The organism is Rouxiella sp. WC2420, from assembly GCF_041200025.1.
Classification (GTDB): Bacteria; Pseudomonadota; Gammaproteobacteria; order Enterobacterales; family Enterobacteriaceae; genus Rouxiella.
In genome coordinates this window covers 1,089,985-1,147,655 of record NZ_CP165628.1, presented here as the reverse complement: position 1 = coordinate 1,147,655, position 57,671 = coordinate 1,089,985, and the positions used below count along the sequence as shown (strand labels likewise).

The 57,671-nt window shown below is 48.4% G+C and carries 54 protein-coding genes and 1 pseudogene (2 of these 55 only partly in view); 26 read left to right on the top strand and 29 right to left on the bottom strand.

The window, feature by feature from the left end; all coding sequences use genetic code 11:
- Positions 1-56 carry the end of a hypothetical protein gene (locus tag AB3G37_RS05425; protein WP_369789950.1) on the top strand. 385 nt of this gene lie to the left of the window's left edge, so the window shows 56 of its 441 coding nt (coding positions 386-441); the start codon falls outside the window, past its left edge; its stop codon occupies positions 54-56.
- A gap of 59 nt (positions 57-115) precedes the next feature.
- Here the strand turns inward: AB3G37_RS05425 and AB3G37_RS05420 are convergent, their stop codons facing one another.
- The 5 genes from AB3G37_RS05420 to AB3G37_RS05400 form a co-directional block, all read right to left on the bottom strand.
- On the bottom strand, positions 116-1,168 hold the full coding sequence (locus AB3G37_RS05420; RefSeq protein WP_369790897.1) for a DUF1615 domain-containing protein: 1,053 nt from the start codon (positions 1,166-1,168) through the stop codon (positions 116-118).
- A 177-nt stretch (positions 1,169-1,345) separates the two neighbouring features.
- Positions 1,346-2,326, bottom strand: a complete 981-nt coding sequence (locus tag AB3G37_RS05415; protein WP_369789949.1) for a WD40 repeat domain-containing protein — start codon at positions 2,324-2,326, stop codon at positions 1,346-1,348.
- A gap of 170 nt (positions 2,327-2,496) precedes the next feature.
- Positions 2,497-3,924, bottom strand: a complete 1,428-nt coding sequence (locus tag AB3G37_RS05410) for a heavy metal sensor histidine kinase (protein ID WP_369789948.1) — start codon at positions 3,922-3,924, stop codon at positions 2,497-2,499.
- The gene (locus AB3G37_RS05405) at positions 3,921-4,595 is read right to left on the bottom strand and encodes a heavy metal response regulator transcription factor (RefSeq protein WP_009637561.1); all 675 of its coding nucleotides are present in this window, start codon (positions 4,593-4,595) and stop codon (positions 3,921-3,923) included. The genes AB3G37_RS05410 and AB3G37_RS05405 overlap by 4 nt, the downstream gene beginning before the upstream one ends.
- A gap of 69 nt (positions 4,596-4,664) precedes the next feature.
- Positions 4,665-5,435: an alpha/beta hydrolase gene (locus AB3G37_RS05400; protein ID WP_369789947.1), complete on the bottom strand. Its 771-nt coding sequence runs from the start codon at positions 5,433-5,435 to the stop codon at positions 4,665-4,667.
- A 340-nt stretch (positions 5,436-5,775) separates the two neighbouring features.
- On the opposite strand from AB3G37_RS05400, the gene AB3G37_RS05395 reads away from it, so the two are divergent.
- Positions 5,776-6,753, top strand: coding sequence for an FUSC family protein (locus tag AB3G37_RS05395; RefSeq protein ID WP_369789946.1), 978 nt, complete (start codon positions 5,776-5,778; stop codon positions 6,751-6,753).
- A 116-nt stretch (positions 6,754-6,869) separates the two neighbouring features.
- Here AB3G37_RS05395 and cspA read toward each other — a convergent pair whose 3' ends face one another.
- Positions 6,870-7,082 (bottom strand): RNA chaperone/antiterminator CspA, encoded by a 213-nt coding sequence (gene cspA, locus AB3G37_RS05390; RefSeq protein ID WP_009637564.1) that lies wholly within the window; start codon positions 7,080-7,082, stop codon positions 6,870-6,872.
- Positions 7,083-7,569: 487 nt separating this feature from the next.
- Positions 7,570-7,731, bottom strand: a complete 162-nt coding sequence (locus AB3G37_RS05385; protein ID WP_369789945.1) for a hypothetical protein — start codon at positions 7,729-7,731, stop codon at positions 7,570-7,572.
- 382 nt (positions 7,732-8,113) lie between these two features.
- Between AB3G37_RS05385 and AB3G37_RS05380 the strand changes: the two genes are divergently transcribed.
- From AB3G37_RS05380 to AB3G37_RS05355, 6 genes are all read left to right on the top strand, one after another.
- Positions 8,114-8,314 carry a hypothetical protein gene (locus tag AB3G37_RS05380; RefSeq protein WP_009637566.1) on the top strand — a complete coding sequence of 67 codons (201 nt, stop codon included), beginning with the start codon at positions 8,114-8,116 and terminating at the stop codon, positions 8,312-8,314.
- A 419-nt stretch (positions 8,315-8,733) separates the two neighbouring features.
- Complete coding sequence (locus tag AB3G37_RS05375) at positions 8,734-9,111, top strand: transcriptional regulator (RefSeq protein ID WP_369789944.1); 378 nt, start codon at positions 8,734-8,736, stop codon at positions 9,109-9,111.
- 86 nt (positions 9,112-9,197) lie between these two features.
- Entirely contained in the window at positions 9,198-10,487 is a 1,290-nt protein-coding gene (locus tag AB3G37_RS05370; RefSeq protein WP_369789943.1) for an MASE1 domain-containing protein, read from the top strand.
- A complete protein-coding gene (locus AB3G37_RS05365) occupies positions 10,484-11,119 on the top strand; it encodes a response regulator (protein ID WP_369789942.1) in 636 nt (211 codons plus the stop codon). Before AB3G37_RS05370 ends, AB3G37_RS05365 begins: the two co-directional genes overlap by 4 nt.
- Entirely contained in the window at positions 11,116-13,872 is a 2,757-nt protein-coding gene (locus tag AB3G37_RS05360; RefSeq protein WP_369789941.1) for an ATP-binding protein, read from the top strand. Before AB3G37_RS05365 ends, AB3G37_RS05360 begins: the two co-directional genes overlap by 4 nt.
- 149 nt (positions 13,873-14,021) lie before the next feature.
- On the top strand, positions 14,022-14,270 hold the full coding sequence (locus AB3G37_RS05355; protein ID WP_369789940.1) for a hypothetical protein: 249 nt from the start codon (positions 14,022-14,024) through the stop codon (positions 14,268-14,270).
- Here the strand turns inward: AB3G37_RS05355 and AB3G37_RS05350 are convergent.
- Together AB3G37_RS05350 and AB3G37_RS05345 are read right to left on the bottom strand one after the other, a co-directional pair.
- Positions 14,252-15,463 (bottom strand): MFS transporter, encoded by a 1,212-nt coding sequence (locus AB3G37_RS05350; RefSeq protein ID WP_369789939.1) that lies wholly within the window; start codon positions 15,461-15,463, stop codon positions 14,252-14,254. The two genes, AB3G37_RS05355 and AB3G37_RS05350, sit on opposite strands and share 19 nt — an antisense overlap.
- Positions 15,460-16,647, bottom strand: coding sequence for a serine hydrolase domain-containing protein (locus tag AB3G37_RS05345; protein ID WP_369790896.1), 1,188 nt, complete (start codon positions 16,645-16,647; stop codon positions 15,460-15,462). Before AB3G37_RS05345 ends, AB3G37_RS05350 begins: the two co-directional genes overlap by 4 nt.
- Before the next feature lie 138 nt (positions 16,648-16,785).
- Between AB3G37_RS05345 and AB3G37_RS05340 the strand changes: the two genes are divergently transcribed.
- Positions 16,786-17,673: a LysR family transcriptional regulator gene (locus tag AB3G37_RS05340; protein ID WP_369789938.1), complete on the top strand. Its 888-nt coding sequence runs from the start codon at positions 16,786-16,788 to the stop codon at positions 17,671-17,673.
- Complete coding sequence (locus tag AB3G37_RS05335) at positions 17,670-19,085, top strand: PLP-dependent aminotransferase family protein (protein WP_369789937.1); 1,416 nt, start codon at positions 17,670-17,672, stop codon at positions 19,083-19,085. Before AB3G37_RS05340 ends, AB3G37_RS05335 begins: the two co-directional genes overlap by 4 nt.
- Before the next feature lie 4 nt (positions 19,086-19,089).
- On the opposite strand, the gene AB3G37_RS05330 is transcribed toward AB3G37_RS05335, so the two are convergent.
- A complete protein-coding gene (locus tag AB3G37_RS05330) occupies positions 19,090-19,569 on the bottom strand; it encodes a carboxymuconolactone decarboxylase family protein (protein ID WP_369789936.1) in 480 nt (159 codons plus the stop codon).
- A gap of 269 nt (positions 19,570-19,838) precedes the next feature.
- Here AB3G37_RS05330 and AB3G37_RS05325 point away from each other — a divergent pair, with 269 nt between their 5' ends.
- Both AB3G37_RS05325 and AB3G37_RS05320 read left to right on the top strand, forming a co-directional pair.
- Positions 19,839-21,320, top strand: a complete 1,482-nt coding sequence (locus tag AB3G37_RS05325; protein WP_192807954.1) for an EmmdR/YeeO family multidrug/toxin efflux MATE transporter — start codon at positions 19,839-19,841, stop codon at positions 21,318-21,320.
- Positions 21,320-21,784 (top strand): thiol-disulfide oxidoreductase DCC family protein, encoded by a 465-nt coding sequence (locus tag AB3G37_RS05320; RefSeq protein WP_369789935.1) that lies wholly within the window; start codon positions 21,320-21,322, stop codon positions 21,782-21,784. Before AB3G37_RS05325 ends, AB3G37_RS05320 begins: the two co-directional genes overlap by 1 nt.
- Before the next feature lie 51 nt (positions 21,785-21,835).
- On the opposite strand, the gene AB3G37_RS05315 is transcribed toward AB3G37_RS05320, so the two are convergent.
- The 3 genes from AB3G37_RS05315 to AB3G37_RS05305 all read right to left on the bottom strand — a co-directional run bounded on the left by AB3G37_RS05315 (position 21,836) and on the right by AB3G37_RS05305 (position 24,852).
- Positions 21,836-22,270 (bottom strand): OsmC family protein, encoded by a 435-nt coding sequence (locus tag AB3G37_RS05315; protein WP_009637579.1) that lies wholly within the window; start codon positions 22,268-22,270, stop codon positions 21,836-21,838.
- A gap of 214 nt (positions 22,271-22,484) precedes the next feature.
- Positions 22,485-23,402: a bestrophin family protein gene (locus AB3G37_RS05310; protein ID WP_369789934.1), complete on the bottom strand. Its 918-nt coding sequence runs from the start codon at positions 23,400-23,402 to the stop codon at positions 22,485-22,487.
- A 418-nt stretch (positions 23,403-23,820) separates the two neighbouring features.
- On the bottom strand, positions 23,821-24,852 hold the full coding sequence (locus tag AB3G37_RS05305) for an alpha/beta hydrolase (protein ID WP_369789933.1): 1,032 nt from the start codon (positions 24,850-24,852) through the stop codon (positions 23,821-23,823).
- A 385-nt stretch (positions 24,853-25,237) separates the two neighbouring features.
- Here AB3G37_RS05305 and AB3G37_RS05300 point away from each other — a divergent pair, with 385 nt between their 5' ends.
- The 6 genes from AB3G37_RS05300 to AB3G37_RS05275 all read left to right on the top strand — a co-directional run bounded on the left by AB3G37_RS05300 (position 25,238) and on the right by AB3G37_RS05275 (position 34,083).
- Entirely contained in the window at positions 25,238-26,701 is a 1,464-nt protein-coding gene (locus AB3G37_RS05300) for a sugar porter family MFS transporter (RefSeq protein WP_369789932.1), read from the top strand.
- 552 nt (positions 26,702-27,253) lie between these two features.
- Positions 27,254-29,179 carry a 5-dehydro-2-deoxygluconokinase gene (gene iolC, locus AB3G37_RS05295; RefSeq protein ID WP_369789931.1) on the top strand — a complete coding sequence of 642 codons (1,926 nt, stop codon included), beginning with the start codon at positions 27,254-27,256 and terminating at the stop codon, positions 29,177-29,179.
- Positions 29,180-29,303: 124 nt separating this feature from the next.
- The gene (locus tag AB3G37_RS05290) at positions 29,304-30,530 is read left to right on the top strand and encodes an MFS transporter (protein WP_369789930.1); all 1,227 of its coding nucleotides are present in this window, start codon (positions 29,304-29,306) and stop codon (positions 30,528-30,530) included.
- A gap of 324 nt (positions 30,531-30,854) precedes the next feature.
- Positions 30,855-32,360 (top strand): CoA-acylating methylmalonate-semialdehyde dehydrogenase, encoded by a 1,506-nt coding sequence (locus AB3G37_RS05285; RefSeq protein ID WP_009637585.1) that lies wholly within the window; start codon positions 30,855-30,857, stop codon positions 32,358-32,360.
- A 20-nt stretch (positions 32,361-32,380) separates the two neighbouring features.
- Positions 32,381-33,202, top strand: coding sequence for a 5-deoxy-glucuronate isomerase (gene iolB, locus AB3G37_RS05280; RefSeq protein ID WP_009637586.1), 822 nt, complete (start codon positions 32,381-32,383; stop codon positions 33,200-33,202).
- 80 nt (positions 33,203-33,282) lie between these two features.
- Positions 33,283-34,083 carry a TIM barrel protein gene (locus AB3G37_RS05275; protein ID WP_369789929.1) on the top strand — a complete coding sequence of 267 codons (801 nt, stop codon included), beginning with the start codon at positions 33,283-33,285 and terminating at the stop codon, positions 34,081-34,083.
- Here AB3G37_RS05275 and AB3G37_RS05270 read toward each other — a convergent pair.
- From AB3G37_RS05270 to AB3G37_RS05255, 4 genes are all read right to left on the bottom strand, one after another.
- Positions 34,073-34,909 (bottom strand): MurR/RpiR family transcriptional regulator, encoded by an 837-nt coding sequence (locus AB3G37_RS05270; protein ID WP_009637588.1) that lies wholly within the window; start codon positions 34,907-34,909, stop codon positions 34,073-34,075. The genes AB3G37_RS05275 and AB3G37_RS05270 overlap by 11 nt on opposite strands.
- A 122-nt stretch (positions 34,910-35,031) precedes the next feature.
- The gene (locus AB3G37_RS05265; protein ID WP_369789928.1) at positions 35,032-35,859 is read right to left on the bottom strand and encodes a sugar phosphate isomerase/epimerase family protein; all 828 of its coding nucleotides are present in this window, start codon (positions 35,857-35,859) and stop codon (positions 35,032-35,034) included.
- Between the two features lie 9 nt (positions 35,860-35,868).
- Positions 35,869-36,783: a TIM barrel protein gene (locus tag AB3G37_RS05260; protein WP_369789927.1), complete on the bottom strand. Its 915-nt coding sequence runs from the start codon at positions 36,781-36,783 to the stop codon at positions 35,869-35,871.
- A gap of 157 nt (positions 36,784-36,940) precedes the next feature.
- On the bottom strand, positions 36,941-37,348 hold the full coding sequence (locus AB3G37_RS05255; RefSeq protein ID WP_369789926.1) for a type III secretion apparatus InvB: 408 nt from the start codon (positions 37,346-37,348) through the stop codon (positions 36,941-36,943).
- 118 nt (positions 37,349-37,466) lie between these two features.
- Here AB3G37_RS05255 and AB3G37_RS05250 point away from each other — a divergent pair, with 118 nt between their 5' ends.
- Positions 37,467-37,934 carry a DUF3237 domain-containing protein gene (locus tag AB3G37_RS05250; protein WP_369789925.1) on the top strand — a complete coding sequence of 156 codons (468 nt, stop codon included), beginning with the start codon at positions 37,467-37,469 and terminating at the stop codon, positions 37,932-37,934.
- Between the two features lie 12 nt (positions 37,935-37,946).
- On the opposite strand, the gene AB3G37_RS05245 is transcribed toward AB3G37_RS05250, so the two are convergent.
- The gene (locus AB3G37_RS05245; protein WP_369789924.1) at positions 37,947-38,870 is read right to left on the bottom strand and encodes a serine hydrolase domain-containing protein; all 924 of its coding nucleotides are present in this window, start codon (positions 38,868-38,870) and stop codon (positions 37,947-37,949) included.
- Between the two features lie 126 nt (positions 38,871-38,996).
- On the opposite strand from AB3G37_RS05245, the gene AB3G37_RS05240 reads away from it, so the two are divergent.
- Entirely contained in the window at positions 38,997-39,971 is a 975-nt protein-coding gene (locus AB3G37_RS05240) for a glycoside hydrolase family 6 protein (protein WP_369789923.1), read from the top strand.
- Positions 39,972-39,974: 3 nt separating this feature from the next.
- On the opposite strand, the gene AB3G37_RS05235 is transcribed toward AB3G37_RS05240, so the two are convergent.
- A complete protein-coding gene (locus tag AB3G37_RS05235; RefSeq protein WP_369789922.1) occupies positions 39,975-41,732 on the bottom strand; it encodes an SgrR family transcriptional regulator in 1,758 nt (585 codons plus the stop codon).
- 148 nt (positions 41,733-41,880) lie between these two features.
- Here AB3G37_RS05235 and AB3G37_RS05230 point away from each other — a divergent pair, with 148 nt between their 5' ends.
- From AB3G37_RS05230 to AB3G37_RS05220, 3 genes and pseudogenes are all read left to right on the top strand, one after another.
- Positions 41,881-42,705, top strand: a complete 825-nt coding sequence (locus tag AB3G37_RS05230; RefSeq protein ID WP_369789921.1) for a shikimate 5-dehydrogenase — start codon at positions 41,881-41,883, stop codon at positions 42,703-42,705.
- A gap of 99 nt (positions 42,706-42,804) precedes the next feature.
- Positions 42,805-43,863 (top strand): annotated as a pseudogene (locus tag AB3G37_RS05225) (fructose-specific PTS transporter subunit EIIC); the annotation flags it as partial.
- A 415-nt stretch (positions 43,864-44,278) separates the two neighbouring features.
- Complete coding sequence (locus AB3G37_RS05220) at positions 44,279-45,487, top strand: aldose 1-epimerase family protein (protein WP_369789920.1); 1,209 nt, start codon at positions 44,279-44,281, stop codon at positions 45,485-45,487.
- A gap of 94 nt (positions 45,488-45,581) precedes the next feature.
- Here AB3G37_RS05220 and AB3G37_RS05215 read toward each other — a convergent pair whose 3' ends face one another.
- The 7 genes from AB3G37_RS05215 to gpt form a co-directional block, all read right to left on the bottom strand.
- Complete coding sequence (locus AB3G37_RS05215; protein WP_369789919.1) at positions 45,582-46,118, bottom strand: hypothetical protein; 537 nt, start codon at positions 46,116-46,118, stop codon at positions 45,582-45,584.
- 101 nt (positions 46,119-46,219) lie between these two features.
- Complete coding sequence (locus AB3G37_RS05210) at positions 46,220-46,588, bottom strand: hypothetical protein (protein WP_369789918.1); 369 nt, start codon at positions 46,586-46,588, stop codon at positions 46,220-46,222.
- A gap of 236 nt (positions 46,589-46,824) precedes the next feature.
- Entirely contained in the window at positions 46,825-48,078 is a 1,254-nt protein-coding gene (gene proA, locus AB3G37_RS05205) for a glutamate-5-semialdehyde dehydrogenase (protein ID WP_369789917.1), read from the bottom strand.
- Positions 48,079-48,088: 10 nt separating this feature from the next.
- Entirely contained in the window at positions 48,089-49,192 is a 1,104-nt protein-coding gene (gene proB, locus AB3G37_RS05200) for a glutamate 5-kinase (protein WP_369789916.1), read from the bottom strand.
- A gap of 143 nt (positions 49,193-49,335) precedes the next feature.
- A complete protein-coding gene (gene crl / locus AB3G37_RS05195; RefSeq protein WP_009637602.1) occupies positions 49,336-49,737 on the bottom strand; it encodes a sigma factor-binding protein Crl in 402 nt (133 codons plus the stop codon).
- Between the two features lie 63 nt (positions 49,738-49,800).
- Positions 49,801-51,048 (bottom strand): esterase FrsA, encoded by a 1,248-nt coding sequence (frsA, locus tag AB3G37_RS05190; protein WP_369789915.1) that lies wholly within the window; start codon positions 51,046-51,048, stop codon positions 49,801-49,803.
- Positions 51,049-51,391: 343 nt separating this feature from the next.
- The gene (gene gpt / locus AB3G37_RS05185; protein WP_009637604.1) at positions 51,392-51,850 is read right to left on the bottom strand and encodes a xanthine phosphoribosyltransferase; all 459 of its coding nucleotides are present in this window, start codon (positions 51,848-51,850) and stop codon (positions 51,392-51,394) included.
- Between the two features lie 247 nt (positions 51,851-52,097).
- Here gpt and pepD point away from each other — a divergent pair, with 247 nt between their 5' ends.
- A complete protein-coding gene (gene pepD / locus AB3G37_RS05180) occupies positions 52,098-53,558 on the top strand; it encodes a beta-Ala-His dipeptidase (RefSeq protein WP_369789914.1) in 1,461 nt (486 codons plus the stop codon).
- Between the two features lie 326 nt (positions 53,559-53,884).
- Positions 53,885-54,055 carry a hypothetical protein gene (locus AB3G37_RS05175; RefSeq protein WP_369789913.1) on the top strand — a complete coding sequence of 57 codons (171 nt, stop codon included), beginning with the start codon at positions 53,885-53,887 and terminating at the stop codon, positions 54,053-54,055.
- A 253-nt stretch (positions 54,056-54,308) separates the two neighbouring features.
- On the opposite strand, the gene dinB is transcribed toward AB3G37_RS05175, so the two are convergent.
- Positions 54,309-55,367, bottom strand: a complete 1,059-nt coding sequence (gene dinB, locus AB3G37_RS05170; RefSeq protein ID WP_369789912.1) for a DNA polymerase IV — start codon at positions 55,365-55,367, stop codon at positions 54,309-54,311.
- 297 nt (positions 55,368-55,664) lie between these two features.
- Between dinB and dpaA the strand changes: the two genes are divergently transcribed.
- Positions 55,665-56,390 (top strand): peptidoglycan meso-diaminopimelic acid protein amidase, encoded by a 726-nt coding sequence (gene dpaA / locus AB3G37_RS05165; protein ID WP_009638208.1) that lies wholly within the window; start codon positions 55,665-55,667, stop codon positions 56,388-56,390.
- Here dpaA and AB3G37_RS05160 read toward each other — a convergent pair.
- Positions 56,361-57,128: a class II glutamine amidotransferase gene (locus tag AB3G37_RS05160; protein ID WP_009638207.1), complete on the bottom strand. Its 768-nt coding sequence runs from the start codon at positions 57,126-57,128 to the stop codon at positions 56,361-56,363. The two genes, dpaA and AB3G37_RS05160, sit on opposite strands and share 30 nt — an antisense overlap.
- Positions 57,129-57,170: 42 nt before the next feature.
- Positions 57,171-57,671: the 3' portion of a D-sedoheptulose 7-phosphate isomerase gene (gene lpcA, locus AB3G37_RS05155; RefSeq protein WP_017491492.1), read on the bottom strand. Its footprint extends 81 nt past the window's final position; 501 of the gene's 582 nt are visible here — the last part of the coding sequence; the start codon falls outside the window, past its right edge — the gene reads right to left on this strand; it ends in the stop codon at positions 57,171-57,173.

Here is a 57,671-nt window from a genome sequence, read left to right as displayed (position 1 = left end):
AATTCCGCACAGATGTTCTGAACTGCGTTTCGTCACTGCTGCCAACCGTACTGTAAAAGCGCGGCTCGGCGAGACTATCCTGCATTGACAATCGTGCAGGATAGTCGCTTTCAGGCTAGCGCGACAGACAACGTTCACGACGCTGATCGACCCGCTGGGCAAACCAGGCTGTCGTCAGATTACGTGTAATTTTCGGGCTGTTAAGTTCAATTCCCGGCAGCATTTCACGCGGTACTGGCTTGCCAGCCGTTTTATCTGCTAAAGCAAAGACCTGTTTCCAGGTCGGGGTTTGCTCGAAATCAATCGACTCTCCCTGCTTCAAATCTCGTGATATCTCCGAGTCACTGAGATCCAGCCTTTTACCCAATTTTCGCACCGCCATCTCAGTTTTCCCCGGCGTGTCGCTATAGCTGACTACATCGCCGTCCAATGCTAGCGGGACGCCAGTCAAACGGTGTACTTGCTGCTGGAAGGCCGCGTTGCGACTGGCATAAAAACCTGCGTTGTAATCCACAAAGCGGTAAAGAGGCTCGGTGTAATGTGTCGGATATCCCAACAAATGAGCGATACCAAAGTACACACCGCCGCGACGGGTAAAAACTTCCTGACGGACGGTGCCGTCGATTTTATAAGGATAACCACGGGCTTTGCTCTCGGCAAAAGCAATGCTGACCTGCATTGGACCACCAGTGTGCACCGGATTCAGGTTACCAAACAGTTGTTGACCCATCGGTACCATGCCAATGAAATCATCGAATATCGCACTTAACTCTTTTTCGCTACGGACGTTATCCAGACGATCGCTGTAAGATTTACCGTTAGGGGAATTGATTTTCAGGGCGGTATGCACCACGAATGCCGGGATATGCACCTCACCCGCTCGACGATCGATCTCTTTCCAGGCGATCTTGCCGAGTCCGGGGATCGGCGCATTGACGTTGAAATTAGATTCCTGCTCGGTTACCGCCAAAACGGCACAGATGTTTTCTTTTGAAGGATCAATATCCTGCGCACTAAAAGCCGTACTGATATCCTTGGCCCAACCCTGCTTGTCAGATACATAGGGTGGCATCAGGCTGGCAATATCAGCACGAACTTCCTGCGGACTTTTGTTACTTACAGGCGCTTTATGTGAGCTGCAACCTGCTAACAATGTCAGTAGCAGCATGCCAGCCAATGGCACAGCCTGAAACTTTTGCTTAAAAAGCTTCGGCCGCGAAGTGGTGAAAGGTAATACGGCAATGTTAGGCGTCATCGGGTCCCTGAATAATCAAATCAATCTAATGCTTCAATTATTCACAGATTAACCCACAACAACCAGCTTTTATCTCGCAGGTTACACAGATTAAGCCGCCAGCTCGGAGTAATAGCTCAATACTTCACAGCCGACACCCACTTTAGGGGTAGCGATTACCTTGCGTTGAGCAATATCGATGATACTTACTGTCCCGTCTTTTTCATTAGCAATCAGCAGCCGTTTATTATCCGGGCTGAAGCAGCCATCCATCGGTTTATTGCCCACGCTAAAGCAGGCAATTTCGTTAAGCTCCCGGTCGAATAAGGTAGCCACTGGTTCCTGATCGCCAATTGCAATTAAAAACTCACCTCCCTGGCTAAAGCGGACGATTTGCGCGCCTTTTTTATGCCCACGTAGAGGAATGTTTTTTATAATTTTATGTGTTTTGCTATTAATAACAATCAGCTCAGGCTTGTCAGCGTTACTGGTTATTATTGACCTGCTATGAGGAGCTGCAGCAATGCCATTAACGGCGCCCGGCATGGCAATATTATCAATTACTTTTCCTTTATTATCGGCTAATTCAACCACTGTTACGCTGGCATCCTCCTCATTATCGGTGAACAGTTTATCGCCCTGCGGGGTGATACTCAGGCGATGAGTATTAGTAGAGGGAACCTTAATTTCTCGGACTATTTTATCCGTCACCGGATCGATTACCACAATGGTGGCACTGTTTTCACAGCATAAATAAACCTTACCGTCGTTGCCTAATCGACCGGTATGCGGGGATTCCAGTGGGCTAAGATCAATAAAGCCGCTAAGTTCGCGTTTGCTGAGATCTATCACGGCAATCTGATGCTGGGGATGCGGATTATCGCCATGGATCCCGTCACCAAATATCGGAACATACGCTTTGTTATGCTGTGGAATAATAAGCAACTCATGAGGATTAGGTGGGAAACCGGTTAAAGTTTTTTCGACCTTTAGCGTGTCTGCGTTAAGGAATAAAACTTTACCACCTTGCTTATCGACGGCAATAATACCGTAATTTCTTTTATTAATTTCTGAATCATCTGAGTACAACATGTCAACTCCGCGATATTTAAATAAGAAACGATAATGGCAGTTCTGTCTTCATACCATTGCTAAAAACTTATATTTTAAGGTTAGTCGCTTATTACCATTATTGCGAAGTTGGTCACAGTCTAAAGGCATTATTCAGAGCAATCCGTTGCCTTACCAGTAGCCTGTTAAAGTTATTTACCGGCTTGTTTATCTGGGAAAAACAGAGTGAAGCGTGTGACTCTTTCATTGCTGGTGACCTGCCAATTTCCCTGATGCAGCCCCATGATACTGCGAACAATCGACAGCCCCAAGCCACTGGCATGCGCGGAAGTATTTCGCGAAACATCGGCTCGGTAAAAGCGATCAAACAGGCGATTAAGATGCTCGGGATCGATTGTCGGCCCGAGATTCGTAACGTGGATCCTTGTTCCCGTTGGCTCCTGCTCAGCCAGTATCGCTATCTCGCTGCCTGAATCTGCATAGCGAACCGCATTAGCTAACAGATTAGCCAACGCGCGACGCAGTAAATTAGCATCGGCCCAAACCTCACCTTCGGCCTTTACTGTCAGTCGAACATCTCGTTCATCGGCAGGACCTTCAAAATATTCACTGACTCGCTCAAACTCTTCGCTTAACTTGAGCTGAGTACGCTCAATAGCGTGATCGGCATTTTCAGCGCGGGCTAGAAACAGCATATTGTCTGTCATCTTCGAGAGCCGCATCAGCTCTTCAAAATTTGACCCCAATAGTTTTTCATAGTATTGCCCAGTTCGCCGCTGGCTGAGTGCCACCTCGGTTTGCCCCAATAAGTTACCAATCGGCGTACGTAGGTCATGCGCCATATCGGCAGATACCTGGCTGAGTTGAGTAAAGCTAATCTCAAGCCGATCGAGCATCTGGTTAAAACTGTCGATCAGCGATAATAGTTCTCGAGGTGCCTGAGTGTTATCAATCCTGACTGATAGATTGCGAATGCCAATCGATGCAGTTTGTCCGGCCAACCTTTGTAGCGGGCTCAATCCACGACGGGCAATCCAGTAAGACATTAACGCAGTCAAAACTGCCGCCGCCGCCGCGAGCAATATAATCTGCTCGCGATAAACTTCAAGAATGCGCGTCCGCTCGGTCATTAAACGCCCACTAATAATCTCAAGCTGGTGCGGAGCATCAGAAGTTTGTGCTGAGGCGGCTACTGAAATAAACGGCGTATCATCTCGTGACATACTGTGCTGAACCGCAGCCAGTGTCAGATCTTCATTGGCTGGAACTGGGGGAACATTGGGTATCGGCGAGTGCCCTGGATTGACCTCAATCAGCGGCGGCTGCCCGGGAAAACGCACCACCAACAGAGCTTCGTGATTACCCAGCATATTGGCAAAAAGCTGAGGTTTATCATGGATAAGATTGATGACATCTTCATCACGCAGCAGCGTGCGGATCTGCTGTACGCGAGTCAACAACGCGCCATCATCGCGAATACTAATCTGCTTTTCGAGTGTGTTATAAAGCGTAAAACCGACCAGCGCGATGACGACAAAAGACAACAGCGCAAAAATCAGTGAAAGCCGAGTGGTGAGGGAAATTCGCCGCACATTGAGAGGGCACCAACGAGGCCTCATGATTCATTTTCACAACGGTAACCCACGCCGTGTACGGTGTGGATTAGCTTGATTTCAAAGGGATCGTCAATTTTCTGCCGCAATCGACGCACGGCGACATCCACTACGTTCGTATCACTATCAAAATTCATGTCCCAGACCCTTGAGGCAATTACCGATCGTGACAATACCTGCCCTTCATGCAACATAAAAAGATGTAGAAGGTTAAATTCTTTATTGGTAAGAGTAATACGATTCCCATCGCGAATAACTCGGCGCTTGGGAATATCAATCTGCAAATCGGCTAGCTCCAGCAGCTCTTCTTGTTTGATCTGAACGCCACGACGCAGAGCAACGCGAATACGCGCAAGAAGCTCGGCAAAAGAAAAAGGTTTGACCAGATAATCATCGGCACCGAGATCCAGCCCTTTGAGTTTATCTTCCAGAGTGCCGCGCGCGGTCAGAAAAAGCACCGGCGTTTTGACCTGTTTATCCAGCCTTTTCATGACTTCCCAGCCATCCATTTCCGGCATCATCACATCAAGAAGGATTAAGTCGTAAAGAAATTCCTGCGCCAGATGCAGCCCGTCAAGACCATTGGCCGCCACATCTACCACATATCCCGCCTCGGTCAGGCCATTGCGCATGTATTCGCCGGCTTTAGGCTCATCTTCAATAACCAGAATTCTCATGTGATCTCCTACGAGCCGATAACAGCGGGCGCAAACATTGCGCCCAGCCCTCAATCATCATCAACAATGTTATTTCAGTGCGTGTTGCGCAGCCTGCTCGATCAACGCAGCAACTTCTTTCGGATGTGATTCATATAGTGAATGGCTTGCACCTGGAATTTCCACCTTATGGCTGTGAGCGCGGGCGGCGTACATACGCTCCAGATTCGGGTTAATAATTTTGTCGGACTCAGCCACCATATACCAACTCGGTTTTACCTTCCACGCCGGGTCTGGAATATTGGCAGTAAACACGCTGGCATTAGTTGGCATCTGCGCATGTGCTTCAAATTCTGCCTCTTTTAACGGCAGATCGGCGGCGAAATCAGCCGGGAAATTTTCTGGCTTGATGGTTAAATATCCATCGGGGGATTTAACAAAAGGCCGCGCGGTATTGGGAAATTTTTTGCCATTGCTGGCTTCTGTTTCACCGGCATCCAGAGCATGCGCAGCAATATAAACCAGCCCTGCAACGTGAGAATCATTACCGGCTTCAGTAATTATCGCGCCGCCGTAGCTGTGTCCAACCAGGATAGCCGGGCCATTTTGCTCATCAAGAATCCGTTTGGTCGCGGTAACATCGTCAGGAAATGAAGTCAGCGGCTCTTGCACCAGAGTGACGTTATAACCGTCTTTGGTCAAAATATCGTATACCGGACGCCAGCCTGAACCGCCAACAAACGCGCCATGCACCAGGACAATATTTTTAACCGGTGCTGCCAGTGCGGGAGCCGCTGCGCCAGCCAATAAAAGCGCAGTAATAGAAGAAGTAATCAGACGTTTTTTAAATGAAGTTTTCATGATTTTTCCTTAATGACAGTTGATGTTTAGGTTGCTGCTGCACCATGTGGGCCAGTGTATGGACCTGGCTCCCACACCAACATGACTCAATCATTACAAAAAAATGACGACTATTGCGGGTGGATCAAAATTAACAATTTGCACTCCTCTGTTACTGTCCTCTACAGGTCTGCTGTTAAAATCCGTGTTACGCTTTAAGGCTTTTTTAGCAATTAACGCTTTTCGCAGAGGAATACTTTGCTGCCTTGGTTACTTTTTCCTGGAGAACTAAAGTTTGATTAATATTCCACCAGGAACCCGACACAATATCCTGTTAGCCCTTTGTTGTTTACCGGCAATCATGCTGATTATCGCCCTGGGTTTTTATTTTAATAGGCAGGCGCAGGCTACGCTGATGGCCAGCGGCGCACTCTCTTTGTCCTTTGGTGCCAACAAAACCTGGAAAGGTTCGACCTTCGTGGTACTGATGGCCACCGCTTTCGGCCTCAGTATTGCCGCGATATTAGGTAGTCTGGCAGGCAATTCTCATATGTTATATATGGCTGGTGCGGTGCTGTTGACAGGGCTTTACATAGTAATTTCTGATATCAACAGCAGCGTTGGATGGATTTTTTTACAGTCCAGTATCGCTTTTCTGGTAGCAGGATTTTTCCCCGGTTCGTTGCAACAGGCAGCAGATCGCGCAGCCTTGATGGGAATAGGCAGTGTATTGCAGATTTTCTCTCTAGGACTGTTCTTTCAGGGGCTACGATTTAACCGCCATGAACTAAGCAGCTTCAAGTCTCTTCGTTTTCCCAAACAGTTGAGCCTGTTGAACCAGCATCGTATTCATCTTAAATGGTCAATTACGTTTGGCGTTATTGCCATGGGCCTGACGATTTTTATCGATCGCACCATAAGTATTCAGCATAGCTATTGGGCTGAAATGACACTCCTGATTTGCCTGCGTAATGATTACCATGAATCCCTACTCAGAGTTCCAGCGAGAATTATGGGCACATTCATTGGCGGATTAGCGGCTGGGGCATTAAGTACTTATTGGCAGCAGCCAATAATTATCGTAGCAGCCTTTCTTGCCTCGGCTCTCATCGCCATCAGCATGTCTTATTCCCTGACGCCAAAAGTCTACGCTATTTTCACATTTTTCATTACGATGATGATTATCTTCATGCTTTCAGGCATTAGTATCGCGCAAGGCAATATCGCGGAACAAAGAATGGAGGCAACGTTATTAGGCGGGATAATGGCATTGGCTTCTGTGGTGCTTACCAAGCTGGTGACTTATCAGCATATTAATCAGGCAAAGCAAAACACTTGAATCATCTTTTTCCAAAATGCAAAAACCCGCCATTGGCGGGTTCTTTAGCTTGGGCTTACTTAACTGCTCGGGCTATGCCGTCATCGCTACTGTAAGTATGCCGCGCTGTTCACTTATTACAGTGCAACAACGTTTACTGCTGATGGGCCTTTAGCGCCGTTCTCGATAGAGAACTCAACTTTTTGACCTTCATCAAGAGTTTTGAAATCGCTGCTCTGGATTGCAGAGAAGTGAACGAACACATCTTTGCTGCCGTCTGCAGGAGAAATAAAACCAAAACCTTTACCAGCGTCAAACCACTTCACCAAACCAGTCATTTTAGTAGACATAATAATTTCCTTTCAATATTTAGCCGCCATAGGGGCGAGGGAGGTCTGTTTTTTTAGTTGTGATACTTATGGGGCACTAAAGAAGGAAATTCGCGGTGAAGAGATATCTAGTGAGGATAACGCTAATACAGTGAACTACTTTACTAAAATTGCTTTCATAAGGTCTGTACTACAAACCGAGGAGTGCATTAACGCACGTAGGAAAAACTTACGCAAGCATTATTTTATTTAACATACTTGCGTAGTCTTGTTAAAAAATATGAAAGCTTCTTTTGCCGAGTTTGATCTACATCACGACATAATGTCCAAATTAACGCCACTATTTGTCAAACAAATGGAGGGGTCAAAAATGAACATCGCACACATTAAAACGCAAAGCAGAGTCACCATTCAAGACGTTGAAGTGATGGTCGCCATGCTGGCAATCGTTGCCATCATCGTTTGGGAATTGATGTTCTGATCCTAAACGGTGCTCCTGAGGGTGGTTTTAAAAACCACTCGATTCCAGTACAAACGGCAGGTCAATCACTAGGTTGGCCAGCAGTACCGCGAGGCTGGAATAAATAACCAATTTCAGCATACGAACCTCAGAACAAAGATAAGGGAGCAGTCGCCCTCCTGTAACCTGGTTTTTTGCTACCTGCGCCATTAACAGTAAGTCCATATTTGTGATTAATGCCAGACTTACCGCACTAAAACATGCAAAAAACCTTTAAAATTCAAAGCAATGAAAGCAAGCCAAAAGAAATCCGTCTCGCATAAAATAGAGGGGAATCTTAGCACGCTTCAGCCTCAAATTTTGCAGCTACCAACATTGGCGCTAGTAATAACAAAAAGCTTAAGTGTGATCAATATCACGTTTAATAAATGAGCACTTTTTAGCTGTTTGTTAAGCCCAAATTCAACTTCCGAGCACTCCTGTTGTTCCTCCCCCTCTCCTGATGCACAATGCCTGCGAGAACGTTAAAAGATTTTCCATTTATTTGTCATTATGCAATGGCTATCAAGACCATGCCTATCAAGGAGCCTCAGTGACCAAACTAAACCAGCAGCAGTGCATTATCCTCACCGGTTTTACCGGCATCCTGCATGGCGAATTTGAATGGTTTCATACCGATTTGGAAACCCGACTGGGTCGTGAAGTACAAACTTCTGAATTGGGCTATCCCGAATTTATGGAGCAGTGCAAGGCACTTTATGAAGAAGACTTCAACGCCCTGATGCCTGACTAAATTTTTGCAAGCTTGCTGGCCAGCTGCCCCAGCTGGTCGCAATCTCACCCTTAAATTTTCTTTTTATTCCTGATAATTATTTAAAAATTAATTAACTTCTTATCGATATTAAACATTTACCAACGACTAGGACGAGTACGGAAATCCTTCATAACGGGTAAATATCGTTGTAAACCATTCTGCTTTGCTATTAAATACTTCTAGTTTCACAATCGAAGGTTATCTTAAAACCCTTATTTAAATGATATTAAGAGGGGTCATTCATCTTATACCTTCGTTTATTTTATTTTTAGTTTTTGTTTATTGAAACTTAATCTAACCATTCGGATACTCACGTGAACACAAAATATCAAGTACCTTCTATTTTATTAAATGAGCCCTTTGCAGACTTTTCGGAGATCGAATGTAAAGGAAATAAAATGACCATCAACAGTCAGTGTTTTGAAATCACGGAAAAACACAAACGATTAGTTATTTGCCTGCTTAAAGGTATTACTCAAAAAAATGATATAATAAATATCGTCTGGTATGAACAGGCAGGTATGGTCAGCGATAATAACTATCATCAGCTGATTCATAAGTTTCGTAATTTATTATTGGAAAATAACCTTCCCAAAGCGATGCTGCGAACCATACCAAGGCATGGTGCAATGCTCGACCTCTCGTTATTACCGAAAATAGAAGAAACTGTCCAGCCAATAACGATCAGCCAGGCCAAGAAAACTTTCACTCTAGCAGCGCTAGGCGCTTGTTTTACTGCAGCTCTTTCTATGGTGACTAAATCACTTTACCGTTAATTTATTAGATTGAGTCATTCTATCCATGAAGACTGTATACTTAAGATCTCGTGAGCCTGCGCTCACGTTACCCAAGAGATAGTCTAATGATTAAATGGACTTTTCCACTGAAATGGTTGCTGTTTTGTGTTTGCTATTTTTCTCTGGCTTTTCTTTGTCTTGAAACAAGAGACAATGGAAGTCTTTCATCTGCCATTTGGCTTCCTGCAGGGCTAACGCTAGGCGTACTGTGCTCCGCTCCAATATCTCGTTGGCCGCTATGGCTGGTCAGCACTGGGATACTGCACATTTTAGTCAGTATTCTGCATCAACGTCCGATGAATATTTCCCTAGTCTTTGCACTAAATGATCTTATTGTTCTGTGTTTAAGTGCGCATATCTGGAAAATAATTCTTAAAGACAGCGGCGTGACGAGCAGATTAAATCTGACAGCAATATTTATTGCCATCGTTCTGATTGCCAGTATGTTCGGAGGTATCTCCACCTTTTATTCATTACGCATACTTGGCTATCCAACCCTATTTTCTCATTTCATTATCTGGAGCATTTCAAATGCAACAGGATGCCTGGCATTTGCACCATTTTTTGCTATAAAATCATTGAGCTCTTCCTTTAGTCCAGATTCAAATCCTAAAAGCAGCCTGCTCCTGTTAATAGTAATCCCAGCGCTTACCCTGGTACTATTTTCACCGAGAATGGAAGACCTTCAGAATGCTACATTGATTGAACCATTGATCTATTTTCTTTTTGGCTTTACTTTGCTTTCTTCTTTGTTCATTTCCACATCAAAGCTTTCACTCCTATTTATATCTCTTGCCTTTATCATCAGCCTAACTACAATTTATAATCAAGGAATCTTTGCGGCTGACGACTATACCGGTAATAGCGGGATCATTGCTTCACAACTCTATCTTTTAGCAATATTTATTTTCTCTACGCTGATACGCGCCGGGACAAACGATATTCATCTTTCGAGAGCACAGAGCGACCAGTTAATGCTGCTGAGCCATTGTGTGTCTTCTCATCAACAACGTTATTCTTTTCGTGTAAACATTACCCAGCAAAAATGGGTGTGGACAGAACTAATAGACAGTATTAATAATTTTCCGATTAATAATCTGACTACACCGTCGCAAATGTTAGGCAGGATGCATCCTGAAGACCGGGATATCCTCCTGCCCTGGTTTAATGGAATAAACAAAACCGGAGCAACTCCGTTCTCGCGCTCCGTTCGTCTCATATTGGATGGCACTGCTTTCAGTCAGGCTTACATTGCAATGCTCAGTGACCAGCACAGTAATGCTAATAAGATGTTGAATGGCATATTGATTGTCCCAGAGCACATCCCTTCTTCGCCTACAGGGCACATAATATGAAAACAGTGCTGATTGCCGACGATCATCCAGTCTATTTACTTGGGCTAAAAACGTTGCTGGAAACACAATTTGCCAATGATTATCGGATTATTGGTACCGCAAGCAATGTCGATGAGCTGCTGGCATCACTTAAAAGTTCTCAACCCGACCTGTTATTAACTGATTTCACCATGCCGGGTACGCAGCATACGGACGGCCTGCATCTCATCCAGTTCCTACGCCGTATTTATCCTAATTTGCCGATTATTGTGATCAGCGTTTTATCAAATCAGGCAATTGCCAACGTTATGCTTAAATCGGGAGTTATCGCGGTAATCAATAAGCAAAGCCTTAGTACCGAGCTTCATCTCTGTCTTAAGTCTTTACTGCAGGGAATGGATTTGGCACGAAATAGCAAAGCTCAGCTGGCAAAAACATTGGCTGCCACAGGTTATTCGCAAAAATGGCAACTGAGTCCTAAAGAGACTGAGGTTATGCGTTTAATGAAACAGGGCCAAACTGTGAAACAGATTGCGCAGATGTTGCACCGCTCCAAGCAAACCATCAGCGGGCAGAAAAAGAGCGCAATGAATAAATTAGGATTAACTACCGATGCGGACCTGTTCGAATATCTTCTAAAGATCGACCTATGAAACTCAGGTTTGCAGTGTTGCTCCTGGCGCTGATGCCATGCCTTTCCCATGCGGAGGTGAATTTACGTGTGGCGATAGATGCCGTTAACCCTCGCTATAGTGAAATCAATACTCAAATCCAAAATGATGATACTCAACCGAGCCTGATTTCTCTGCTCAATGAAAATCTTAAAAATAGCCAGCTGAGCCTGTCTCCAAAAAGTGTTGCAGCGAATTTATTAAAAAATAGCCTGCTGGAACAACACAAAATTGATGCTTTCTTTGTCGAGGGAGTCGTCACTGAAGCTGCGGCGGGTGACGTCGAAACGCAACCGCTGTATAGCACACATTGGCGAATGCTTTCACTGGCCAACCGCAGCCCTGCGCTGGAAGACGACCTCAATGACTTGAATGATATAAGAATTGTGGTTGTCAGCGATGCGCCGATTCAGGCCCTGAGGCAGCGCTATCCGAAGATAACCCTTATTTTTAGCCCTTCACTAAGCGAAGCAGTGTCCCTGCTTAAAGCGGGTGCTGCCGAAGGCGTATTCTGTCGCCAGGCGGCTGCTAATGTATTGAATAATAATGTTTTCCCCGGGCAGCTTAGGGTTAATAACGTGGATACTCTGGTTACTTGGACCCGCCTGCGTTTGCGTAACGACGATCCCACAACTCTGGCAACACTCAATAGCGCCATCCAGCACCTGCCGCAGGACGAAATTAACAAACTATTGCTTCGTAATTACACAGTACTGACGCTGATGAATATTGTGCCGCTGCTTAAACAAAATCATCGCAACTTCGATATAGCCGCTGTAATCGTCAGCGTAGTTTCGCTATTTTTAATCAGTTTGCTGATAGGACAAATTGTTCTTCGACGTCAAAGCGAACGCCGTTTGAAAGATGGGGTCAAGTTTTGGGAAACGTTACTGAATAGCCTCTCTACTCCCGTTCTGGTCTGCAATACTGCTGGCATCATTACTCATGTTAATCAGGCGTTGTGCAAAAGCCTGCAAAGTTGCCGGTTATCAATTGTTGGCATTCCGGTTGAAAACCTTAACCAACAGTTTTTTTCTTCACCGGCTCTGGAAACTGCCGGGCTGGTCAAGGCCAGTATGAATGCCAGGCCGCAATTTTTTGAGGCTGATTTTACCCTGCATCAACAGCCCCGCAGCATCGCCGGTTGGATAACGCCCTATAGCAACACCGCCATGCAGCCGCAGGGGCTGGTCATTGGCTGGTATGACATGACGGAACGGATTCTGCTGGAGCAACGGCTGGAACAGGCACTTGGTCAGGCAGAAACCTCAAGCCATGAAAAAAGTGAGTTTTTGGCACGAATGAGCCACGAAATTCGCTCGCCGATGAATGTCATCATGGGCGTGCTTGAAATTGAAAGTCAGCGCCAAACTTCGCCACAGTCGCCAATTTCCCTGGCATATCAGGCGTCGCGCGGGTTATTGCAGATCATTGGTGACGTTCTCGATTTATCAAAAATCGAAGCCGGAGAGATGCTTCTCAAACCCACGGCGGTTTCTCTATATGAATTAATGGAAAGCAGCGCGGCTGCTTATCAAACGTTGGCTGAAAAAAAAGGATTACACCTTTCAACAGCTATTGCGGAGCTGAGTGAGCAACATTTTCTGCTGGATGAAGGCAAGATGAGGCAGATCCTCAACAATCTACTCAGTAACGCAGTGAAATATACTACCTCAGGCAGCATCACGCTCAGCGCACAAATATCCGAGCCTGCAATCCTCTCAGCCAGAGAAAACTTTCAGACAATTATTATCAGCATCCGCGATACCGGCATCGGGATCGACGCTTTGCTACTACCTGGAATCATCAAACCTTATCGTCAGTTATCTTCCTCCACACCAGACAGCAGCGGGCTCGGCCTAACTATTTGCCATCAGTTGGTCAGCCTGATGGGGGGTAAAATGGACATTGAGTCGCAGCAGGGTCAAGGCTCCACCTTTAGCGTTATTCTCCCGTTGATACCCGTGATTGTTGAGCCTGTTTCAATCCCGCCTGTTACACCGGCCAAAGTACAAAAAGCTTACCGAGTGTGGATTATTGACGATCTTGCAGCCAATCTGTTGGTTATGGAAATGCAGCTTTCGGCGCTGGGTCATCGCGTAACCTCTTTTGATAACGCGGGTGCGGCCCTCGAATGTTTGCAGCAGGCGAACCCGCAGGTTGACCTGATTTTTACCGACTGCCAGATGCCACAGCTTTCCGGCTATCAGTTTGCCGCCAAATTGCGCGAGCTTGAAGCCGAAACCCGTCGTCATATTCCCCTGATTGGCTGCACCGCGAACGCGTTCTCGCATGAGGAAAGAAAATGCCTGGTCGCCGGAATGGATGCGCATTTGACCAAACCTCTTACCCAGCAGGATCTCGCTGAATGTATTCAGAACATGCTGCAAAACCGGCAGATTGATCTTAAAGAAGTTCAGGCACTCTCTGCAGGCAAGCAGGATATTATTGCCCAAATTATTAGCAAGCTGATCAACAGCAGCGAACAGGATTTGAGCCTGATTGAAAAAGCTTGGGATGCAAATAATAGCGCTGAACTCAAAAGCCGTATTCACCGACTGAAAGGGAATTTTGCTATCACGCAGTTTGAGGCCGGGCTAAATACTTGTCTGACGCTGGAGCAAAAGCTGAAGCAACCGTTTCAGGGCAAGGATATTGAGAACGACCTGCTGCGCCTGCGTCACACAACTCGGCACTTCATCAGCCTACTGGAGGATTTTACACTTTTAAGTTGATCCTAATCCTGCATTAACAACATATACCGCCGCCCCGCCCTACAGCTGTACGATTTTCGTCCTATCATGTTAATAGGTTGAAACCTGATGCCGTGAGAGAGAAAATAGGCAGGTTTATATTATCCTTTACCTTAATTATTGCCGGACCTATGAGCGCAAGTAAACCACGCCGTCCGCACGGACGTTGGACCTACTACATCATGTACCAAGATATTCTGTGGCCTTGTCCAGTCCGTTGGGAATGGGAAAATGGCTACGGCGGCTGGCTGCCGTTTTACTACTCGCCGACGCTGGAATTCGTAGTCGGCGATCCCAACAAAGCGACGAAAGTTTCGACCAGCCGCCAGGCAGCGACCAGTCGGACAAAGCATCTTTCCTATCATTCAGAGCATGAATAATCTTTAGACTCATCGATAGTTTCCGCATGGCGAGGTCCCGACTTGAACCCCCTTTCCCTCGCCATCAAGACCACCAGCAGACCCGCCAATAGCAGCAACAACATTGCCCACGGGAAAGAGACAGCGCCGCGATTTTGCAACAACACGCCGCCGATAATTCCGCCTGCGGCAATCGCCAGATTCCATGCTACCACTACCATGGATTGTGCCACGTCGGTGCTATCTCCAGCCGCGTCGGCCGAGGCGGTTTGCAATAATGTAGCTGCGCCACCAAACGTCAGGCCCCAGATAAACACTCCACTATAAAGCACGCTGGCTGAGGTGGTGAAAACGGCAAAAGCCAATGTAATCAGGGCGAACAGCAGCAGGCTCGCCAATACGGTTCTGCGCAGCCAGCGGTCAACCAGCCATCCCGTAAGCGCTATCCCCAGCAGCGCGCTCACGCCAAAGATCAGCAATACCCGATCGGCCTGCATTTGCAGCCCATAAGTCGCCAGGAAGGGCACTATATAGGTGTAGAGAATATTATGGGCGGCAACCCAGGCAAAAATCACCCACAATATCGGTCTAATTCCCGGCAATCGCCAAACCTGATAAAGAGAAAGCGATTTCTGGCGCGCTTCGCCCGGGAAATTAGGCACTTTTAACAAAATCCAGATAATCAACATTAAAGTCAGTGCCGACATAATACCGAACACGCTACGCCAACCTACCAGCGCTCCAAACCAGGTACCGATTGGCACGCCCAGAGCCAGCGCAACGGGCGTGCCAATCATCGCCAGCGTCATCGCTCGCCCCTGAAGCTCAGGCACCACCATGCGGCGCGCGTAACCGGCAATTAATCCCCAGGCAAGCCCCGCCGCTGCTCCGGCAAAAAAGCGGGCCACCAGCGTGAGAGTGTAATCTTTAGAGAAAGTACTTAACGTATTAAACAGAAAAAAACCAATTACTGAGGTTAGCAGCGCCTTGCGCCTCATCCATCCGCGAGTAGCTAGAGTCAGTGGAATGGCGGCCAGCAACGATCCTAACGCATAAGCGGTGACTAATTGCCCGGCCATCGAGGATGACACACCCAGATCTTGGCTGATTTGCGACAGCAGCCCGGCGGGCACAGTTTCGGTCATAATGGCAATAAATCCTGCCATTGCCAGCGCCAACAAACCGGCAACCGGTAACTTATTCTCGGCCATCATGATGCAGACTTCGCATTAATACTGGCATACACCGCATCGCGCAGCTCAGTGACAAACGCACCGGACATTCCCTCATACAGCGTATTGGTCATCGCTACCACGCTAAGCTCACGTTTGCGGTCTACAAACCAGGAATGCCCGTAAGCCCCACCCCAGCGCCAAGTGCCTTCAGACTCTGGAGACGCCGCCGCCAGCGGATCACGCAGTACTGAAAAGCCCAGTCCAAAACCGTAACCCGGCGCATCGGGCAACTCCGCTGCCGAAGTTTGGTCGCGCCCCATCTCTTGAATGAGATCGGCTGAAATCAGCCCGCCGCCGCCCTGACGCAGCGTTTCTAAAAATCGCAGCAGATCTGCGGCACTGCCCACCATGCCGGCTCCGGCAGAAGGAAAAGCCTGGGAGTTGAACGCTCGTTGCGGCGAAAAATAGATGCCAGCGGTGTCCTCAAACGGCGCAACGCATTCATTTTCTGCCAAAATATGCGGCTGCGGCACGTCATTGACATAAGGCGTCGCCAGTCGCTGTGCCTGGTCGGTGTAAAATCCGCTATCGTGCATTTTCAGCGGATCGGTAATCAGGGATTTTACTGCCAGGTCCAATCGCTGCTCACAGACCTGCTCGATCACCGCGCCCAACACATCGACAGCCAACGAGTAACCCCATGAAGTTCCGGGAGTGTACAACAAAGGAACGGTCGCCAGACGGCGCAGATTTTCAGCCAGAGAGTGCGCGGCGTCGTCCATACCGTCCGATACGCCAGCTCGCGCGTAAGGCCCCTGCGCATCCTTTTCCAAAAATCGATAACCCAGCCCGGCAGTGTGGCTCAACAGTTGGCGAATAGTGATCGTCGCCGGCTCTCCGTTTGCCAATCGGGGACGAAAATCAGGCAGCAATGAGACAATCGGCTGATCCAGCTTTAAACGCCCTTGATGAACCAACGCCATCGCCGCGGCAGAAACAATCGGCTTGGAGACAGAGGCAAGGCGAAAAAGCGTATCTTGCGCCATAGGCTGCGCCAGCTCTCTGTCGGCCAATCCGGCCGCGTTTTGATAAAGCGTTTTCCCTTGATGGGCTACCATTACCACCGCCCCTACCAGCCGTTTGTCACGCAACGCCTGATCGATGACGGCATCCACGGCGGCAAATGAAGTTTCTGTAAATGACGGCATTTTATTTTGAATCATTTCCAAGGAATCGCTCGACATGATTTTTTCCCGCTAACAATAAAAGATGAGTCAAAGATAGACCGCTAGTGGTTGCGGAAAAAGTGGGGTAAATTTCTCTTATCTACGGACGTTTATGTCCGTAATCGGAGATCAATAATGGATAGCCTCAGCAATCTCAATGTCTTTGTTCAAGTGGCCGAAACCGGCAGCTTTGTTGCAGCCGGCGGCGTGCTGGGCGTTTCAGCTTCGGCAATCGGCAAAAGCATTTCTCGACTGGAAAATCGACTCAGTGTTCGCCTGTTTCATCGCAGCACCCGCAGCCTTACGCTGACAGCCGAGGGTTCGCTGTTTCTTGAACGCAGCAGAAGAATACTCGCCGAGTTTGAAGCGGCCGAGCAGGAACTCAGTCTGGCCGCGCAGTTTCCGCAGGGGCGTTTGCGCATCAGCCTGCCGATGGTCGGCTCCCTGATGCAGCCGGTGTTAAGCGAATTTATGCGACATTACCCGCAGGTCGAGCTAGAGCTAAACTTCACCGACAAAATAGTCGATGTGATAGAAGAAGGTTTTGATGCAGTGATCCGCACAGGCGAGATGACTGATTCAAGACTCAACCTGCGTAAGCTGGGGGATTACACTAAATTTATGGTCGCCTCGCCGGAATATTTATCCGAACGCGGCATTCCGGGAAATCCTGATGAGCTGGCTAATCACAGCTGTTTGCATTACCGGTTTAGCCGTAGCGGAAAAATCGAACCCTGGCCGCTTGTTGGCGCGCTGCCGGTTAATCTTCCACTGTCGATGGTCTGCAATAATTTGGAAGCACAAGTTTATTTTACTCAACAAGGCTGTGGCATCAGCTGCCTGCCAGAATTCGCGGTTCGCGATGCGCTGGAACTCGGGAGGCTGCAAAAAATCTTGCCGGATTTTGTCTCCCATAGCGCATCGTTTAATATTCTTTGGCCCTCTGGCGGCTATATGACCCCAAGGCTGCGGGTATTTATCGATTTTCTCTGTGAACATACCTTTGCCCGGAGTCGACCATGAACAGCAGCCCACATTCGACATTGCTCATCCTCGACAGCGGCAGTGAACAGCCTTTTTATCAGCAGATTTATCACCGGGTCAGAACCCTTATTGCCGAGGGCATGCTCAAGCCTGAGGATCGCCTGCCCTCGGCGCGTCAGCTGGCAAAAGAGCTGGGATTGGCTCGAGGCACCATTGAGGCCGCTTACTCACTGCTGGCGGCAGAAGGTTATATACAATCCCGTGGCCAGGCGGGAACCCGCATCGCCCAAGGCCTGCAAGCCCAGCCTGCGCCACGGCAAGTGTCTTCAATCGAGCCAAAAAATTCACACGGCATGCACCCGACTCAGATTATGCCGCTACAGATGGGGCTTCCCGCGCTGGATGCCTTTCCGCGTAAAATCTGGGCCAGGCTTGGCGCCCGCTATCTGCGAGCCATGCAGCCAGGCGATATGAAATATCCGAGTCTTTTCGGCCTCCCCGAGCTGCGCAATGCGATTGCAGCTTATCTGCATATGTCGCGCGGCATCCCCTGTACCGGCGAACAGGTGTTTATAACCTCAGGATATCGTGGAACTTTACAGCTGATTATTCATACCCTGTTGCAGCGCGACGATCGCGTCTGGGTTGAAGACCCCGGTTTTCCATTGACCCGCGAACTGCTGCATAACGCTCAGTTAAAGCAGGTCCCCATCCCCGTAGACGCTGAAGGAATCGAGGTGGTGAAGGGGATACAACTGGCGCTTGACGCACGCGCGGCAATTGTCACTCCGGCTCATCAAAGCCCGCTGTGTGTCACGCTTTCCCTGCCGCGTCGGCAGGCCCTGCTGGAGTGGGCCACAGCTCAACAGGCATGGATAATTGAAGACGATTATGACGGTGAGTATCGCTATGTCAGCCGCCCGCTGCCTGCATTGAAAAGTCTCGATAACGAAGGTCGGGTTTTATATTGCGGCACCTTCAGTAAAGTACTTTTTCCGGGGATCCGCCTGGGTTATCTCGTCGTTCCACAACAACAGATTTCCCGTTTTGAGCAGGCTTCGATCGGATTTTTTGAGGGTATGGCTGAAATGACTCAGGCTATTGTCAGCGCTTTTATGCAGGAGGGGCATTTTTCGCGCCACATTCACCGCATGCGCAAGCTTTATGCCGAAAGACGTGAGATGGCGGCAGCGGGACTCACCAAGGTGCTTGGCCAGCACGTACTGATCGACCCACAGCCGGGAGGTATGCATCTGGTGCTCAGGCTGCGCGGCCAACACAATGATGCTGAAGTGGCCGCACGGATGCGCGACCACGGGCTTTACACCCATGCCCTGTCGAGCTGGAGCAGCTGCTCCGAGGGCGAAAAAGGGTTGCTGATTAGTTTTACCAATATTCAAACAGCGCAGCAGGCTGAAGAGATCGGCGAGCGTATCCTCAGCCTGCTGTGAATCATTAGTTAAGGCCCGCTTTATCCAGGCCATAGGCCGCATCCGCCGAGCCAGGCTCGGTGCGAAATGCGATGCTAATACGGTTCCAGCCATTAATCGCCACAATCAGGAAACTCAGGTCAGAGATTTCCTGTTCAGAAAGGTGAGTGCGAACATGGTCATAAATCTCATTCGAAACCCCCTTAGGCGCCAGCGTGGTCAGGGCTTCAGTCCATAAAAGCGCCGCTTTTTCACGCGGAGTAAACAGCGGTGACTCATGCCAGATAGCAATGTGATGCAGGCGTAACTCTCGCTCGCCGCCGATTTTCGCCTCTTTGACATGCATATCAAGACAAAACGCACAGCCGTTGATCTGTGATGCGCGAATGTCCACCAACTGTTTGAATTCTTTAGCCAGAGGATTTTTACCCACCGTTTGGCTGAAATCGAGATACTTTTTAGTGAGATCCGAAGAAAGTTTATAGTAGTCCACACGCTGAGTCATAGTCGATCCTGTTATGGTGATAATGAGAGTCGATGGGTATCGCGGGCAATCCTCCGCAATACCTGATGCCACTATCATCTCGAAACTTGGCCTAGTCAGAAAGCGCCAAGAAATGCATTTTCAACTAGTCCATGATTAGGCGACTTTTATCTATCTGGCTAGCAAATTAATCAGTTTTGAAATAACGGTTTAATTTTTTAAATCTGGCACAAAAAGACTTTGCATAATTGTTATTCTTTAATCATGCTTATTTAGTGAAATTCACTTTTATTAAAGCTGGAATTATTTTGCAAAACCTCAGAGCCTCTGTGCTCAACGCTATCAAGCGTACTCCCTGGTACCCAAAACGGCGTTCCTATCGGACATTGTTCTGGCGTGAAATTACGCCGCTGGCAGTGCCTATCTTCTTCGAGAATGCCTGCGTACTGCTGATGGGGGTATTAAGTACCTTTCTTGTCAGTTGGTTAGGTAAAGAAGCCATGGCCGGAGTCGGTCTGGCAGACAGCTTTAATATGGTGGTAATTTCGTTCTTCGCCGCTATCGATCTCGGCACCACGGTGGTGGTTGCTTTCAGCCTCGGCAAGCTCAATCACGAGCGTGCCCGTGACGCCGCGCGCCAGTCGCTTATTATCATGACTTTATTCGCGGTGCTGCTGGCTTTAATTATCGAATTCTTTGGCCAAGATATTATCAATATGATTGCCGGGAGTGCAGCACCTGAAGTAAAAGTGCTAGCACTGAGCTATTTGCGAGTCTCGGTATGGAGTTATCCGGCGGCGGCAATTGCCTTGATTGGCTGTGGCGCATTGCGCGGGGCCGGTAATACCAAAATTCCGATGCTGATCAATGGCGGGATGAATATCCTCAATATTGTGATTACTACCGTGCTGATCTATGGCTGTTTTTCCTGGAAAGGGTTGGGCTTTATCGGTGCTGGCCTTGGTTTAACGATTTCACGCTATATCGGCGCGGCAGCGGTCATCTTTGTATTGGCTATCGGCTTTAATCCCGCTCTGAAAATTTCCTTAAAAAGTTATTTTACCCGTATTAATACCAGTATCCTGATGGAGGTTCTTGGCATCGGCGTACCCGCCAGCATCGAATCTGTGCTGTTTAACGGCGGAAAGCTGCTAACTCAGGTGTTTGTCGCCGGAATGGGCACCAACGTAATCGCCGGTAACTTTATCGCTTTTTCTATCGCCTCTTTAATCAACTTGCCGGGCAACGCTCTGGGATCTTCGGCAACTATTATTGTCGGCACCCGTTTAGGTAAGGGCGAAATTGGTCAATCTGAATTTCAGCTGCGCCACGTTTATTGGCTATCGGCCATCGGCATTTGTACGCTGGCATTATTGTCAGTGCCATTGGCGGGACTACTGGCTTCGTTTTACACACGCGAAGAAGACGTTATCCATGTGGTAAAAATCCTGGTCTGGCTCAATGCCGCTTTTATCCCCTTCTGGGCTGCCTCGTGGGTATTGCCTGCTGGCTTGAAAGGCGCTCGCGATGCGCGTTTCACCATGTGGGTGTCAATGCTGGGAATGTGGGGGTGCCGTATCGTCGCGGGTTATACCATGGGCGTGGTGCTAGGCTTTGGCGTGGTCGGTGTCTGGCTGGGAATGTTCCTCGACTGGATCGTGCGAGGCGCATTCTTCTATTGGCGCATGGCCAGCGGACGTTGGCTGTGGAAATATCCACGACCTGAAAAAACAATAGCCAAAGAAGAAGAGCAGCTTTCGGTGCAGAACTAATGGCCAACAACGATCGTCCGCCGTTTATTCTCTCTGGTGAACGTGCGGTGATTTACGATGGAGTATGCCGTTTATGCAACGGCTGGGTTAATTTCCTGATACGCCACGATAAAAAACACACAGTACGTTTGGCTGCGGTTCAAAATGTGGCTGGGAAAGCGCTGTCAATATGGGCGGGACTGTCCCCGGAAAAAATTAATACCATCGTGTTAATCGATAATGGGCAAATATATAAACGTTCTGAAGCAATCATCCGCGTGATGTCATTGCTACCTTGGCCGTGGCGAGCATTGGCTGTGCTGCGCTATTTTCCACTGCCACTCAGAGATTCGGCTTATAACTTGATTGCTTTAAATCGCTATAGGCTGTTTGGTCGTTATGACAGCGTGAAACATCAGCAGGCGGATCACGACAGGCGGTTTATCAGGGATGATGAAACGGGGGAAGAAAGTAGAGACCACTGATTACTCAGTGGCCAGCACTCAGTCATTTATAACTTTTATATAAATAACAAGTTAGTTATGAAGTTTGTACTCAAGAGTAATTTCCGCTTTTAGCAGCTTCGACACTGGGCAACCTTCTTTTGCCTTTTTAATCAGAGTGTCAAACTTGTCTGCCGCAATACCTGGGAGTTTAACCGAGCTATCTAGCTTGATGGCCGTGATGGCAAAACCACCGTCAACTTTATCCAGCGAAACCGTTGCCTTGGTATCAATCCCTTCTGGAGTAAATCCTTCTTCCCCAAGAATCAACGACAATGCCATTGAGAAACAGGCAGCATGTGCCGCACCAATCAACTCTTCAGGATTTGAGCCGACTTTTCCCTCAAAACGGGTGTTGAAACCATAAGGCTGTTCTTTCAAGGCACCACTTTCTGTTGTGATGGTACCTTTGCCTTTCTTGATATCGCCTTCCCAATGAGCCTGTCCATACTTATGAATAGTCGCCATAATTTCCTCTGGTCTTGTTTAACACAGCCATAAGTATAGACGCTGATTGGCAGAGAGAAAGGCAGGTACAGTCGTAGATCGTAGGAATTCCCCCTTCCGGCGCTTATCTCCGGCACTCGCTATGAACGGCGTTAGCTCTGTATAAGGGGGTTTGAAAGCATCTTAGCATTTAGGATTAATCTCACGAAAGCACTTTTACGATTAATAATCATTATCATTTAAGCTGAAACTGTTTGTCCGGCAATAATTTTTGCGGTAGCGGCGATTCGTTATTCATTTCTCTGAGATTGATTTCAATCGCATTGCAAATTGCGTTTAAAGGCAGATCGTTAGGCGCGGTTCCAAACGGATCTTCCAGTTCTTCAGCCAATGCATCGAGGGAGATAAAGGTATAGGAAATAAATACCGACACTAAAGGCGTCATGTAATGTAAATCAGGTACCAGCGCGAAAGGCAGTAGCGTGCAAAACAGATAAACCGTGCGATGAACAATCAGGCTATAGGCAAAAGGAATTGGCGTATTAGAAATACGCTCGCAGCCCGCCTGCACCGCGGCTAGTTTATTAATATTCTCATCGATACTATGAAATAGAATATCCGAAACCTCCCCCGCCTGACGTTTTTCACCCAGCAATTCACCAATCAATAACACAATTTGATTACACGGCGACGCGCTGTTTTCCAGCTTCGACAGATTATGTCCCGGCAGCAAGCGTGCCAAATCTTCACGCATTGAAGTGCCGCGCAGGTGGTGCTTGAGGGAATAGGTAAACGCCATCAATAGCGCAGCAAACTCGCGAGCCAAATCCGGGCGTTGCGGAAAAATGCTTTTCACCTGCCGCAGCAGCGAGCGGTTGACTATCAGCAACGTGCCCCACAGCACTCGCGCTTCGGTAAAACGTGCATAACTTACACTGTTACGAAAACCCAGAAAGATAGCGATTGCCACTCCGAGCAGGCTAAACGGTGCCAGCGTTAACTTGACACCAAGTTCCTCATACCACTGAAAGCAAACAATCGCGATGATAGACATGCCCAGATTAAGGCTAAGACGGAACAAGATTTCAGAAAGCACAGAGCCGTGCCAGTCAAAAAGCCTTCTAAACCAATGCTGATGGGGTCTGACAATCATAAAGTGGCTGATGTTAAGAGGATTAAGTTTTCGTTATAACAGATTTAATTGTCCGATATCAATCAGACATTTAAGACCATTAAGCATGACATTAAGGCCTAATTCAGAAATCCACTTTGTGCTTATGATTTATGAATTTCATTATCACAATCTTAATTTAAGCCTCTAGGTAATGCAGCAGTAGGTAAACGGCAGTAAAATTCTTGCTTATTAATTACACTTCAATAAGTTAAGAAAACTATGAAAATCAGTTTCAGAGGTAACGTGTGGCTTGGCATATTATTTTTAACGCTGATATTTTGGTCAGCCGTGGGTTATGCCACCTACGCATTAATAAACTTCTAGCGGCTTAAAAACACTCTTTTATGCCGCTTATTATTGTAAAAACTCACTACTGCAAGAGTTTTCCTGATAAGCATTATCTCGGTTTGAAACTGCTCAATGAACGTTGTCGATCTGCCCTTGCACGCCGGGCGATTTCAGCGTCGGATGAACCGCTGAAACCGTGAAAAGCTCCTGGATAGACGTTTAGCTCCAACGCCACGCCATCACGCGCCAATCGCCGTGCATACTCCATATTTTCATCAAAAAATAAATCTATGGTCCCGACGCTTAGCCATGCAGGCGGCAGCCCGCTTAGTTCAGTGGATCTGGACGGTGCAGCATAAATTGAAACGTTTTCTCCACCAGCAGCATTCTTTGAATGTTTTAATCTTGCAGATTCTGTTTTAGCCCAAGCCTGTTCGGTGTGAAACTGCGGCAGCCGCTCTCCCGTCAAATAGGCATTCCAGGCATAGTTATTGGCTTCGCGAGTCCAGACAAATTCCCCGGTAACTGGATTTGGATCAGTTTCGAGCACAGTTCGATCATCAAGCATCGGAAACATCAGGTTCTGAAAAGCCAACGCAGGTCCGCCACGATCACGCACATACAACGCAAGTGCGGCGGCCAGCCCTGCCCCAGCGCTGTCACCCATCACGCCTATATGCTGTCGGCTAATCCCAAGCTCGCCAGCATGCTCACTCATCCAAATCAATGCTGCGTAGCTATCGCTAAGCGCTGCCGGGAAAGGTGACTCGGGTGCAAGACGATAATCCACTGAAATAACGACACAATCTTGCTCGGCGGCGGTGCTGCGGGTCAGTGAAAGTGACTGCTCCGGGCTGCCAAAAATGTAGCCACCGCCGTGGAGATGCAGGATTCCCATGCGTAATTTGCTGTCTGCTGGCGGTGCAATAATCAATAATCTGACCTCCGGCTCGCCTGGTAATCCAGAGATAAGCTTTTCTGTTACCGACAGCTTTAAACCATCGTTTAACTCCATAGCGCCAAGTGCGGCAGCCTGACGCTGTTCGCGCAGGGCCAGCAAAGCTGAATATTCCAGCTTAAAATCGACATAATTCTTTAACAACGGCTGCAACTCTGGATCAACCAATGAGTAGGTGTTCATTTTTAGCTTCCTGTCTAAAATGTTGCCTGAATTTTTCTAAAAAAATGGATTTTCGAATAGTCATTTTCAGTGCAATGATGGCTGCTGCCAACATAGCTTTTTTGATATTTTTAAAAAACAGAAATCACGAGCTCGTCACAAAATTCAGCATGCAAATCACATCAGTAAAAATAAAATCATTTATTAACAACAAGTTAAATTGTTAATTATAATTTTACGTCTCTTTGGCATTTTGTAGCCTCCCTCACATTAATGAAATGGATCATTCACTAATATTCATTTGCGAATTTTTATTTCAAAAATAATTTTAATAGAACATCTCATCAATCTGACAGAAACCTTTCATCCCCCGCTGAGTAAATCGGGGGTGAAAAGGGAGGGTAAAATGGCTACAAACAAAACTCATTACAACCTGGTTTACCTGATGCTCTGTTGTACCGTCGCCGCCTTTGGTGGCCTGCTGATGGGGTACGACAGTTCAATCATTTCAGGGGCTATTGAACCGTTAAGTACTTACTTCCAGTTAACTCCAGCAGAAACCGGCTGGGCCGTGTCCTGCATCATGGTATCAAGCCTGGTTGGCTGCCTTATTGCGCCAAAGATTTGCGATCACTTTGGTAGAAAACGCTCTTTGGCTGTTACCGCAGTGGTTTTTGCTGTGTCGATTATCGGGACGGCGCTGGCACACAACTTTACCGCCTTTATTCTGTTTAGATTGGTGGGTGGATTCGCAATTGGTTTAGCCTGTGTTATTTCACCAATCTATCTGGCTGAACTTTCTCCTTCAAAATACCGAGGAAGAACCACTGCGCTCTACTCTATCTGCTGCGTAGGGGGTCAAAGTGTGGTGATGCTGACCAACTTCTTTATCAGTAAGTCCATGACTTCAGAAGTGTTAGTTGATACCGGCTGGCGTTATATCCTTTCTTCGGCACTGGTTCCCTGCGCTGCGCTGCTGGTGTTTATCGCTTTTATTCCTGAATCTCCACGTTGGAGCGTGTTTAAAGGCCGCGATAAAGAAGCTATGGCGACACTGGGTAAAATATCCAACCCTGAGCACGCCAAAACGGTTTACGGCGAAATAAAGGAAAATATCAAAGTTGACCCTGCCAACATAAAAGGCAAGTTGAGACTGAATAAAAAAACTATTCCACTGCTGATTATCGGGATTGGCTTAGCTATTGGTAACCAACTTAGCGGTGTTAATGTCATCCAGTATTTTGGTCCAACGTTGATGAAAAACATCACTACTGACAACAACACAGCCATGTTTATGGCCTTTGTTCTGGCCTTCGCACAGTTCCTCGGGGTGGTCGTGGGCATGGGCTTGCTGGATAAAGTCGGTCGCCGTAAGCTGCTGCTGTGGGGTGCGCTGGCATCAACAATTTGCCTGGCCTATTCGTTTGGCGCTTTTTATCTGCGCTTCCCTGGCGTCTATTCCGTACTGGGCCTGTTTGCCTTTATGTTCCTGTTTGGCATCACCTGGGGCCAGGTTATCTGGACTGTGCTGGGTGAAATATTCCCAATGGAAATTCGCTCGATTTGCGTGGGTATTTCAGTGTGTTCGCTTTCAGTTGCCAACTTTGGGGTGAGCACTACCTTCCCAATCATGAACAGCAACCCTTACTTGCAAGAAGTCTTCCACGGCGGCTTCCCATTGCTGCTGTTCTCAGGTTTCTCACTAATTATGTTTTTCTTTACCTATCGCTTCGTTCCAGAAACTGCCAACGTTCCTTTGGAAAGAATCGAAGCTATTGCGCTGAGAAAATTCTATGGCCGCGATATTGAAGAAGACGTTCAGCCTATAAACGCTAAAATTATCAGCAATCTTGGCGACGGCATTAAATAACTTCCGCGGCGGTTTTTACTTAAAAGCCTGAATTCTTTAATCAGAATTCAGGCTTTTTTACTGGCGGCTTTGAGTAGACGCACGATTAAAATTTTCAGTAGCCAATCGGCGACAAGAGTTTAGGTTTGCCCTTATGGATTTACGACTGATATCTAACGGCACCAACTCCCCAGGCTGCGAATTGCAGCAGTCTACCCTCAAAATGACTGACAAACTCCAGCTCGCTGCTGACAGCGGCAGGAAAAAGGTCGATGCTAATTAGCAGCATAGAGAAGTTCAAACAGAGATCTGGGTTTGTGCTAAAAAATGAAAACTAAAAACCAAAAAAGAAAATTTCGTTTCATTTTGCATACTGCATCACAAAAACAGACAAAGTCATTTACTTTCAATAAATTAAAAACATAAACCTGTTTTACCCCTCACTTGAAATTGCTATTTTGTGAGCCAAATCATAAAAATAGTGCATTATAAAATTTCATTTTTATTGAAAATGAAATAATTAATCCTTAATATAATCTAAAGGCCAATCAGCATGGGTTGAGGATAGGATCAATGAACAACACACAAAAGAAACTGGACGTTATCTGTTTGGGACGTATTGCCGTCGATCTCTACGGTCAGCAAATTGGCGCACGTCTGGAAGACGTCGGCACTTTTGCCAAATACCTGGGTGGATCATCAGGCAATGTGGCATACGGCACGGCAATTCAGGGGCTGCGCTCCGGGATGCTGGCTCGCGTCGGCGACGAACATATGGGCCGTTTCCTGCGCGAAGAATTAATCCGCGTAGGCGTGAACACGGATTACCTCATCACCGATAAAGATCGTCTTACTGGTCTGGTGCTGTTGGGAATTAAAGATCAGGATACTTTCCCACTGATTTTCTATCGCGATAACTGTGCTGACATGGCGCTGACTCCCGATGATATCAGTGAAGACTACATCGCCTCATCAAGGGCGCTGGCCATCACCGGGACTCACTTGTCTCATCCGCACACTCGCCAGGCGGTATTGACTGCGCTGAATTATGCAAAGAAACACGGCCTGCGCCGCGCGCTGGATATTGACTATCGTCCGGTACTGTGGGGCCTGACCTCACTTGGCGACGGCGAAACTCGATTTGTTTCATCCGAAAAGGTAACTAGTGAAATTCAGGAAGTGCTGCATCATTTCGACCTGATCGTCGGCACGGAAGAAGAATTTCATATTGCCGGCGGCAGCACCGACACCCTTACGGCTCTGAAACGTGTACGTGAATTGACTGACGCCACGCTGGTTTGTAAACGCGGCGCGCTGGGCTGCTCAGTGTTTGAAAAGCAGATCCCCTCTTCCTGGGATGATATCAAACTGCAAACTGGCGTCCGCGTCGAAGTGCTTAACGTACTCGGCGCAGGCGATGCCTTTATGTCAGGCTTGCTGCGTGGTTACTTGAATGACGAAGGGTGGGAGCAGGCATGCCGCTACGCCAACGCCTGCGGCGCTCTGGTGGTATCACGTCACGGCTGCGCGCCTGCAATGCCGACCAAACTGGAGCTGGATGATTATCTGCTGCGTGACAAATCAGTACCCCAGCCTGATAAAGATGCTCGTCTGAATCACCTGCACCGCGTGACCACGCGCAAGCAGCAATGGCCGGAGTTGTGCATTTTTGCCTTCGATCACCGCAAACAGCTCGTGGATATGGCGCAGGAAGTGGGGGCTAATATCAACGAGATCCCGCGTTTGAAACTGCTGCTGCTGGAAGGTGCTCGCCAGGCTGCGAGCGAGGCCGGTTTGCACAATAACAGCGGTATTCTTGCCGATACCACTTTTGGCCAGAATGCGTTGAACGCAATAACCGGCGAAGGCTGGTGGATTGGTCGTCCGATTGAGCTACCAAGCTCGCGCCCGCTGCGTCTTGAACACGGCAACATCGGCTCACAGCTGATCGACTGGCCGCTGGAACACGTAGTGAAATGCCTGATTTTCTATCATCCGCAAGACAGCGCGGCGCTACGAGAAGAGCAGGAGGCGCTGGCGCTGGAGGTTTATCAGGGATGCTGCAAAACCGGTCACGAGCTGCTGCTGGAAATCATTTTGCCAGCCGACAATCCTGATCAGGATGAAAAATATTACGCGCAAATCGTTGAACGTTTTTACTCGTTGGGCATTCAGCCGGATTGGTGGAAGCTCCCGGCTCAAGGCGTCGAGAGCTGGAAAGCCATTAGCCAGTTGATTGATAACAACGATCCACAGTGTCGCGGAATATTGATTCTTGGCCTTGATGCGCCGGAAGAAACATTGAAAACCGGCTTTGCCGCCGCAGCTGATATTCCGTGGGTCAAAGGCTTTGCCGTTGGACGCACCATCTTTGGCGAATCATCTCGCCAGTGGCTGGCCAACAAGCTTAACGATCAACAGCTTATCAATGATGTTAAGCAGCGCTATTTGACCTTGATAAACTACTGGCGCACCTACCGTCCTGCCAGCAAGCGCTAAGCCGTAACGCCAGGCAGGCCTGATTCCTTAAGGATTCAGGCCTGCTTTTTTATGTGTTTTACATCACACTTTCTATAATTACCTTTCAGGCTTTTTTAATTCATTAACCATTACGGTATCGCCGATGAGTATTTTAATTCAGGAGCAACACCCACAACGCCTTTTATTACGCATTAGCATCGCGATGTTTATTGCCTATCTTGCCATCGGGCTGCCGCTCGGCATTCTGCCTCTTTATGTCCACCAGCAGTTGGGCCTCAGCGACGTATTGGTCGGTATCGCCATTGGTGCACAATTTATTACTACCTTACTGACTCGCAGTACAGCAGGTCGCCTGGCGGATAATCACGGCGCGCGTCGTACCGCACTTTCTGGCATGGCATGCTGTGCAGCATCCGGTGTCGCCACTCTGGCTGCCGCGTTGATGCCATCCGATTCGGTTTATCTGGCCTTCAGCCTGTTGATTATTGGGCGAATTTTACTGGGTGTTGGCGAGAGCCTGCTGCTCACTGGAAACTTGACCTGGGGTATGGGCCTTGCGGGCGAGGGATTGGCGGGCAAGGTGATGTCCTGGAACGGCATGGCGACCTACGGGGCGATGGCTGTCGGCGCACCGCTCGGACTGGCGCTATACCGCTCTCAGGGGATGGCCACCACTGCCGGTCTGATGCTGCTATTACCGCTGATTGCACTTTTGGTCGATCGCGGCGTGCCTGCGGTTGAAGCCCATGCTGGTAAACGCCAGCCGCTGAGTACTATCTGGGTTCGCATCTGGCGACCGGGGTTGGGCCTGATGCTGCAGGGTATCGGATTCTCGGTGCTCAGTGTTTTTATCACCCTGTATTTCAACCAGTTTGGCTGGTCGTATGCCGGATTCGCGCTGACCGCCTTTGGTGCCGCATTTATCGCGGTGCGACTGATGCTAGGTAATCTGCCAGATAAATTTGGTGGCATCAAAGTTGCACAATATTCGCTATTAGTAGAATGCGCCGGATTATTGCTGATTTGTCTGGCGGTTAACCCATTAATGGCGCTAGCCGGTGCAGCACTGACCGGCTGTGGTTGCTCGCTTATCTTCCCGTCGCTCGGCGTCGAAGTTGTGCGTCGCGTTCCACCAGAAGCCAGAGGCACGGCGCTCGGAGGTTATTCAGCGTTTCAGGATTTAGCCTATGGCGTTACCGGGCCTCTGGCAGGAATTTTATCGAGCTTTGCCGGTTATCGCAGCGTGTTCTTCCTGGCCGCAGGCTGTGCCTTTGTCGGTATGCTATTGGTAAAAATCGGATTGCAGCGAGGTAAAAACCAGTCAAATTACGCCACTTGCCACCAGCGGCATAAAAAAACAGCGAAATGAACTTTTTATACCGATAAAATGAAATATATAAGGTTATGCCAGTCATGAAGATTTTCTCAGGACTGGCCTCCACACCTGATATCTCCCCACGCGCCCTTGGGAAAAATTAAATTATATAAATCAACTTATTATATAAAAACCTTAATCGTTCAAGAACAAAATAATTGTTCCTTTCCAACCCAAAACTCTGCCATCGATCACAGAAACATAAATTCCATTAAATTTAATTTGAAACATTTAGTTCAAAGTAATAAGGTTATTTTAGTCGGGCGGCCCTTAGAGGGTCCTGCAAATTCATCACGGTCCTGAGGTAAGGTAGAGAAGATGGAAATAATCGCGAATTTCATAAACGGCCAGCGCACTACGAGCAGCAGTAAAGAAACTTTGCCGGTAACGAATCCGGCTACCGGTCAGGTCATCCGCCAGGTGACACAGAGCACAGAGCAAGAAGTGTTGAAGGCGATTGAACATGCACACAACGCTTTCCCGGCATGGTCCAACACTCCGCCACTGCGCCGTGCGCGCATCCTTTTTGAATTCAAGGCATTGATCGAAAAAAACCGCGACGAGCTGGCTGAGCTGATTGTCAGTGAACACGGTAAAGTATTTTCCGATGCGCTGGGTGAGTTGACCCGTGGTCTGGAAGTGGTCGAGTTTGCCTGCGGTATTCCAGAACTGCTGAAAGGCGAGTTCTCAAACAATGTCGGCGGCGGCGTAGACAGCTACTCGGTAATGCAGCCGCTGGGTGTTGTTGCGGGAATTACTCCATTTAATTTCCCGGCGATGGTGCCAATGTGGATGTTCCCGGTGGCATTGGCCTGCGGAAACACCTTTATTCTCAAACCCCCGGCCCCGGCACCTTCTGCCTCTATTCGTTTGGCAGAATTACTGAAAGAGGCGGGACTGCCAGACGGCGTATTCAACGTGGTGCACTGCGGCAACGACGCTGCCAGCCTGCTTACCACTGATGAACGCATTCAGGGAGTAAGCTTCGTCGGCTCATCCGGCGTCGCTCAACATATTTATGCTACCGCCAGCGCCCACGGTAAACGCGTGCAGGCCTTTGGGGCAGCGAAAAACCACGCTATCGTCATGCCGGATGCTGACCTCGACGCTACTGTGCAGGCAATCATGGGCGGTGCATTCGGTTCTGCCGGTGAACGCTGCATGGCGCTGCCAATCGTGGTTGCCGTAGGTGATGACACCGCTGACAAGCTGATTGCCAAACTGACGCCGCTGGTTAACGCGCTGCGTATCGGTCCGGGAAACCTGCGCGGTAAAGAAGAAAATGAAATGGGCCCGGTTATCTCCAAGGCTCACCAGACCAAAGTCCTCGGCTATATTGATCATGGCGTATCCGAAGGTGCAAAACTGGTTATCGATGGTCGTAACTATAAAGTCGATGGCCATCCTGAAGGATTTTACGTCGGCGGTACGCTGTTCGATAACGTCACCACCGATATGAAAATTTATCGTGAAGAGATTTTCGGACCCGTTCTCGGCATCGTGCGTGAAAAGGATTTCGAGTCTGCATTACGCACAGTTAACGGCCACGAATTTGGCAACGGTAGCGCGATTTTCACGACCAATGGCCACTATGCCCGCGAGTTTGTGCAAAACGTTGAAGCCGGGATGGTTGGAGTAAACATTCCAGTTCCGGTGCCGGTTGCCTTCCACTCGTTCGGTGGATGGAAACGTTCCGTATTTGGTGCGCTTAACGTGCATGGTCCAGACGGCGTTCGCTTTTATACTCGTATGAAAACGGTTACCACCCGTTGGCCGAGCGGTCAGCAAACCGTGGCGGAGTTCAGTATGCCGACGTTGGGTTAAACACTTACAAGGAGAGGATTATGTCCCGCTTGCTCAGTAAGCACGCGCCGTCACAAGACGGTCGTATTCAGCATATTACGCCAGAAACTGCGGGCTGGAAGTACGTGGGTTTTGACGTTTATCAGCTCAAAGAAGGCCAGTCCCTGACTCTGCCTGCGGATGATAAAGAACGCTGCCTGGTACTGGTATCGGGCCGGGCAAGCGTGGTCACCCCCACAGAAACCTTTGAGCATATTGGCGAACGTATGAGCCCGTTCGAGCGTATTCCAGCCTGGTCGGTTTATGTGCCGCACAATACTCAGTCTGAAGTTAAGGCCGAGTCGGCGTTAGAGCTGGCAGTGTGCAGTGCACCAGGCTTTGGCGACCTGCCTCCACGCCTGATCGCACCGAAAGACGTTGGGGTTGAGCATCGTGGCAAGGGTCGCAATAAACGCCTGGTGCACAATATTCTGCCTGACGACAAACCTGCCGATAGCCTGCTGGTAGTCGAGGTTTACACCGATGAAGGCGACAGCAGTTCTTACCCGAGCCATAAACACGATACGCCGGTGGCGGGGAAAGAAACCTATCTCGAAGAGACCTACTACCACCGTTTCGATCCGCCGCAAGGCTTTGCTTTACATCGGGTTTATACCGACGATCGCAGTCTGGACGAATGCATGGCGCCTTACGATCGTGACGTGGTGCAAGTGCCTCGCGGCTACCATCCGGTAGCGACCATTGCCGGTTACGATAATTATTATCTTAATGTAATGGCTGGTCCCGAGCGCAAATGGCAGTTTACCTGGGAGAAAGACCATGCCTGGGTCAATACCGACGCTTATCCGCGCAATAAAGAATAGCTTTCCAAAAATTACCCATATCGCTTAAACACAAAAGCAGCCTGCAGGCTGCTTTTTAAGATTTCAGTGGAGGAAAAATTATGTCTAGCCGCGCTAATTCCCCTTTCCAGCTTGCCGTTTGTGCCGAAATGGTGTTTCTGGACCTGCCATTTGTTGAACGCGTAAAACGAATTCATGAGGCCGGATTCGCAGTCGAGATTTGGGACTGGACCCAAAAAGACATCGATGCGCTGGCGGCCACCGGGGCACGTTTTACATCAATGACCGGCTATATCAGCGGCAATCTTCTCGATGATGACCAAATTGAAAAACTTTTGGAAACCGCCGAAATCTCGATAGAAATCGCCCAACGTTTGAACTGTCCAAGCCTGAACCTGCACGGCACCGGTCTAGACAGCCAAGGCTTACCGGTTAAGCCGGTGACAGAAGTCACGGGGGCAATGTGGATCAAGGCCTATCAGACCCTGTGCGCGATTGCCAAACTCGGCGAGCGCCATCAAAAAGTATTCTTGCTTGAAAACCTCAATACGCTGGTTGACCACCCCGCTACGCCTTTCGCCAAAGCGCGCGACACGTTAACGCTAATCTCGGCAGTCAACAGCCCTTGGTTGAAGATGAATCTGGATCTGTATCATGCGCAAATTGGTGAAGGGAATTTGATTGAGCTGATCCGCGAGTCTGCCCATTTTATCGGCGAGATTCAGGTGGCCGACGTCCCTGGAAGGAAGGAACCAGGGACGGGAGAAATTAACTATCCAGCAATCGCGCACGCCCTGTATGAAACGGGGTATCGCGGGGTGGTCGGTATGGAAGCCTGGGCATCCGGGGATTCCAGTGTGGCGATTGAACGCTTCCAGCAGGCGTTTGCAGTCAGACTGTAGTTTTCATCGCCAATGATACTGCGATAGTTTGCGCCAGACACATTGAGGCCACCTGAGAACGGAAACCGTCGAGCTGGGCCTCACGCACCACAAAACAGACATCGCTAAAGGCGGCAAGCGGGCTGACCTGGCTGTCGGTAATGGCAATCTGACGAGCACCGCGACGTGCACCAAGCTGAACTAATTCCATCGCCTCGCTGGCATACGGCGAGTAACTGATGGCGATCACCACGTCTTTTGGACTCACCATGCTCAACTGCTCCGAGAACATTCCGCCCAACCCATCGATTAGAAAGGCGCGACGCTCAAGATGGCGTAAAGCATAGGTCAGATAGCTGGCGACGCTGAATGAACGACGTAAGCCAATGATATAGATGTTATCGGCCTGTGAAAGCAGAGCAATCGCTTCGTCCAGTTGTTCAGCGCTGATATGCGTCGGCAGCTGCTGTAGAGCCTGTGCGTTAACCATCGAAAACATATTCAGTACTTCATCAGGCTTTTCCGGCGCAGCTGTGCCTTCATCCACAGAGGATTTTCTAAATAGCCGCGCCCTTTCTGTATAACTCACGGTTTCTTCCATCAGATGCTGACGGAATACCTGTTTCATTTCATTGAAACCGCTGAAACCAAAAGCGCTGGCAAAACGGATTAGCGTTGAAGGAGGAACATCTGCACGCTGCGCTATGGATGCCACCGTATCAAATGCCACGCTGTTACTATTATCAAGTATATAGCGTGCAACCTGTTTAAGACGCTTGCTCAAGCTGTCATAACGGGTGCGAATGTCTTCCTGTAAAATAGACAATTGAGTTGTATGTTTTGACACGGGAATTCGCCCTCTAGGACATCATGAAGAATAGTTAAGTCTACCAAAATGAACAAAATATTTCATTCATAGACTCCGGGCAGGATCCCATTTTATGAACATACCAGTTCAAACACGTTCCATTAACGGCTGGTCCACGCAGTGAGGCTTTCGTAATTGTCTCGACCAATCTGCCACAGGTCATCTTCCCAATGAGTTGGGCTAAGCTGTTCCGGGCACCACACACCGTCGTAGCCCGTGGCACGCACTGCCTCTATCCAGGCGGCGATATCAACCTCCCCCTCACCCGGCTGGTAGTCACGTTGCACCCATTCATCCCACTCTTCACCCTGACGCGCGGCCCGACCATCGCAGAAATGAATGCCGTAAATCAGGTTAACGTCCATCTGCGCGACTTCTTCGGGCCGAGTGTTGCCACCCGCGTGCAGATGCCAGAAATCAATCACCAGGCCAACGTTGTCGCGGCCTGCACGTTTAATAATCTCCAGCCCCTGGCTCAGGCTGTTAAAGCGAGTGAAAGCCACCACTTCAATCTGCAATTTTATACCGTACTGAAGCGCAATATCGGCTATATCACTGATATTTTTGATTAAAATTTCATTTCGCGCGTCTTCGTCCAGGTGATCCAACTCATTGAGCGCCATAATCTGCACCACCGGGCATTTCAGCACCTGTGCCGCATGACAGATTTTATGTGCCTCCTTTAACATCGCCGCACGCTCTTCGGGCTGATGCCGACCAATACGTTTAAGAGCATTGATACAGCTAATTTCAACGCCAAACTGTTCGGCAAAGGCATGAAACTTCTCGAGCGATCCGCCGTTATCTACATAGCGGAACAGATGCTCAGGCAGGATCTCCAACGCATCGAAACCTGTTTCACTGGCGAGACGCAGTTGTGTGACTGCGTTGCTGTACCAAACCGATACGCCGTGGAATGCTTTTTTCATTACAGCTCCCTAAAAACCCATTTTTTTTAAATAAGATAAACTTGCCGAAACATCAGCCAAACTTCCCGCTACATCTCGAGGATCGCGTTCCTGCTCAATGGTTATCCACCCCTGCCACTGATGGCTTTCGAGCGTAGCTTTCACCGCCGCGTAATCAATATCGCCCTGCCCCAGCGGGCACATTACGCCTTCAGCACAGGCGGTGAAAAAATCGGTGCCCCGAGCAATAACTTTCTGGAAAATGGCTTTGTTAACATCTTTAAAATGCAGGTAGTCCAGACGGTCAATGTAGCGCTCAATCCACTTTTCTGGAGACAGTCCGGCGTAATATAAGTGCCCGGTATCAAGACATAATCCCGCCTCAAAATGTGGAACGTCATCGGCTATCTGCGTTATTTCGTCTGCAAACTCGATGCAGCCTCCGGCATGAGGATGGATTACCGGCCTGACCTGATATTCCTGCATCGCGATATGCGAAATCTCGCGAATATTATTGACCAGACGTTGCCAGTCGTCGCGACTCAGCCGCGGAGCTTTACCAGACTGGCCGGCAAACCTGGCTCGTTCCGGGTTACCAAAATCAATAATCACCAGATAAGGCGGAGCAAACTTCCCAAGTGCGCGCGCGATGCGTGTATTACGCAACGAATGGCAAATCTTGTGAGTCAACTCGACCATTTTAGAAAAGTTGCTTTCTGAAACCAGATCATCAAACAGTGTCCCCGCTACCAGTGAAAGCTGATGTTCCTCCAGCGCCTGAGTCAGCACGGCGGGATCTTTCGGTAAAAAACCCCACGGACCAAGCTCGAGGCTTGAATAACCGGCCTGACGAGCTTCACCAATCACTTTTTGCCAGGCAGGCAAGTGGGGGTTTTTGGGGTCATCAACGCCCCAACTGCAGGGCGCGTTGGCTATGTCGTACATAGTTAACCTCATCAGTATTTAACTGCTGTTGGTAATACTCTGCACAAAACGAAAAAAACAAGCCATTTCTTTATATAATGAAATTATGATATCGTGACAATCATCAAATTAACCGATAAATTTCCCTCAATATAACGCTGGACTTAGCGCTTACCACTTATCGAGACTGGCTGAAACGGTCGCTCAATCTGAGACACAGTACATAAAAACCCTCGAGCAGCTCTTCTAACCGTGACTCTTCGTCAAAACAGTGATCGTCTACCAGGGCTTTTAATTCGTAACCCTCACTTCCTTGCCCCAATACCGGTTGCCCGGTCACGACCCAGCACAGTGCAGCTTGTAGCTCCTCCCACAGTTCTGCGCCCCAGGAAGTAAAGGTAGAGCTGTCCATCCAATCTAATGCGCTCCATAGCCAGAGCCGATCATCGATTACTGAAAAATAGAGGCTGGGGATATTAGTAAAACTGATTTCGATAGTGGAATGGGCGTCAAACTGACTGGACTCAACCGGATAACCCATGTTACTCAGGGTCTTACGCAAACGTTCGGCAATGTTATAGTGCATGTGTTCTTTCCTTGGAATTGACAATTTTTTAATGTGAAACAGTGAGCAGATAGCGTGTACAAACTAGAACGGTTCCGTTCTACAAACAGCTATAAATCGCTCAAATTGCGGAGGAAAAATGCACCCAGAACTAAAATTGAGTTTTTCTGTCGAGATCCAGGTTGATAAACCAGTCATTGTTAACGCGACAGCCGAGGGCGGCAAACGTCAGTTGATTTCAATTCTTGAAGGGAAAGTAAGCGGAAAAATTAATGGTGTTGTGCTGCCGGGCGGCATCGATAGCCAGATTATTCAACCAGACGGTATCTGTCATCTCTCCGCCCGCTATGGTTTACAAACAGATCAAGGCACTGTTTACATAGAAAATAATGGCATACGTCGTATTCCTGCAGAGTGGCGCGATCGTCTTTTTGATCAAGATATGTCGTTTTTTAATCAGATCCCGCAGGAGGATATCTACTTCAGAGCAGTGCCTAAATTCGAAGTATACAGTGATGCATTACGCTGGATGATCGAATCGATTTTCATCTGCACAGGCCAACGCACAGCAGAAGGCGTATCGCTGAAATTTTATGAATTATTATGAAATTACCTGCTTTTATTGCGCTTTTTTGCCGTTTAATTGCAAAGCTAAACGGGTAGCGAAGAGTTCAGCGCTACCTTGGTCAGTCCCCTTGGCAAAGCAGGATACAGTGACGGGATCGGCGCAATCGGGGAAGTGATACACCGCGTTAACGCAAAATGGCCCACCGCCAGAGTGGCCAATTGCCCGCTGTCCCCCGCCTACCTCGCCGCTCATCAGGCCCAATGCATAGCCGCATTTCGTCCATGGGCGGCCAGCCAATGCGCCCCCTAGCGGATAATGTTCCAGCATTTGCTGCAGCGTGCTTCCAGTTGCATGATTATTTCTGAAAATTTTCTTATTAAACAGTGCATCTAAAATACTGGCAGCATCATGCGCGGTGCCTATCAAACAGCCATGATAGACCCATCCGGGATGATAACTGGCCGCAGCTGGCCAATGCAGAGTGCTGAACTGCAACTGCGTGGTGGCAACTTCCACGCTTTTCAGCCCTAGCGGCGTGGTAATAAATTCAGCCACCAGTTCAGCGAAGCTTTTTCCAGCTACCTCTTCAATCCTTTCACGCGCCAGCATATATCCCACATTAGAGTAGCTCCAGCCCTCTCCTGGCAGGAACAGCGGATCATTGGCCAACACTGCATCCAGCATTTTATCCCGTGACCATGGCGGCAAATTTGCCGCTACGTCATGGTGATAATCTGAAAGCTGACCGTAATCTGCTACTCCGGCTGTGTGCTGCAAAAGTTGCCGTAGGGTATATTTTTGCCCTTGCAAAAACGCATCCAAATTCAATGAGCCATTTTCGGAAAGTTTTAGAGCACAAACAGCGATTACCGATTTGGTAAAGCTCCAATAAGGGAAACGAATATTGTGATCTGCACTTGAGGCATTAAGACCACTGCGGGTGATCCAGCTCCAGTGATATTCTTCCTGCATCATTGGCTCCTGACTTTGTCATTACCTTCAATCAAAAATTCATCGTTTCATAATAGTTGCCCTTACCGCAAGCCAGGCTCATTATTTATCGGCAAGAAGAGAAATATAATATTTTCCAGCGCATTTCTGATGACTTTAATTGAGGATAATACATTGATAATCATGTTTTATTTCGCTGTATTATTAATCTCATCCACTCTTTTCGCGGCTGAAGCAGCTGACAGTTTTTATGTTAATCCAAATTCTACAGCCGCCGAATGGGTAAAACAGCACCCCAATGATCCCCGCCAGGCTGTAATACAGCAGTCCATAGCCAATGTTCCGATGGCGCGCTGGTTTACCGGTTCCCTTCGAGATAAAGATAATCTGAGTCAGCAAGTGTCCTCTTATGTCTCCGCCGCCGTGAAAAAACATCAAATTCCGCTGATGGTGGCCTATAACATTCCCCACCGCGATTGCAGCGGCGTAGCCTCGGCGGGCGGAGCGGCAACACCCGAGAGTTACAGACAATGGGTTAATGAGTTTGCCAATGGCGTTAAAGGCAGAAAAGCCGTTATTGTGCTTGAACCAGATAGTCTGGGTGACATTGGCTGTCTTGATAAAGAGCAACAATCTGTCAGGCTTGGTTTATTAAAATATGCCGTCGATACCTTTAACTCTAAGGCACCCGCTGCTCAGTTATATCTTGACGCCGGTAATGCGCGCTGGAAACCTGCTGCCGTAATGGCTGAATATCTTGATAATGCAGGGCTTAAAAACGCCAAGGGTTTTGCGCTGAATGTCTCTAATTCCTATTCAACTCCAGAATCTATTTCCTATGCCGATAGGATAAATATCATCTTGCTAAAAAATTATGGCTATAAAAAACCCATCCTCATTGATACCAGTCGCAACGGTCACGCAGCAAAAGCGGGTGAATGGTGTAATGCTGCAGGTCCAAAATTAGGTATTCCGACACAGCAGTTATCCGCAAACATATTCGCCGCATGGATAAAAGTGCCGGGGAATTCCGACGGCGATTACTCCCCTAAAGCTGATTGTCATGGCGGACCAAAGGCAGGCGTATTCAGTGCCGATTTAGCAATGCGATTAATTAAAAATTAGTGTTTAATCAGGTTCCATCCAAGTCGTTTTAAAGTCGAACCAACCCAGATTATTCAGGTGAATTCCCTGTGCCTGGCTGGGACCTTTTAGACGCATCCAGTGATGGAACAGCGGCTGAAGCCAACCCTCGCCAACGACATTTTGCACTAACTGCTGAGAGCTTAACTGCTGACTGCGCCACTGCTGAAGCCATTGTTCAAACAGCACGCTGTTTCCACCCGAGATATTATTTTTCAGCAACGGCATTCCTAATAACCAGGCTCCGACATTCCATTCTTCCGGCACTGGAAAATTCACCGTTCCCAGCCACAAATCGGCTTCAGCTTCTCCGGTAGCCCAGAGTTCGTAACCAAGCTCGATAAGTTCCAACTCCACTCCCGCCTCGGCCAAAACCCGCTGCATATCTCCAGCCAGCATTGTGTATTCCGGATGCTGGGCATGGTAAGCCAGCCTTAAACGGCAAGGGGCTTTTGGAGCTTGCGATTTTCCGGCATCCATACAATGAAACCAGGAGGGTAATAAACTGCCGGTGGGCACCCAAAACTGGCGAATAGGTTCAATCAGTTGCTGGATCAGCAGGTTAGGATTAAGTTTTTCCCTTAACCAGCGCCGAGTTTCAATGGACTTCCAAAGCGAAGAGCGGCTGTCACACAACAAGAAATAGCCGCCACGTTCCAAAAACATTTCTATTGAAAAGTCTGAGGGCTTACCGGTAAAACTCACCGCGTGACCCGCTACATAATCGACGTCACTAATGCTGGAGCTCAACCACGCAGCGGACTGCCCCGGTAATGTTTGTGATGAAGAAACAGGTTCCTCTTTTTTCGGCAGCGTAGACAGATCCGGCCACATTAAAACTTCAACCTCATCAACCAAAGCGCGAAAACCAAAGTAATGATCGAAAGCTTTCAACAACAGATGCCAGTCATTATTTTCACTAACCTGATAGGGACCCGTGCCTATCGGACGCGAGGAAAAATCAGCACGAGACTGATGATCCGCGGGTAAAATAAGCGCCGTAGGGTGAGATAATAAAAGCGGCAGCTGATTGTCAGGTTCAGCAAGCTCCACTACAACACTCAATGTTCCGCTTTGATAGACTCGGGTGATATGTGAGAACAGTGGCTGCAATCGACAACGGTTAACAGACACAACAATATCCTCGCTAGTCAGCTCGCGACCATCGTGGAACTGCACACCCGGACGCAGATAAAATCGCCAGCTCAATGCATCAAGCTGTCGCCAATGGTGCGCCAGGTCAGGTTCTGGCAAACCATTCTGCTCATTGACGCGCGTCAACCCATTAAATATTTGCCGGACCAAATGCACCTCAGAGCGCCTTAATGGTGTACCGGGATAGAGATTGGGGAGCGAACGATAATAAGGAACGCGTAGCGATTGATAATCGTCGCGAATGCTATAACCCAATTTGCTGCGCAGCAAAGAAGTTACCAGCTGCTTTTCCTCTCCCAATAAATTGATCGCCTCGTCATAACTGCCCTGATCCAGCAATTTCTCCGCTTTTGCCACTAGCAGCTGATGCGAGTTTCTTAAAAGTCTTAGCTGCGAGCGATGCCCACGGCCCGCAACCGATAACCAGTCAATCCATCCAGCATCCTGCATCTGAACTAAAAGACTGCGCATATGGCGCTTACTACAGTGCAAATTATCCGCGAGTTGCTGCAGAGTGATGCTTACATTTTGCGTCGGAAACAGCTCCAGCAAACGCAGATATTGCTGTTCGAGGCGGCGACCAGTCATAAAAGAGGAACTCCAAATATCGAAACTCAGCAGTTTTTAATCTCACCTTTTTAGGCCATTATTTTTGAAACTGCAACAGGTGACAGCAAAGCGGATGCGCTGATCTACCGATTGCCATTCAGGAATATTGATTCTTAGGAAGATTGTTATGACCAAGTATTTGAATAAAGACACCATTGTTTGTATGTCACTGGCCGCAAGACCAAGCAATTTCGGCACGCGTTTCCACAATTATCTCTATGACGCGCTGGACCTCGATTATCTATATAAAGCTTTTACCACCAAAGATTTAAAAGGGGCTATTGCTGGTGTCCGCGCTTTAGGTATTCGTGGCTGTGCTATCTCTATGCCGTTCAAAGAAGAATGTATTCCGATGCTAGATGAATTAGATGCCTCGGCTCGTGCAATAAACTCCGTCAATACCATCGTTAATACCGACGGCTACCTGAAAGCATACAATACCGATTACATCGCCATTGCCACCCTACTCAAACAATATAACGTACCCACCGATTATTTTTTTGCTCTGCACGGCAGCGGCGGCATGGCAAAAGCCGTGGCCTGCGCCTTGAAAGACGCGGGTTTCAAGAAAGGATTTATTGTCGCCAAGAATGAAAAAACCGGTCCAGAGTTAGCAAAACTCTATGGATTCGAATGGCGTAAAGATATGACGGACCTTAACCCTGACCTGTTGATTAATGCCACGCCTATCGGCATGAGCGGCGGTGCAGATGCCGAAAAATTATCTTTCAGCGAACAGCAAGTTAATCACGCCAAGGTGATCTTTGAAGTTGTTGCCCTGCCTGCTGAAACACCGTTACTGAAATATGCCAAAAGCCAAAACAAAACGGTAATAACCGGTTCTGAGGTATTTGCTATTCAAGCAGTGGAGCAGTTTGTTCTTTATACCGGGGTTCGCCCTGATGATGAACTCTTCCAACAGGCAGCAAAATACGCGCGACAAGGAGCCTAAGCCTAATAAGTTCAACCTCAGTCTTTTATATAAAAAAACCTGTCGATACACGTTATCCGATAACATAAAAAATAGAAGGCGTACCCTATGAGCAATAACGTTTATAAGCATCTCATGACCGGCGTGTCACATATGTTACCCCTGGTTGTCGCAGGAGGTTTGTGTATCGCTCTCTCCTTTGTATTCGGCATTCAGGCATTTAAGGAGCCTGGGACCCTTGCCGCAGCATTGATGAACATTGGCGGCAAAGCCGCTTTTGCTTTAATGGTGCCGGTGTTGGCCGGATATATTTCATTTTCCATCGCTGACCGACCTGGACTGGCGCCAGGTTTAATCGGCGGAATGCTTGCCAGCCTGGGCGGTGCAGGGTTTTTAGGCGGTATCGTTGCTGGTTTTCTTGCTGGCTATACTGCCAGGTTCCTGGTTGAGAAGATCAAACTTCCCGCTGAAATGGAAGCCCTTAAACCGGTGCTTGTGGTGCCTTTGCTAGCCACATTATTTACCGGACTGGTGATGATTTATGTCGTTGGAGGCCCGGTCGCCTCAGTCATGAGTGCATTAACCACCTTCCTGGCAGGAATGACCACCGCCAATGCCGTATTGTTAGGAATAATATTAGGCGCAATGCAGTGCTTCGACCTGGGAGGACCGGTTAATAAAGCAGCCTATACCTTTGGCGTTGGCCTGTTGGCCTCGCAAACCTATGGTCCAATGGCCGCGATTATGGCCGCAGGTATGGTTCCCGCACTGGGAATGGGTGTGGCAACTTATTTGGCACGCAAGAAATTTAGCCAGCAGGAACGTGAAGCAGGGAAAGCCTCATTTATCCTCGGGCTATGCTTTATCTCAGAGGGGGCAATACCCTTTGCGGCGAGGGATCCAATGCGTGTTATCCCTTCCACTATGTGCGGCGGTGCATTGGCAGGAGGGCTATCAATGTTCTTTGGCTGTACGCTGATGGCACCGCACGGTGGCTTATTTGTCCTTGCCATTCCACATGCAGTAGGAAATGTCGGGATGTATTTGCTATCGATTATTGCCGGAACAGTGGTGACCGGTGCGATGTATTCAGTATTAAAACCTTCAATAGTTATTAGCACGGATGAAATAGAAACAGCAGAAGGGAGTTCCGCTTTTAATCAGCAAAGTTCACGATAAAATCATAATTTCCCGCCGACAGTAATAACGAACTCGCAGGGAAGCGAGTTTATATAGGTACTATCAGGTCAGCAAATCGGTACGCCAACACTTAATCCCATTGGTATGTTACCTGGAGCCACGCTTATTTTATAATTACCGCGAAATTTGAGTGCTTTAATGCTATTTAATTTTTTCTGACTTACCCAACTAAAAAGCTGAATCGATTTCAATTTTGATACAGCCACCCTCCTTAAGTCACAGTCCTCAATGAAAATAACTATATTAATCATCATTATTTGTGAGTAATCTCATACTTACGTAGATACTTAACCCCAATTACCCTTCAAGTGATTCGCTTCACGTTTTTATCCCGCTTAACTTTGTAGTCTGACGTTGGTTTAAGCTAAATCAATTCAGCTAAAGGGAAAGAGTGATGAAAAAGCGTATTCTGGCAGGCGCAATTTTAGTGTTGATCAGCGGTCATGCAGCAGCAAAAACCTGGGTGCTGACCGATGCTGACACCAGTACGGAGCTGGGGAACTGGCATATGAGCAGCACGCAGCTGAAATACTCAGGAGAGAATTTCAGCATCGATCAAAAGGTGCTGCACGGTGGCAAGCAGGAAGGGTCTAAGGTCATTACTATTACCAGTAAAGATGGCCTGACAATTATGCTAAGCCCGACTCGGGGCATGGATCCTTTGAAAGTGACAGGTCATGGGATCCGATTGGGTTGGGATTCTCCGGTTAATGAAGTTGTTAATCCGGCCTATATCAATCTTGAGAGCCGCAATGGTTTAGGTTGGCTGGAAGGTTTCAATGAGATGATGGTACGTGCAGGCTTCGAATGGACGGGTCATCCTGTCACTAAAGACGGCGTAATTTACACTCTGCATGGCAGAGCGGGTAATACACCGGCTTCAAAAGTTGAAGTCACGGTAGAAGACCAGGCTCCACACGAGATCCGTATTCGAGGTCTGTTAAAAGAACATGCATTTAAAAAATCCAATCTCGAAGTCTGGACTGAGCTGCGCTATATTCCCGGCCAAGACTCTTTTACCCTCCACGATGTGCTAACTAATAAAGCTGATTATCCGCACGACTATCAAATTATTTATCACAGTAATTTTGGCACGCCGATATTGGAAAAAGATGCCCGATTTATTGCACCATTAGAGTCGGTCTCCCCTTTCAATGATTACGCTAAAAAGGGTCTGAATAACTGGGCAACTTACAGTGGCCCGACCAAAGATTTTGATGAGATGGTTTTTAACCTAAAACCCAAAGCTGATAGCAACGGCAAGACTATTGCAGCAGTAATTAACAGCAAGGGTGATAAAGGTGCCTCAATCGAGTTTGATATCCATCAATTACCGCTGCTCACTATGTGGAAAAATACAGATACTCTTAAGCAAGGTTATGTTACAGGTATAGAGCCCGGTACAAATTACGCCTATCCAGTCACTGTGGAAAAAGAGCAAGGGCGGGTAAAACAGCTGCAACCAGGTCAAAGCACTGAATTTACTCTTACCTACAGTCTGTTAAAAGATTCAGCAGCCGTTCAAAAAGTTGAGCAGCGCGTTAAAGATATTCAGGGTAACGAAGTGGTTAAAATTGATGAGAAGCCAATCGCAGTAGAATAGTAAAATTCCTAGCATTGAAACGAGGGCCAGACATATTTCAATGTTTGGCCCTCTACATATTAGTCAGTTTTTAAACTGTTTTCATGTCGAGAAATTAAGAAGGTAATATATCTTCAATTGATAGCTCATCCCGATACATCTCGCGAATCATAGCTTGTTCAAATTGCTCACTAAACGATGGCGAGGTCGGTCGCGACCGTTGGATTAATTCAGTTCCCTCTTTGGGGGGCTGAGATACCAAGTTATTATTTTTAATAGCTTTTCGTAAATTAGTGATACATACTCCAGAGAGGGCTGCGTTGTCTTTAATGCTAAGTTGCGGGTGCATCTTTAATAGTCTTATAGCATAAGGGATATTTTTCTCTTCGGGCTCACGCGGTGTCGCCAAGCCGGCAAGTCTTCCGTTTTCTGACAACCCTATAAACTCACGCCTTACGCGCAGCGCATAATCATTCAAGCCGGAAATTGCCGCAATAGTATATGAACCCAATGTGGGATAAATAATTTTAAGCCGCAAAGCATATTGCAGATTGTTTTCGCCAGGATTTATCGGGGTTAGTAATTTAATCCTCTCACTAAACGGTGAAAATTTTTTAAAACCAGGCATAGAACGAAGATATTCTTCACTCACCTTAGCAATTCCTGCAATATCTACGACACTGAGGTTGGAATAGCAAGTTTTAAGGCATCGTGCATAGCTAGAGTTAGCCTCGTTCAACAGTTGTGGTGTGGCTAATAATATTGATTTAGCATTTTCTTAAACTCTGCAAGTCGGCCTATTGTATTTACATGACAACCGGAAATAATAGAAAAATCAACTACTTTAAGATGAGGGTAATTAATTTTTAGACGCCGAACATAATTACTATGGCTCTCAAATTCTTTGAGCTCACAGGTTGCTAAGTATTGATATGATTCTTTTCGTCCGGCATCTATTAAACAAGATGTTGGCATTTTCTGATTTTGGGAGACCTGAATAATATGCTCTCCCAAATTCGAAAATGACGCAGAAGATTCAATAAGTGGTTTGGCAGGTAAAACAGTCCCGGAAGAAATTGATAAAATTACCGATGGATAATTATTAACTGGAATATCAGTCATTGCGGCTTACTCGAACAGATTGTTGTTGTGCCCATGAAATCCGTCTGACCACGTCCTTTTTTCGTTTTAAATCTTTAATATTCATACGCTTACTCCCTTTCTTTGTTGCAAAGACAATAGCAAAATTGGAGAAGCAAAAAATCTGAAAAATAAAGATAAAAAAACCGGCATCGCGCTATTACGCTCTGCCGGTCTTTAAAGAGTTTGGCCTGACACTCAGTTCAATCAAACTTTGTTTATGGCCTTACCAAATCATCCCCATAGCCGATCCACTTGTAGGTGGTTAAGGCTTCGAGACCCATCGGGCCACGAGCGTGAAGTTTTTGCGTACTGACCGCCACTTCTGCGCCGAGGCCAAATTGGCCGCCATCGGTGAAGCGAGTGCTGGCGTTGACGTAAACAGCCGATGAATCGACCTCATTAACAAAGCGTTCTGCACTGCTGATTGAGCGGGTCAAAATCGCATCGGAATGCTCGGTGCCGTACTGACGGATGTGGGCCACGGCGGCGTCGAGATCTGCCACCACGGAAACGTTAAGATCTAAAGACAACCACTCATCCTGATAGTCTTCTTCTTTTACTTCAACCACTGCGGCCGGGCCATTTTTTAAATGCGGCAGCGCCGAGCTGCTGGCATGTAAAGTTACGCCCGCAAAATGCATTTTCTCGCTCAGCGCGGGCAGGAAGCGGCTGGCAATCGCTTCATGAACCAGCAAAGTCTCAAGGCTATTGCAGGCGCTTGGACGCTGCACCTTCGCGCTTTCGATAACTTTCAGCGCCTGGTCGAAATCAACGCTTTCATCCACAAAGGTGTGGCACACGCCAATCCCGCCAGTAATCACCGGAATGGTAGATTGCTCGCGGCAAAGTTTGTGCAACGCGGCACCACCGCGCGGGATTAGCATGTCGATGTATTTATCAAGACGCAGCATCTCGGCGACCAAGGCGCGATCCGGGCTTTGAATCGCCTGAACGGCAGCGGCGGGCAGCCCACACTGCTCCAGCGCTTGCTGGATGACATTGACGGTCGCCAGATTGGTGTGATGAGTTTCTTTACCACCGCGCAGAATGACCGCATTACCGGTTTTCAGGCACAGGCTTGCAACGTCGATAGTCACATTTGGGCGCGCTTCATAAATCACGCCAACTACCCCCAGCGGCACGCGGCGACGTTGCAGTTTTAAACCACTGTCCATCTGCGCACCGTCGATCACCTGGCCGACCGGATCGCTTAAGCGGCACACGTCGCGCACATCGTTGGCAATGGCAGTAAGACGCGCCGGAGTCAGCAGCAGGCGATCGAGCAGCGAATCTTTCATGCCACTCTCACGGGCGGCGGCCATGTCCAGCTCGTTGGCTTGAACAATGCTCTGGCTGTTGGCCTCGAGCATATCGGCAATCAGCAACAGCGCAGCATTTTTCTGAGCGGTACTTAATGTAGAAAGCTGGTAGGACGCCTGTCTGGCGGCTTTGCCCATTTGCTCCAACATATATAACTCCTTAACTTACGATCATATCGTCGCGGTGAACGGCAACGGGACCGTATTCGTATCCGAGGATGTCGCTGATCTGCTGGGAATGGTGTCCGGCAATCATGCGCATGGCATCACTGTTATAGCGGCTGACCCCGTGAGCCAAATCGCGACCGGTCAGGTTGCGGATGCGGATCACTTCGCCGCGCGAGAAGTCACCTTTCACGTCGCGAATACCTTTGGGCAAAAGCGAGCTTCCGCGCTCAAGCATGGCCGCAACCGCGCCGTCATCAACGGTAATTTCACCGGCAGGCGGTGCGCCAAAGATCCAGCGTTTACGGTTTTCAAGCGGCGTTTCCATTGCGTGGAAACGGGTGCCCACCGAATTACCGGCGATCACATCACCCACCACGCCCGGCAGACTACCCGCGGCAATAATAGTGTCGATACCGGCGCGGCAGGCAATGTCGGCAGCCTGTAATTTGGTCGCCATCCCGCCGGTCCCCAGCCCGGAAACGCTGTCACCGGCAATACCACGAAGCGCATCGTCAATAGCGGTTACTTCGCGGATTAATTCGGCTTCTGGGTTAGTGCGTGGGTCGGCGGTAAACAGGCCCGGCTGATCGGTCAACAGCAGCAGTTTATCTGCACCGGCTAAAATCGCCGCCAGAGCAGAAAGATTGTCGTTATCGCCGACTTTAATCTCGGCGGTCGCCACAGCGTCATTCTCGTTAATCACCGGCACAATGTGGTTGTCGAGCAACGCGTTCATCGTGTCACGGGCATTAAGAAAGCGCTCGCGATCTTCGAGATCGGCGCGGGTCAGCAGCATCTGCCCAATGTGGATCCCATATATAGAAAACAGCTGTTCCCACAGTTGGATCAAACGGCTCTGACCTACCGCCGCCAGCAGCTGCTTGGAGGCGATGGTGGCGGGGAGCTCGGGATAGCCAAGATGTTCGCGTCCGGCCGCAATCGCGCCAGAAGTGACGATAACAATACGATGCCCTGCCGCATGTTGCTGAGCGCATTGGCGCACCAGTTCAACAATATGGGAACGGTTAAGGCGACGTGAGCCACCCGTGAGCACGCTGGTGCCCAGTTTTACAACCAGTGTTTGGCTGCCACTCATAATCTTTCTGCCGTTTGTCTTGAATGTGAGAATCGAAAGCCCGAGTCATTCCGCCAGTTGTTTTTAAACAGGCAGCATGCGTTATGCCAGCCGGCATAACGCTATAATAATGACATACTATCGGGATAGAAAAAATCTTGGCGTTACGCGGGAAGCTTGATGGGTTCTCTGGGGAGATTTGCTGCCGGGACGAGCTTGAGTTCCATACCTTCAATCATGGCGTTAAGATTTTTATAGAAAGTTTGCAACGTGGTTTCGAGTTTCTCGACCACTTCAGCATCTTTAATCTTTTGCGCTTTCCAATGCCCGTCTTTATCGAACAATCCGTACTCGTAGACATAGGTAAACCGATCGCTATCAGCCTGCAGCTCAATCCACCAGCCCCAGAACTCGCGTTTCTCTGGCGCAGGCTTCACATTTACGCAAACTGCCAGACAATCAAAGAAGAAACGCTCGTTTTCACATTTCGCTTCACGGATATAAGGTCCCAACGTGCCGAAACGTTTCATCAGCCTGCTTTTAGGATGACCACTTGGTAACGTCATGTACAATCTCCTTATTTAAGCATCCATTTGTAGCAAACCTCCGGGAATTAGCAATCACTTTCGTTAGGTGATTTTCAACTTCAACCACTGGCTGATATCCTTCAGCGCCTGGTCAAAACTGCCATATAGCGGCTTCGAAGGAATTTCGATAACTTTGCCATTCGGGCAAGAACCCGCAATAAGACTGGATTCCTGCTTCGGACTAAACGGATCGTTGTCCCAGTAGGCAGAAAGCATTGGCACAGGTGTTCTGCGGCCAAGCAGCCCCTGCATTTTCAGAGAATACCTATTAAGTTCAACCCTTAACGCTTCGTTTGAAGCATTGGGCATCCCTATACGACTTGCCAGCACGTCCATATACATGTCGGGTATGCGCTTTTGGCATTCAACGTCGGTAAGCATTTGATGTACTACCGGTCCGAGACAGGCTACGGCCTTGATCCTGTGCGGCTCGAGATAGGCAAGACGCACGGCAATATTACCGCCAAATCTGGTGCCCAAAACGGCAATGCGCGTTGAGTTCACCCAAGGGATCTTGTCCAGTTGAGAAAGTACCTGCTGATGCAATACGCTGGTATCGGGAGTCAATTTAACGTGAGAAGAGAAGCCAACCGACGGCATATCGATAGTCATCATTGCGATACCCAACGGGGCAAGATAGCTGCGAAAAAGTCGATGATAATCGCTCTGCACAGTATCGAGTCCGCCGCAAACCAGCACTGCAGGGAATGGCGCCTCGCCGTTGTTAGGCAGGTGTACGAATCCGACAATCGGCTTTCCGCCTTCTCGTGGCAAAGAGAACTCTTTTAAGCCATAGGTCGAACTTTCGGCTGATTTTTCGAAAGCTTTATTACTCAACACCTCAGCCTGTTCCGCCAGCGAATCGCCTTTAATGTGCGGATAACCAGCGATGCTGTAGAAATTGGCGGCGCGCAGCCAATACTCGCTGGCCTTTTGTGCATCCTGCTGCTCCTGGGCTTGCTGCTGCCAGTACATCCCCTGATGCGACCACTCGTAAATCCAGTTACCGTTACGATAGCCGATTACGGTATCCAGCAACTGTTGATCGCTGCGCTCGGCAACTGAAACGGCAATTCGCGATAAAACCTCTTCAACTTCCAACGGATTGATGCCGCGCCACAGCCACATCAGGCGATTGATAGTGCGATACCAACAGGGTAAAGAATCACCTTCCAGCGCAGAATGAACCAGCGGCGAAGAGTGGCGATCGGATCGGGCAACCAGCGTCGAGGTTTCGGGATATTTAAAACGCGGTTTAAACAACGTTTCAGAAAGGTTAGCAGGTGCCATAACAGTGAGCGTCCTCTTTGACAGGCAAAAAGGCGCGGGCACACCTTCTCCAGACTCGGATTATAACAAAGTCTGGCAGGCTCGACGCACGACATAAATCAAAAACGCCCGCAGAAGCGAGCGTTTAAAATGATAAAAGCTTAATGCAGCACTGGACGCCTCTAAATCATTCAAGGGCAGCCAACAACCCTGCATTTTGAAGGATGAAGAGTGAAGAGCATCCTCTAAATCATTCGAGATGCAGGTAGGCGGCCACTGAATGAATCCCCAGGAGCTGACATGAGTCAGTAACTGGGGTGAATGAGGGCAGCCAACAACCCTGCATTTTGAAGGATGAAGAGGATTACTTGCCGACGAGAGGCGGGACAAACACCACGCCCATATCCCAAGGTTGTTCAATCCAAGTATTCTGTGGGATATCAACCACATAATCATCAACCAGTGGGCGACCGGCCGGCTTGGCGAATACGGTCACAAAATGCGCTTTTGGATACATTTCACGGATTGCCTGAGCAGTGCCGCCTGTATCGACCAGATCGTCAATTACGATAAAGCCTTCACCGTCGCCTTCTGCACGCTTAAGTACGTGCATTTCGCGCTGATTGTCGTGGTCATAGCTGGAAATACACACGGTATCAACGTGACGAATATTTAACTCACGAGCCAGCAACGCTGCTGGAACCAGGCCACCTCGGCTAACGGCAATAATGCCGGTCCATTGTTCTACCGGCAGCAGGCGCTTAGCCAGCGTACGGGCGTGAATTTGCAGCATGTCCCAAGTTACAACGTACTTTTCGCTCATTTTTTAACTCTCAAAAAAGGGATATCCCAGCCTGTAAGATTAACGGCTTTTAAAAAAATTATTCAGGGAAAATTTATTGCGCGAGATTATAGTGACTCCTGAGTCTAAAAACCAGCAGTTATCCGGCACAGAAAGCCCAAAATTAGCGGATTATCCCCTTTCGCTCACGCGCACGGCGTCGGAGAAAGTGTTATTCTGTGCTTCATTTCGTCATATCTTTTCGTCATCCAAAATCGGGAGACTTACAGTGTCTGAACTGTCTCAACTTTCACCACAACCATTGTGGGATATTTTTGCCAAGGTTTGTTCTATTCCTCATCCTTCTTACCATGAAGAAGCACTGGCTAAGCACATTATTGACTGGGCCGCCGAACAAGGCATCCATGCCGAGCGCGATCAGGTTGGCAACATCTTGCTGCGCAAATCTGCCACCGCCGGCATGGAAAACCGTAAACCTGTGGTGCTGCAAGCCCACCTGGATATGGTTCCGCAGAAAAATAACGACACCGTTCATGACTTCCTTAAAGATCCTATTCAGCCTTATATCGACAACGGCTGGGTAAAAGCGCGCGGCACAACGCTTGGCGCAGACAACGGCATCGGTTTAGCTTCTGCCTTGGCGGCACTGGTTGCTAAAGATGTGGAGCACGGCCCGCTGGAAGTGTTGCTGACCATGACAGAAGAATCTGGCATGGACGGCGCATTTGGTCTGCAACCAAACTGGCTGCAGGCAGAAATCCTGATTAACACCGACTCGGAAACCGAGGGTGAAATTTACATGGGTTGCGCGGGTGGTATCGACTTTATCACCACTCTGCCTCTGCAGCGCGAAGCGGTTCCGGATGATTTCACTACGCTGAAACTTACTTTGAAAGGCCTGAAAGGCGGCCACTCCGGTGCTGAAATTCATCTGGGTCTGGGCAATGCCAACAAACTGCTGGCTCGCTTCCTGTGCAAACACGCCGAAAAACTCGACGTGCGTCTGCTGGATCTGACCGGCGGTACTTTGCGCAACGCTATTCCACGCGAAGCAGTCGCTCAGCTAGCGGTTGCTGCCGACAAAGTTGAAGCTTTCAAAGCAGCGGCGGAAGAGTTCCAGTCTGTGATTCAGTTCGAACTGGCCGCGGTGGAAAAAAACATCAAGCTGGTGATCGAAGCTGCACACAGCGATGTAAAAGCCTTGAGCAAAGACAGCCAGAGCCGTTTCCTTGGCCTGTTAAACGCAACGCCAAACGGTGTGATCCGCATGAGCGACGACGTTAAAGGCGTAGTTGAAACCTCGTTGAACGTTGGCGTGGTGAGCATGAAAGAAGGTGAAGCAGAAATCATCTGTCTGATTCGTTCACTGATCGATAGCGGCAAAGACTACGTGGTCAGCATGTTGACCTCAGTCGGCCAGCTAGCAGGCGCGAAAACTTCGCCAAAAGGCGATTATCCAGGCTGGAAGCCGGACCCGGAGTCTCCGGTTATGGCGCAAGTCCGTGAAATTTATCAGGGTCTGTTTAATAAAACCCCGAACATCATGGTGATCCACGCGGGTCTGGAATGTGGTCTGTTCAAAAAGCCTTACCCAGAGATGGACATGGTTTCTATCGGCCCAACCATTACCGGCCCTCACTCACCGGATGAGCAAGTGCACATCGGCAGCGTTGACCTTTACTGGCAGTTGCTGACCGCACTGCTGAAAGCGATTCCAGAGCGCGGCTAAAATCCTTCAAACGGCAGCAAGGCGGCAACTGAAAGAATCTTCAGGAGCTTACACAAGTCAGTGACTGGAGTGACAGATGGAAGCCAACACATCTGCCGTTTGAAAGATGCGGATAATCAATATCCTGTAGATTTCAGACGGCAGCAAGGCGACAACTGGAAGAATCTTCAGGAGCTTACACAAGTCAGTGACTGGGGTGATGGAAGGAAGCCAACGCCTCTGTCGTTTGAAAGATGCGGATAATCAATATCCTGTAGATTTCAGACGGCAGCAAGGCGGCAACTGGAAGAATCTTCAGGAGCTTACACAAGTCAGTGACTGGAGTGATGGAAGGCAGCCAACGCATCTGCCGTTTGAAAGATGCGGATAATCAATATCCTGTAGATTTCAGACGGCAGCAAGGCGGCAACTGGAAGAATCTTCAGGAGCTTACACAAGTAAGTGACTGGAATGATGGAACGAAGCCAACGCATCTGCCGTTTGAAAGATGCGGATAATCAATATCCTGTAGATTTCAGACGGCAGCAAGGCGGCAACTGGAAGAATCTTCAGGAGCTTACACAAGTCAGTGACTGGAGTGATGGAAGGAAGCCAACGCCTCTGTCGTTTGAAAGATGCGGATAATCAATATCCTGTAGATTTCAGACGGCAGCAAGGCGGCAACTGGAAGAATCTTCAGGAGCTTACACAAGTAAGTGACTGGAGTGATGGAAGGAAGCCAACGCATCTGCCGTTTGAAAGATGCGGATATTACTCCCAGGGTAATAAAAGCTGCCGTTCTATCTGCGGATCCTGCAACGTGACGTGCAGTCCCACCAGCCTTACCCCTCGCCCTCCGCGCCGCATCTCCCACGCCTCTTGTGCAACGTTAAGTAAATCAGCCTTGTTCAACACTGGCCAGACATGCTCTTGAGTCGTCTGCTGAAAATCGTGAAACTTGAGCTTTACGCCCTGCCGCGCAATACGCAAACTAGGGCTTACACGAGTCAGGCGCGTTTCCAACTCCGGATAAAGCCGGTCAATCAGCTCGACGCAGCTTTCCCAGTCGTGGATGTCCTCAGCCAGCGTGCGTTCAACACCCACAGATTTGCGCAGGCGCTCGGAAGAAATCTCGCGTTCATCAATGCCCTGACAGCGCTCCCACAATACGCGTCCAAACTTGCCAAATCTTTTCAGTAATAGTGCTAAATCATAGCGTTGCACATCGCCACAGGTCATCAATCCCTGCTCTTCAAGCTTGCGGGCGGTGACTTTGCCAACACCGGGAATTTTTGCCAACGGCAGATCCTGCAAAAAGTCAGCAACTTTGTCAGGTGTGATCACGAACTGCCCATTGGGTTTATTAAGGTCTGAAGCGATTTTTGCTAAAAATTTGATCGGTGCAATACCCGCAGAGGCGGTGAGATTAAGCTCGTCGAAGATTGCCTGACGGATTTCACTGGCCATCAATGTTGCCGAACCGTTGCAGTAGGGGCTATCGGTGACATCAAGATAGGCTTCGTCCAGCGATAGGGGTTCAATCAGCGACGTGTAACGAGCGAAAATTTCCCGAATGCGCAACGAAGCTTCTTTATAGGCCTCGCCACGGCCAGGTATCACTTTAAGATGCGGGCATAGCTTGAGCGCCATCGCGGTAGACATTGCGCTATGAACGCCATATTTGCGAGCCGGATAATTGGCGGTGCTTATCACGCCTCGGCGGTCTTTACTGCCACCAATCGCCAGCGGGATATCGCGCAATGAGGGATCGTCGCGCATTTCAACGGCTGCGAAAAAGCAGTCCATATCGACGTGAATGATCTTGCGCATAGCCCCTTCCCTCTATGGATAACTGTATAAGTATACAGTTTGATTTCTTAATCTCAAGTGTCGAAATGAGACATTTAATCTGTTTGCGGAGGCTTAATTACCGAGAGTTTTGTAAAAAGCTGCAAATAAAGGCTTTTTTTCGCCTAATAAAGAAATAAATTACATTTAAGGCCATTGATAAAAATTTAATCAGTATTAATATGGCTACATTCAAACCTATTGAATATTTGTGGCAGTCCGCGACGTAAATGTCTGCGGATAAAAAATAATAGAGTTGTAAATAAAGCAGGATTAAGAATGGTCAGAATCGCGCTGCTACTTGCGATGCTTTTTAGTTTACCCGTTTTTACCATGAGCAGCGCTGTCGCCAGCGAACAGGCTCCGGTACAGGCCGGTGTTCAACAGCAATTATTAGGTTCCCCTGTTTATATTCAGATATTTAAGCAAGAGCGCACTCTCGAACTCTATGCAAAAGTCGAAGATAAATTCCAACTGGTCGGTGCTTATCGTATTTGCGATTTCTCGGGCGGTTTAGGCAACAAACGTCGTGAAGGTGATTTTAAAAGCCCTGAAGGTTTTTATAACATCGATATTCACCATTTGAAGCCTGACAGCAGATTTTATCGCGCTATTAATATCGGCTTCCCCAATGATTACGATCGCGCTCAAGGTTATTCAGGTAAATATCTGATGATCCACGGTAACTGTTTGTCTATTGGGTGCTATGCCATGACCGATGCCTACATGAATGTGATCTTTAATTACGTTCAGGCCGCGTTCGATAACGGGCAGCGCAACGTTGAAATCAGTATCTATCCTTTCCGGATGACTGACGCCAACATGCAATTAAATAGAAATTCTTACTACATTAATTTCTGGCGTCAACTGCAGCCTGGTTATGCCTATTTCCAGAAATACCACCAGCCGCCAAGCGTTTCAGTCATTAACGGCAATTATGTTGTTAATCAATCGCAGACTCTTACGCCACAGCCTTCACAGCTGGCGTTCGCCACAGTGAAATAATGCGAATTCGCCTGGAGCAATCTTGTTCCAGGTTTCATTGCCGGTAAGCGGCTGGGTCGCAATGACCGTGACGACATCGTTAGGTGTCGTCTGCTGCTGAAAATCAATCTCAACATCCTGATCCAGCAGCGTGGCTTTGCCAAACGGCGCGCGGCGGGTGATCCAGTGCAGATTGGTTGAACAATACGCCATCACAAAATGCCCATCCGACAGCAGCATATTAAAGACGCCTTTCTTGCGAAGTTCATCGGCCAGCGAAGCAATATAGCGAAACACTGGCGGCCAACTGCGAGGCGTGCGCGGATAACGTTCTGAAAGTTTGTGCAGCAACCAGCAAAAAGCATATTCGCTATCTGTTTGCCCAACTGGCCTAAGCTTGCCAGTATCCAGCTGGCGATAACCACGCAGCTGGCCGTTATGGGCATAGGTCCAGTTACGGCCCCATAATTCGCGGGTAAACGGATGGGTGTTTTCCAGCGACACTTCTCCACGGTTCGCCTGACGAATATGCGAGATCACGGCCAGCGACTTAATGGGATATTCCTGCACCAGCCGGGCAATCGGCGAGTTAAAGCTGGGCTGGGGGTCTTTAAACGTCCGGCAGCCATTACCTTCATAGAAAGTAATACCCCAACCGTCTTTATGTGGGCCAGTCAGCCCCCCACGTTGCACCAACCCGGTAAAACTGAAGCAAATATCGGTAGGGACATTTGCGCTCATTCCGAGCAGTTCACACATCGCCAGTCTCCTGATAAAACAAAATTGCCCAGGCAGGATTTATTATTCTGCCATCTCTTTTTCAATTAATAATATCAGGATGTGGATGATTTTGATGTGAATTTCTTGCACGCGGTCAGCATAGCCGAAATGTGGAACGCGAATTTCAACGTCGGCACCCAACGAGGCCATTTTTCCGCCGTCTTTACCCGTCAGAGTCACCACTTTCATGCCTTTGGCTTTAGCCGTTTCCAACGCTTTAATGACGTTGCCCGAATTGCCAGAGGTAGAAATGCCCAATAGCACGTCGCCCTTCTGACCCACTGCCTCAAGATAGCGTGAGAAAATATATTCATAACCAAAATCGTTGCTAACGCAAGAAATGTGGCTAACGTCAGAAATTGCAATGGCCGGATACCCTGGACGATTATCGCGGTAACGGCCCGTGAGCTCTTCAGCAAAGTGCATAGCGTCACAGTGCGAGCCGCCATTACCGCAGGACAACACTTTGCCACCGGCTTTGAAAGAGTCGGCAATCAGTTTTGCAGCACGTTGAATAGACGC

What these genes read in the sequence shown, in the direction of transcription:
- AB3G37_RS05420 (WP_369790897.1), bottom strand. Translation starts at nt 1,168, where the DNA reads ATGCTGCTACTGACATTGTTAGCAGGTTGCAGCTCACATAAAGCGCCT.
- AB3G37_RS05415 (WP_369789949.1), bottom strand. Translation starts at nt 2,326, where the DNA reads ATGTTGTACTCAGATGATTCAGAAATTAATAAAAGAAATTACGGTATT.
- AB3G37_RS05410 (WP_369789948.1), bottom strand. Translation starts at nt 3,924, where the DNA reads ATGAGGCCTCGTTGGTGCCCTCTCAATGTGCGGCGAATTTCCCTCACC.
- AB3G37_RS05405 (WP_009637561.1), bottom strand. Translation starts at nt 4,595, where the DNA reads ATGAGAATTCTGGTTATTGAAGATGAGCCTAAAGCCGGCGAATACATG.
- AB3G37_RS05400 (WP_369789947.1), bottom strand. Translation starts at nt 5,435, where the DNA reads ATGAAAACTTCATTTAAAAAACGTCTGATTACTTCTTCTATTACTGCG.
- AB3G37_RS05395 (WP_369789946.1), top strand. Translation starts at nt 5,776, where the DNA reads ATGCTGATTATCGCCCTGGGTTTTTATTTTAATAGGCAGGCGCAGGCT.
- cspA (WP_009637564.1), bottom strand. Translation starts at nt 7,082, where the DNA reads ATGTCTACTAAAATGACTGGTTTGGTGAAGTGGTTTGACGCTGGTAAA.
- AB3G37_RS05385 (WP_369789945.1), bottom strand. Translation starts at nt 7,731, where the DNA reads ATGGCGCAGGTAGCAAAAAACCAGGTTACAGGAGGGCGACTGCTCCCT.
- AB3G37_RS05375 (WP_369789944.1), top strand. Translation starts at nt 8,734, where the DNA reads ATGACCATCAACAGTCAGTGTTTTGAAATCACGGAAAAACACAAACGA.
- AB3G37_RS05370 (WP_369789943.1), top strand. Translation starts at nt 9,198, where the DNA reads ATGATTAAATGGACTTTTCCACTGAAATGGTTGCTGTTTTGTGTTTGC.
- AB3G37_RS05365 (WP_369789942.1), top strand. Translation starts at nt 10,484, where the DNA reads ATGAAAACAGTGCTGATTGCCGACGATCATCCAGTCTATTTACTTGGG.
- AB3G37_RS05360 (WP_369789941.1), top strand. Translation starts at nt 11,116, where the DNA reads ATGAAACTCAGGTTTGCAGTGTTGCTCCTGGCGCTGATGCCATGCCTT.
- AB3G37_RS05355 (WP_369789940.1), top strand. Translation starts at nt 14,022, where the DNA reads ATGAGCGCAAGTAAACCACGCCGTCCGCACGGACGTTGGACCTACTAC.
- AB3G37_RS05350 (WP_369789939.1), bottom strand. Translation starts at nt 15,463, where the DNA reads ATGATGGCCGAGAATAAGTTACCGGTTGCCGGTTTGTTGGCGCTGGCA.
- AB3G37_RS05345 (WP_369790896.1), bottom strand. Translation starts at nt 16,647, where the DNA reads ATGATTCAAAATAAAATGCCGTCATTTACAGAAACTTCATTTGCCGCC.
- AB3G37_RS05340 (WP_369789938.1), top strand. Translation starts at nt 16,786, where the DNA reads ATGGATAGCCTCAGCAATCTCAATGTCTTTGTTCAAGTGGCCGAAACC.
- AB3G37_RS05335 (WP_369789937.1), top strand. Translation starts at nt 17,670, where the DNA reads ATGAACAGCAGCCCACATTCGACATTGCTCATCCTCGACAGCGGCAGT.
- AB3G37_RS05330 (WP_369789936.1), bottom strand. Translation starts at nt 19,569, where the DNA reads ATGACTCAGCGTGTGGACTACTATAAACTTTCTTCGGATCTCACTAAA.
- AB3G37_RS05320 (WP_369789935.1), top strand. Translation starts at nt 21,320, where the DNA reads ATGGCCAACAACGATCGTCCGCCGTTTATTCTCTCTGGTGAACGTGCG.
- AB3G37_RS05315 (WP_009637579.1), bottom strand. Translation starts at nt 22,270, where the DNA reads ATGGCGACTATTCATAAGTATGGACAGGCTCATTGGGAAGGCGATATC.
- AB3G37_RS05310 (WP_369789934.1), bottom strand. Translation starts at nt 23,402, where the DNA reads ATGATTGTCAGACCCCATCAGCATTGGTTTAGAAGGCTTTTTGACTGG.
- AB3G37_RS05305 (WP_369789933.1), bottom strand. Translation starts at nt 24,852, where the DNA reads ATGAACACCTACTCATTGGTTGATCCAGAGTTGCAGCCGTTGTTAAAG.
- AB3G37_RS05300 (WP_369789932.1), top strand. Translation starts at nt 25,238, where the DNA reads ATGGCTACAAACAAAACTCATTACAACCTGGTTTACCTGATGCTCTGT.
- iolC (WP_369789931.1), top strand. Translation starts at nt 27,254, where the DNA reads ATGAACAACACACAAAAGAAACTGGACGTTATCTGTTTGGGACGTATT.
- AB3G37_RS05290 (WP_369789930.1), top strand. Translation starts at nt 29,304, where the DNA reads ATGAGTATTTTAATTCAGGAGCAACACCCACAACGCCTTTTATTACGC.
- AB3G37_RS05285 (WP_009637585.1), top strand. Translation starts at nt 30,855, where the DNA reads ATGGAAATAATCGCGAATTTCATAAACGGCCAGCGCACTACGAGCAGC.
- iolB (WP_009637586.1), top strand. Translation starts at nt 32,381, where the DNA reads ATGTCCCGCTTGCTCAGTAAGCACGCGCCGTCACAAGACGGTCGTATT.
- AB3G37_RS05275 (WP_369789929.1), top strand. Translation starts at nt 33,283, where the DNA reads ATGTCTAGCCGCGCTAATTCCCCTTTCCAGCTTGCCGTTTGTGCCGAA.
- AB3G37_RS05265 (WP_369789928.1), bottom strand. Translation starts at nt 35,859, where the DNA reads ATGAAAAAAGCATTCCACGGCGTATCGGTTTGGTACAGCAACGCAGTC.
- AB3G37_RS05260 (WP_369789927.1), bottom strand. Translation starts at nt 36,783, where the DNA reads ATGTACGACATAGCCAACGCGCCCTGCAGTTGGGGCGTTGATGACCCC.
- AB3G37_RS05255 (WP_369789926.1), bottom strand. Translation starts at nt 37,348, where the DNA reads ATGCACTATAACATTGCCGAACGTTTGCGTAAGACCCTGAGTAACATG.
- AB3G37_RS05250 (WP_369789925.1), top strand. Translation starts at nt 37,467, where the DNA reads ATGCACCCAGAACTAAAATTGAGTTTTTCTGTCGAGATCCAGGTTGAT.
- AB3G37_RS05245 (WP_369789924.1), bottom strand. Translation starts at nt 38,870, where the DNA reads ATGATGCAGGAAGAATATCACTGGAGCTGGATCACCCGCAGTGGTCTT.
- AB3G37_RS05240 (WP_369789923.1), top strand. Translation starts at nt 38,997, where the DNA reads ATGACTTTAATTGAGGATAATACATTGATAATCATGTTTTATTTCGCT.
- AB3G37_RS05235 (WP_369789922.1), bottom strand. Translation starts at nt 41,732, where the DNA reads ATGACTGGTCGCCGCCTCGAACAGCAATATCTGCGTTTGCTGGAGCTG.
- AB3G37_RS05230 (WP_369789921.1), top strand. Translation starts at nt 41,881, where the DNA reads ATGACCAAGTATTTGAATAAAGACACCATTGTTTGTATGTCACTGGCC.
- AB3G37_RS05220 (WP_369789920.1), top strand. Translation starts at nt 44,279, where the DNA reads ATGAAAAAGCGTATTCTGGCAGGCGCAATTTTAGTGTTGATCAGCGGT.
- AB3G37_RS05210 (WP_369789918.1), bottom strand. Translation starts at nt 46,588, where the DNA reads ATGACTGATATTCCAGTTAATAATTATCCATCGGTAATTTTATCAATT.
- proA (WP_369789917.1), bottom strand. Translation starts at nt 48,078, where the DNA reads ATGTTGGAGCAAATGGGCAAAGCCGCCAGACAGGCGTCCTACCAGCTT.
- proB (WP_369789916.1), bottom strand. Translation starts at nt 49,192, where the DNA reads ATGAGTGGCAGCCAAACACTGGTTGTAAAACTGGGCACCAGCGTGCTC.
- crl (WP_009637602.1), bottom strand. Translation starts at nt 49,737, where the DNA reads ATGACGTTACCAAGTGGTCATCCTAAAAGCAGGCTGATGAAACGTTTC.
- frsA (WP_369789915.1), bottom strand. Translation starts at nt 51,048, where the DNA reads ATGGCACCTGCTAACCTTTCTGAAACGTTGTTTAAACCGCGTTTTAAA.
- gpt (WP_009637604.1), bottom strand. Translation starts at nt 51,850, where the DNA reads ATGAGCGAAAAGTACGTTGTAACTTGGGACATGCTGCAAATTCACGCC.
- AB3G37_RS05175 (WP_369789913.1), top strand. Translation starts at nt 53,885, where the DNA reads ATGGAAGGCAGCCAACGCATCTGCCGTTTGAAAGATGCGGATAATCAA.
- dinB (WP_369789912.1), bottom strand. Translation starts at nt 55,367, where the DNA reads ATGCGCAAGATCATTCACGTCGATATGGACTGCTTTTTCGCAGCCGTT.
- dpaA (WP_009638208.1), top strand. Translation starts at nt 55,665, where the DNA reads ATGGTCAGAATCGCGCTGCTACTTGCGATGCTTTTTAGTTTACCCGTT.
- AB3G37_RS05160 (WP_009638207.1), bottom strand. Translation starts at nt 57,128, where the DNA reads ATGTGTGAACTGCTCGGAATGAGCGCAAATGTCCCTACCGATATTTGC.